This window comes from Mycobacterium sp. E2699 (assembly GCF_001666745.1).
In the GTDB taxonomy this organism is placed as follows: domain Bacteria; phylum Actinomycetota; class Actinomycetes; order Mycobacteriales; family Mycobacteriaceae; genus Mycobacterium.
On record NZ_LZJH01000058.1, the window covers coordinates 1 to 54963 of the forward strand.

Consider the following 54963-nt stretch of genomic DNA (forward strand, 5'->3'; position numbering starts at 1 on the left):
TCCAGCCAGTCCTTGTCGCCGTAACCGCCGCCGATCAGGCCGAGACCCCGGCCGATGCACCGCCGCCGCCAACACCGCCGGAGCCGATCAGCAGGGCGTTGCCGCCGGCTCCGCCGGCACCGCCGCCGGTCCCGCCGGCCCCGCCGGACCCGCCACTGCCCCACAACCAGCCACCGGTGCCGCCGTGGCCTCCCGCTGCGCCGGCGCCCCCGGTCCCACCGACGCCGCCGACGCCGATGAGGCCGGCCGCCCCGCCGGCGCCGCCGGCCTGGCCGGCCGCACCCGAGCCGCCGTTGCCGCCGCGGCCCCACAAGATTCCGCCCGGACCGCCGTTCTGCCCGGTCCCCGCAGCGCCGTCGCTGCCGGGGCCGATCAGCGGGCGTCCCAACAGGGTGTTGGTCGGCGCATTGACGATCCCCAGCACGTCTTGCTCCAGGGTCTGCAACGGCGACGCGTTCGCGGCCTCCGCGGTCGCGTAGCTGCCGGCCGCGTTGCTCAATGCCTGCACGAACTGCGCGTGGAACGCCGCCGCCTGAGCACTGAGCGCCTGGTATTGCGCGCCGTGGCGGGCGAACAGAGAAGCGATCGCCGTCGACACCTCGTCATCGGCCGCAGCCAGCAGACCGGTGGTCGGGATGGCCGCTGCCGAGTTGGCGGAGCTCAACGATGAAGCGATGCCCGCCACGTTCTCCGCGGCGGTGGCCACTGCGTCCGGCACTGCAACCAAAAACGACATCCGACAACCTCCAGGTAGCCCGCCCCGAGAGGATGGTAGTTATCCTCGCCGGCTAAATTCGACACGTTTCTAATAATTCAAAGCTGTTTCCCAGCAGCGGCTAAACGGGGAAACATATTGTCGACCCGTTGGTGGCGCCCAGGCGAACCGGAGGTAACGAGCGTCGTGGCCCCGTTGCTCACGGCATGCAGCGGCTTCCTGCTCGCCGTCTTGTGGATGGATCTGATCTTCGACGTCCAGGTCGTCAAATACCGAAGCGCGCGTGAGGAATTGCCCGAGCCGGTGCTCGCCTCCATCGCGGCTTACTACCATCGCGCGACGACCGCGTCGCGACCGATGAGCCACCTCATCGCCCTCGTCATGCTGATCTTGTTGGCGGCGTTGGGGTTTCAGGCCGCTCGGGGTCACGACCCGGCATGGGTGCCGGCGATATCGGCGGCGCTCGCCGGGGTGCCGATGGTCCTTGCCCTGACGCACACGGTCCCGAGCGCCGTTCGGCTCGGGCATCGCGCGGACGAACGGGCCGAACAAAGCCGTCTGGCGCGAGCCATCTGCCGCGATCATCTGGTCTGCTTCGCGGGAATGCTGGCGTTCCTCTTCGTATGGATAGCGCGCGCGTCGAGCTGACACCCTGTAGTGCCGACGCGCTGGTGCGGGGCGGCTTTCCACGTCAACGAGTGCCGTACTAAACTAGAACACGTTTCAGTTCGGCGAGCGCCCCAGGAGTAGGCATGCACACCGCGATTTGCGACGAGCTTGGCATCGAGTTCCCGATCTTCGCCTTCACCCACTGCCGCGATGTCGTGGTCGCTGTCAGCAAGGCCGGTGGTTTCGGCGTGCTCGGCGCCGTGGGCTTCACGCCCGAGCAGCTGGAGATCGAGCTCAACTGGATCGACGAGAACATCGGCGACCACCCCTACGGCGTCGACATCGTGATCCCCAACAAGTACGAGGGCATGGACTCCCACCTGTCCGCGGAGGAGTTGGCCGACACGCTGCGCAAGATGGTCCCGCAGGAGCACTTGGACTTCGCCAAGAAAATCCTGGCGGACCACGGTGTACCCGTGGAGAACGCGGACGAGGACACCCTGCAGTTGCTGGGCTGGACGGAGGCGACCGCCACCCCGCAGGTCGAGATGGCGCTGAAGCACCCGAAGGTGCGGATGATCGCCAACGCGCTCGGCACTCCCCCGGCCGACATGATCAAGCACATCCACGAAACCGGTCGCAAGGTGGCCGCGCTGTGCGGTTCGCCCTCGCAGGCCCGCAAGCACGCCGACGCCGGGGTTGACATCATCATCGCGCAGGGCGGCGAGGCCGGCGGCCACTGCGGCGAGGTGGGCTCAATTGTCTTGTGGCCGCAGGTCGTCAAGGAGGTCGCGCCGGTGCCGGTGCTGGCGGCCGGCGGCATCGGCAGCGGTCAGCAGATCGCGGCGGCGCTGGCGCTGGGCGCCCAGGGAGCGTGGACCGGCTCCCAATGGCTGATGGTCGAGGAAGCCTCGAACACCCCGGTTCAGCAACAGGCGTACGCCAAGGCGAGCAGCCGTGACACCGTCCGGAGTCGGTCGTTCACCGGCAAGCCGGCCCGGATGCTGCGCAACGACTGGACCGAGGCGTGGGAGCAGCCGGACAACCCCAAGCCGCTCGGTATGCCGTTGCAGTACATGGTTTCCGGCATGGCGGTGCGCGCCACCAACCGTTACCCGAACGAAACCGTCGACGTCGCGTTCAACCCGGTCGGTCAGGTGGTCGGGCAATTCACCAAGGTGGAGAAGACGGCGACCGTCATCGAGCGGTGGGTGCAGGAGTACCTCGAAGCGACCAACCGGCTGGACGAACTGAACGAGGCCGCCACGGTCTGACGACTACTCGTCGACTTCGTCCACGTCCTCGCGCCCGGTGAAGATTTCCTTGGTGCGGTCCACCGCATAGGTGCCGATGTCGATCGAGTTCTGGACGATGCCGCTGGCACCGCCGGCGACGTCACCCCGGATGATGTCGCCGGCGTGTTCGACGATGTCCGAAGCCTTGTCCACGGCATTCGTCGCGATGTCCTTGACCGCGTCGACCGCATCCCTGGGATTGAAGCCCATCGGAGTCCCCTTTCGTTGCAACGCCTTTGACCCGACTCTAGACGTGGGGTCTGGATGTCAGTAGTTGACCAGGGTGCGCCAGTAGTCCTCGGGAATCTCGGCACCGGAGCGCAATACCCGCGCCAGTCCGATGGCCATCGCGATGCCGAGCAGGCCCAGCCACAGCCCGGCCAGCCCGATGACACCCCACAGCGCGGCGGTGACGGCCGGCCACGGCGACAGCACCGCAAGCACCGGCGCGAAGAAGAAGCCGGCCCCGATGTACCACGCCGAGCCGGCCCGATCGGACGCCAGGACGAAGCGCAGCCAGCGTGGGATCGGGGCGGCGGGCCGGGTGGCGCTCATCGACCGTCCCCTCACGAAGAGGGAGGGAAGAACCCCGCCCCGGTGAACCAGCCCTCTTGCCAGCCCTGGTCGCCCAGGCACAGCATGGGCAGCCCGCGATCCGACTGCGCGGCCGCCTGCGGGCCCGGGCACTTCGCGCCGGCCTGCTGTACGCCGTAGAGCGGATAGGAGATGACCCAGTAGCCGGTGGTGGCCGCGGGGAACTGGTTGGGCGGCGGGAAGTGGCAGGCCTCGGCCTGGCCGCTGGGCCCGCGCCCGAAGATGAAGCGCTCGTAGTTGTCGCACGGCGCGCCCAGGGAGGCCTGGTAATTCATGTTGGGCACGTCGCCGTTGTACTGCGGATCGGCTGCCGCACACGGCGCCACGCCGATCGTGATGCCCGCTACGGAAGCGGCGCTGAGCAGTTGCCGAATCATGTTCCACCCCGCTTGTCGCCTGTGACCTGCATCAAAGCATATCGATTGCGCCGCTGGCCACAAGGTGGTTTGCCGGGACGGTCAACGGCGCCGGTACGTACAGATCAGCACGCCGGTGCCCGTCGTCGTCGCCGACACCAGCTCCAGCGCGCGGGCCCGGCCGTCCCGGGCGCGCAGCTCGCGTATCGCGCCGATCGCGTCGTCGGGCGGCAGCAGCATCGAGCCGGGCCAGCTCAAGTCGTCCCGGCCGAGCGTGCGCGAAGCGACGTACTCGGGGATCTCGTTCATCCGGTCGGCGAACGGATCGCCTGCGAGCGTTGGCCAGACCGCGGCCATGCCGGCCCAGGTGCGGCGGCCGAACAGCAACGCCTCGGTGTCGGCCATCGTTTCAGCGACGGCCGGTCCCATGGTTTCCGGTTCGAAGTACGGTATGGACCAGCCCCCGTGGGCAATCCTGCGTCGGTGTCCTCACCCTGGCCGCCCGGGGCCTGGACGACGCCATCCAGGCTCATGAAGTCGCTCAGAACAATGCGCATGCCCATACGGACCGGATGGCTGCCCTGAAACTCATCGGCACTGAACACGTTGCAATTCGGGCCGTCTATCTTGCCGCGAACCTTCCCAACCGTGGTGCAGCAATGGTTTCCTTAGCACAAGGACGCCTAGACGAATTCGTATCGAGGAGTGCGCCATGTCAACCGCAGAGCCGACGGCCAAGCCCAATCTGCCGCCCGGATTCGATTTCACCGACCCGGACGTCCACGCCGAGCGGTTGCCGGTGGAAGAGCTGGCCGAGCTGCGTCGCACCGCGCCGATCTGGTGGAACGAGCAGCCGCTGGGGGCGGGCGGATTCGACGACGGCGGCTTCTGGGTGGTCACCAAGCACAAGGACGTCAAAGAAATTTCGCTGCGCAGCGACGTCTTCTCCAGCCTGCAGAAGACCGCGCTGCCGCGCTACAAGGACGGCACGGTCGGCGAGCAAGTCGAACGCGGCAAGTTCGTCCTGCTCAACATGGATGCCCCCCAGCACACCCGGTTGCGCAAGATCATCTCGCGCGCCTTCACTCCCCGCGCCATCGAGCGCCTCCGTGGTGACCTCGCCGAGCGCGCCCGGCGCATCGTCGAGGAAGCGGCCGCCCAGGGTCGCGGCGACTTCGTGGAGCAGGTCTCCTGCGAGCTGCCGCTGCAGGCGATCGCCGGCCTGATGGGTGTGCCACAGGAGGAGCGCAAGAAGCTCTTCCACTGGTCCAACGAGATGGTCGGCGACCAGGACCCCGAATTCGCCAACAACGACGCCATCACCGCCTCCGTCGAACTGATCATGTACGGCATGCAGATGGCCGCCGACCGGGCGAAGAACCCGGGGGAAGACCTCGTCACCAAGCTGGTCCAGGCCGACATCGACGGCCACAAGCTGTCCGATGACGAGTTCGGCTTCTTCGTCATCCTGCTGGCGGTGGCCGGCAACGAGACCACCCGTAACTCCATCACCCAGGGCATGATGGCCTTCACCGACTTTCCCGATCAGTGGGAGCTGTTCAAGAAGGAGCGTCCCGCCACCGCGGCCGACGAGATCGTCCGGTGGGCCACCCCGGTCACCTCGTTCCAGCGCACCGCGCTGGAGGACTACGAACTTTCCGGCGTGCAGATCAAGAAGGGGCAGCGGGTGGTGATGGTCTACCGCTCCGCCAATTTCGACGAGGAAGTGTTCGACGACCCGTTCACCTTCAACATCCTGCGGGACCCCAACCCGCACGTGGGATTCGGCGGCACGGGTGCGCATTACTGCATCGGGGCAAACCTGGCGCGGATGACGATCGACCTGATGTTCAACGCGATCGCCGACGGCATCCCCAACCTGGAGTCGATCGGAAAGCCCGAACGGCTGCGGTCGGGCTGGCTCAACGGGATCAAGCACTGGCAGGTCGACTACCACACCGCCGACGCGACGAAATGACCTGTCGCGCACTAGGCTAAGCGGATGCCGACACATCGAGCCGTCCAAATTCAGTCCGTGGGCGGGCCGCTGGAGCTTGCCGAAGCAGACACTCGGGCGCCGGGGCGCGACGAAGTGCGGATAGCCGTCACCGCCTGCGGCGTGTGCGGAACCGACCGCGCCTTCGTGCACGGCGGCTTCCCGAACATGTCGTGGCCGCTGACCCCGGGACACGAAATCGCCGGAACCGTCGCCGAACTCGGCGAGGGGGTCGACGATTTCGCGGTGGGCGATCGCGTCGCGGTCGGCTGGTTCGGCGGCTGCTGCTACCACTGCGACCCGTGCCGCAAGGGCATTTTCATCCACTGCGTCAACGGCAAGGTGCCGAGCTGGCACTACCCCGGCGGCTACGCGGAATCGGTGACCGTGCCGGCCAACGCGCTGGCCCGGATCCCGTCGGAGCTCACCGACGCGGAAGCCGCCCCCATGGGTTGCGCCGGCGTCACGACCTACAACGCGCTACGCCACACCAAGGCGTTGCCCGGTGACCGGGTGGCGATCCTCGGCGTCGGCGGGCTCGGCCACCTCGGCGTGCAGTTCGCCCGCGCGATGGGGTTCGAAACCATCGCGATCGCGCGCGGCACCGGTAAGGCCGAGGACGCAAAGAAATTGGGCGCCCATCACTACATCGACTCCACCGGCCGTGACGTCGCCGAGGCGCTGCAGGCACTGGGCGGGGCGACGGTCGTCCTGGGCACCGCCGGCAACTCCCAGGCCATGGCCGACACGGTCGGCGGGCTGGCGCCGCAAGGCGAGCTGGTGACCATCGGGGTGACCCCGGACCCGCTGCCCATCAGTCCCGTTCAGCTGATCACGCCGGGGCTCAGCATCGTGGGCCACCCCTCCGGCACGGCCAAGGACGTCGAGGACACCATGCATTTCGCGGTCCTGTCCGGTGTCCGGGCGTGGGTCGAGGAGTTGCCGCTGTCGCGGGCCGCCGAGGGCTACGCGGCGCTGGAGCAGGGCAGAGCGCACTACCGCACCGTTTTGACGATGTGACTACAGTCGGTCTGTGACCGACCTCTGGACCCTCACCCCGGCTGACGGTGAATTGTTGATCCGCACCGGCGTCACCGGCCGGGCGGCGCGGATGGGCCATCGGCTCACCGTCGCGATGACGCGCTGGGAGGCCACCGTGGCGTGGGCCGGCGCGGAGCCGGTTACCGCGGAACTGACGGTCGAGGTCGATTCGTTCGAGGTGCTGCGCGGCGAGGGTGGGGTCAAAGGCCTGTCCGGGCCGGAGAAGATGTTGGTGAAGTCGAACGCGCTGAAGTCGTTGGACGCCAACCGCTATCCCGAGATCCGCTTCGCGGCGGACGCCATCGACAGGACTGACGACGGCTATCGCCTGACCGGAAAGCTGCACGTCCACGGCACATCGCGAAAGCACGTCATCGAGATGCGCACAGAGGATCTCGGCGACGCGTGGCGAATGTCGGTCGAATCCACCGTTCGGCAAACTGATTACGGCGTCAAGCCCTACTCGCTGCTGATGGGTTCGGTGAAGGTGGCCGACGAGGTGTCGGTGTCCTTCACCGCGGTGCACCCCAAGGCCTGAGCGCTGCGCCGAGACATGAGCCGTTGCGATTCGCGCGCGGCGTTTCTTCTCGACTGGTTATGTGTCGCGGAGTGAAATGCCTTAAGGCTGGGGCGGCGCCGGATCACCGGCGTCGCCGGGGATGTGATCGAGCACCCGGGTCAAGTAGGGCTGGCGGGCGCTCGCGTCCGGCTGCGGATCGGCCGGCGCGTTCTCCTGCCGCCCCTGGCCGACCGACTCGGGGACGGGCTCGCCCGCGGGCGCCTTGGGCTGCGGCGCGAGCGGATTCGCCTCCGGGGGTGGCGCGACGGACGGCGCGACGGCCTCGGCGATCTGCGGGGGCGGCGCGTGTACGACGCGTTTCGCCGGCGCCGACTCGCTGGTCGGGGCGAGCTGAATGCCCAACGCCAGCGACAGCGAGGACACGAAAGTGATTGCGCCGGCGGCCAAGGCCGTCGCGGCGCCGGTGTAGGACAACCGCCGGGGCCGGGCCGCGGGGGCGGCGGAGGGCTCGCCGACGTGTGCCACGACCAGCTGTTCGTCGGTGAACTCGGTGCTGTCGGCCGCGGCCAGCGCCGCGCCCCGCGCGATGGTCACCTGGGCCATCGTCTGAGCGAAAACCGGTACGGGCAAAGCCTTTTCGAGCTGCCAGGAGAACCCGTTGATGTCGGCGTCCGCGCCGACGATCACCACTCCGCCGGGGCGCCAGCCACTCGGTCGGTCGAACATGCCGCCCAGCCACGACGTCAGCCCGTCGAAGCCGCCGCGCACGTGCTTGACGGCGGTTTGCGTCTCGCCGTCGTGGGTGTCGACCATGACGACCGTCGCGGACTCGTGCTCGACGATGCAGACGGCCGTCTGCTCGTAACCGATGACCGGCGCGATCGCGCGCGCGAGGGTCTCGACAGCCTCGAGCAACCGGACCGGCACGACGTTGTCCAGGCCGGCGTCGGTCAGCGCCTCGAGCACCAGTGCCGCCTGAGCGGACGCATCGTCGCTCCAGGTCAGCCCGATGACACGGACCCGACGCTCGCTCGCGGCTGCCGACTCGTCGACCCGCAGTACCTCGTCTGCCACCAGTTCGGCGGTGCCCAGGGCGCGCACCCCACGACCGGCCCGCAGAACCAATTCCCGGTGGTCGAGGATCGTGCCGTCTGCCCGGTGTCCCTCGGCGAGAACCCAACCGAGGGTCGTCGGCGTCAGCGATAGCCCCAGTACCGTGTCCAAACTTGCACCTCTCGGCCCGGACCTCCGTCGCCCTCACCCGCGTTTGCGCACCAAAAGCTCGCTGGCACGGCAGTTCGTGAGGGCCGGAACGGACCGGAATGTGTGGTCTCCATCGGCTTGCTTCGTCAGAGCCTACGCGTTCCGCGCAAGTTCGGCTGCCCCGGTATTGAATCCACGTTGAACGCGCAGGCCACGCGCCCGGAAGCGGCCCGGTGTGGCACCACGAGGGGCCGGCGCGAGGCCGTGCCCGCTCCCGCGCTTGCGTCGTCCACCCCGTTGGCCACAATGCGAAATTCGGTCGGAAACCGATATGAAAGCGAGACACCACCGCGTCCCAATCGACATTTCGCCGAATTACCCGGTAAATTCCAGCTGAGACCGCCATCACATAAGGACAAGGGGCTGGTATGACAGACGTGAGCGAGAAGATCCGGGCCTGGGGGCGCCGGCTTTTGGTCGGAGCAGCTGCGGCTGTCACCCTGCCGGGCCTGATCGGTCTTGCCGGCGGCGCGCCGACCGCGGGGGCGTTCTCGCGCCCGGGTTTGCCGGTCGAGTACCTACAGGTGCCGTCCGGGGCGATGGGCCGCAACATCAAGGTCCAGTTCCAAAGCGGCGGCAACGGCTCCCCGGCGGTGTACCTGCTGGACGGGCTGCGTGCGCAGGACGACTACAACGGCTGGGACATCAACACCCCGGCGTTCGAGTGGTACTACAAGTCGGGCCTCTCCATCATCATGCCGGTCGGCGGGCAGTCCAGCTTCTACGCCGACTGGTACGGTCCGGCGTGCGGTAAGGCCGGGTGCTCGACCTACAAGTGGGAGACCTTCCTCACCAGCGAGCTGCCGCAATGGCTGAACGCCAACCGCAGCGTCAAGCCCAACGGCAGTGCCGCGGTCGGCATCTCCATGTCCGGCTCGTCGGCGCTGATCCTGGCCGCCTACCACCCCGGACAGTTCGTCTACGCGGGCTCGCTGTCGGCCCTGATGGACCCGTCCTCGGGGATGGGGCCCAGCCTGATCGGTCTCGCCATGGGTGACGCCGGCGGCTACAAGCCGGACGCAATGTGGGGTCCGTCGAGCGACCCCGCCTGGCAGCGCAACGACCCGACGATTCAGATCCCCAAGCTGGTCGGCAACAACACCCGCCTGTGGATCTACTGCGGCAACGGCACGCCGTCGGAGCTGGGCGGGGCCAACATGCCCGCCGAGTTCCTGGAGAACTTCGTGCGCAGCAGCAACCTGAAGTTCCGCGACGCGTACAACGCGGCCGGCGGCCACAACGCCGTGTTCAACTTCGACGCCAACGGAACCCACAGCTGGGAGTACTGGGGAGCGCAGCTCAACGCCATGAAGCCCGACCTGCAGGGCAGCCTGGGCGCCACTCCCGGCGGCGGCGGATAACCACCCGCCCCAACCTGAGGTCGCTGCTGCGCCCGACGACCACGTCGGGCGCAGCAGCGCGTCAAGGGGCCCTGAGCCGGTCGGTGACGTCGGCCCACGCCGTGGAGTCGCTGCGGTGGTCGTTCATGTTCCGGCACTGGCCGTAGACGCGCAGGACGCCGAGGCTCGGCTCTTCGCTCTGCAGATAGACGATCATCGTGACCTCGTCCTTGGTGAGGGACTCGGCGAACGGATGATCGTTCGGCGGCAGGCCGTGGGCCCAACCGTGGTCGGCCAGTGTGGCCGCGATCTTCGGGAAGTAGGCGTCGGGCCGGGCGGCGGCGGGCAGCGCGAAGGTCAGATAGATCGCGCCCTGATACGGCGGGTCGTCCCGGTCTTTGCACGACATCAGCGTGTAGCCCGCCGACGCCGTCTGCAGTCCGGTCAGCGCCACGATCTGTTGGGCCGACTCGACCACCTGAGCCCGGGACTGGTCGTCGCTGACCGGCTGGGCGGGATGGTCCAGGACGTCGGAGGGGGTCGTGTGCAGCCGGTCCACCGCCAGGAAAGCTCCCCCGAGCAGTAGCGAGGCCGTCAGCGCGGCGCCGATCAGCGCGCGAACCTGCGCCGAACGCAACCATTCGACGCGTTTGTCCCCATCCTCACGGGGGCGGCGGTTCTCGGCGGCCGAGGACATCAGTGGCATCAGCGGCCAGGCTAACCCCGCACAACGGGGGCGTCGGGTCAGAATCATGGTCATGCGTTGCGCTGTCGGCCTGGTCGGCTGTGTGGTGGCGGCGATCCTGCTCGCGACGCCTGCGCGGGCCGATCCCACCGGCGCGCTGACCGAGCTGGTCGACACGGCCGCACAACGGCTACAGATCGCCGAGCCGGTGGCGGCGTTCAAGTGGAATACGCACGGCGCCATCGAGGACCCGGACCGCGTCCGGGAGGAGCGCGCGCAGGAGCGCGCCGAGGCCGAAGCCGCCCGCGTCGACCCCGAGTACGTCGCCCGGGTGTTCGGCGATCAGATCAACGCCACGGAGGCAATCGAATACAGCCGGTTCGCGGGATGAAAGCTGCATCCGGCCGGCGCGCCGACCGCCGCGCCGGACCTGTCGGCGTCGCGGTCGGCCATCGACGGCTTCAACCGGACGATGCTGGCCCAGATCGTGGCGCACCGGGACCTGTTGCGCTCGCCGGACTGCGGCCCGGAAATCGACGCCGCCAGGGGCCACGTGATACGCGCCCGAGGCCTGGATGACCTTTATCAACAAGCGCTTTCGCTGGCGACTCAGTCGTATTGCCAGGGCTGACTTATTTAATTCTCACCGTTTTCTAAAGCTGCAAATCCGCTGCTCACGGAGCCGATTTCGCTGCTAGAGGGCCTATCTCGCGACATTTTCGAATCGGTAACGCTTTGGACACGCCCCGCGAAATGCCTGGCATGAGAAAACTCTGCAAGCCTCTCGTCAAGTCCGCGATGGTCGGTGGGTTGGTTGCAGCGTCGCTGACTTCCTCCACCGGTGTGGCCAACGCCGTCCCCAACGCCGTCCCCACGACCCCCAACTGGGACGCGATCGCGCAATGCGAGTCCGGTGGCAACTGGCAGGCCAACACCGGCAACGGCGAATACGGTGGGCTGCAATTCAAGCCGGGTACCTGGACCCAGTACGGCGGTGTCGGTAACCCGGCGGCCGCGTCCAGGGAGCAACAGATCGCCGTGGCCAACCGGGTCTTCTCCCAGGACGGGCTGGAGCCGTGGCCGAAATGCGGCAGCGCCTCGGGCCTTCCCATCGCGTGGTATTCGCACCCCGCACAGGGCATCAAGCAGATCATCAACGGCCTGATTCAGGCGGCGGTGCCGCACTGATCGGTTCGGGCCGCGCTCTTTTGACCCGGCGCCAAGCTGTGTTTGGATCAGGCCATGGAAGGTTCGGCGACTGTTCACATGGCCGCGCCGGCGGACAAAATCTGGGATCTCATCGCGGACGTTCGCAACACCGGACGGTTCTCCCCCGAAGTCTTCGAGGCCGAGTGGGTGGGCGGCGCGACCGGCCCCGCGCTCGGCGCGAAATTTCGCGGGCACGTCCGGCGAAACGAGTTGGGACCGGTGTACTGGACGACGTGCGAGGTGACCGCGTGCGAGCCCGGCCGCGAATTCGGGTTCGCGGTGATGCTGGGCGACAGGCCGGTCAACAACTGGCACTACCGGTTGGCGCCCAGCGGCGGCGGCACCGACGTGACGGAGTCCTTCCGGCTCACCCGCGCCCTGGCTCGGCCTCTACTGGTTGTTGGGCGGATTCCTGCGCAGGCGACGCAACGTCCGTGACATGACCAAAACCCTGAACCGCATCAAAGACGTGGTCGAGGCGGGCTGACGCGTCGTGCAATCGGTCTTCATCACGGGCGCGGGCAGCGGCATGGGCCGCGAGGGTGCGAAGCTCTTCCACGCCAAGGGCTGGCGGGTCGGCGCGGTGGACCGCAACGAAGACGGCCTGGCGACGCTGGGCGCGGAGTTGGGTGAAGATCGGCTGTGGACGCGCGCGGTCGACGTGACGGACAAGGCCGCCCTGGACGGCGCCCTGGCCGACTTCTGCGCGGGCAACGCCGGTGGCGGGCTCGACATGATGTGGAACAACGCCGGCATCGGCGAATCGGGCTGGTTCGAGGACGTGCCCTACGACGCCGCGATGCGCGTGGTCGAGGTCAACTTCAAGGCGGTGCTCACGGGCGCCTACGCCTCGCTGCCCTACCTGAAGAAGAGGCCGGGCAGCCTGATGTTCTCGACGTCTTCGTCCTCGGGCACCTACGGCATGCCGCGCATCGCGGTCTACTCGTCGACCAAGCACGCGGTCAAGGGGCTGACCGAGGCGCTGAGCGTGGAGTGGCAGCGACACGGCGTGCGGGTCGCCGACGTGCTGCCGGGTCTGATCGACACGGCGATCCTCACCACCACCACGAACCACTCCGACGACGGCGGTGGGGCGGTGTCCGGCGAGGAACTTCGCGCGCGGGCACCCAAGAAGGGCATGATGCGCCTGATGCCGGCGAGCAGCGTTGCGGAGGCGGCGTGGCAGGCCTACCACGACCCGAAGCGATTGCACTGGTACGTGCCCAAAAGCATTCGGCTCATCGACCTGCTGAAGGGGCTGAGCCCGGAGTTCGTGCGGGGCCGCATCGCCAAGTCCCTGCCGGCGCTGATGCCCAAGCGGCAGTGAAGGAGATCGCCTGATGCAAAACCGTTGGCTCGCAGCTGTTTTCATCCTGATCGCCGCCGCCGGCGTCGCGGGATGCGGGCAGGCGCAGACGATGCCCCGCAAGGCGGCCCGTGTCACCATCGACGGCACCACCCGCACGGCGCGGCCGGCGGCGTGCAGCCAGATCCAGTCGTATCGCACCATCGACATCGGCGACGAGAACGGCCACGTCGAAGCGGTCGTCGTGCTCAGCGGCTACCGCGTCATCCCGCAGTGGGTCAAGATCCGCAACGTCGACGGGTTCACCGGCAGCTACTGGCTGGGCGGGGTGGGAGATGCGCACGCCGACGTCACCAACAGGGCCTACACCATCACCGGCAGCGCCTACGGAATCAGCAGCAGCAATCCCGACAAAACGGTGACCACGGACTTCAAGATCACGGCCGAGTGCTGAGCCCTCCGAGGGTTGCGGCCTAGGCTGGTCGAAGACCACGGTGAGGGAGGACCGGTGAAGGACAGATTGCACTGGTTTGCGATGCATGGCTTCGTGCGGGGTGTCGCCGCGATCGGTGTGCGGCGGGGCGACCCGCAGGCGCGGTTGATCGCCGACCCGACGGTGGCCAGGAATCCGGCGCCGTTCTACGAGCAGATGCGCGCCCTGGGCCCGCTGGTGAAGGGCCGCGTCAACTACCTCACGACCGACCACGCCCTGGCGCACGAGTTGCTGCGATGCGACGACTTCCGCGTGGTGAACATGGGCTCGAACCTGCCGGCGCCCCTGCGCTGGCTGGAACGCCGCACCAGCGACCGCCTGTTGCACCCGTTGCGGGCGCCGTCGCTGCTGGCGGTCGAACCGCCGGACCACACCCGATATCGCAAGACGGTGTCGGCCGTGTTCACGCCCAGGGCGGTCGCGGCGCTGCGTGACGGCGTCGAGCAGACCGCGACGAAACTCCTGGACCAGCTGGAGGGCGGATCCGGCGTCGTCGACGTCGTCGGACGGTACTGCTCGCAGCTTCCGGTGGCGATCATCAGCGACATCCTGGGCGTGCCCGAACGGGACCGCTCGCGCGTGCTGGAGTTCGGCGAGCTCGCCGCGCCGAGTTTGGACATCGGATTGCCGTGGTGGCAGTACCAAACGGTGCAGAAGGGCATCGCCGGGTTCAACGCCTGGCTCGCCAACCACCTCGATGCGTTGCGGCGTGCGCCGGGCGACGACCTGATGAGCCAGTTGATCCGGACGGCCGAAAGGGGTTCTCCCGAAACGCGTCTCGACCGGGCCGAACTGCAGGGGATCGCCGGCCTGGTGTTGGCCGCCGGGTTCGAGACCACGGTGAACCTGCTGGGCAACGGGATCCGGATGCTGCTGGACGCGCCCGAGCATCTCGACACCCTGCGCCGACGTCCCGAACTGTGGCCCAACGCCGTTGAGGAGATCCTGCGGCTCGAGTCGCCGGTGCAGCTCACCGCTCGCGTCGCGCTCCGGGATGTCGAGGTGGCGGGCATGCGGGTCGCGGGCGGCGATCTGGTGGTGATCTACCTGGCCGCGGCCAACCGGGATCCGTCGGTCTTTCCCGACCCGCACCGCTTCGACATCGAAAGGTCAAACGCGGGAAGGCATCTCGCGTTCTCCGGCGGCCGTCACTTCTGCCTCGGGGCCGCGCTGGCGCGCGCGGAGGGAGAAGTCGGGCTGCGAACGTTCTTCGACCGTTTTCCGCAGGCGCGGGTGGCCGGCAGCGGAAGCAGGCGCGAGACCCGGGTGCTGCGGGGTTGGTCGACGCTGCCGGTGACCCTGGGGCCGGCGCGGTCGATGGCTCGGGTCGAGGCTTAGCGGCGACCGCAAGCGCGGCGCAGCCGGGCGCGGCGGGTTGCCACCGTTGACGCTCAGCGGCGGCGGCGCCGTCGCCTGGTGGGCCAGGTTCGGTTGCCGGAACAGGCCGCAATCAGCGCGGCGGGGCTCGCGGTCACCCCGACGAGGGCCAGCCTTCGGATGGCCTCGCGCCGGGTCAGCAGGCGGTCGACCTGATGGTCCCCGGCCTCCTCGGGGGTATCGCGCTGCACGGTCACGTCGCCAAGTATGCGGCAAAGTCGTGGTCAGCACCGTGATTTCCGACCGCATGGTCGACGCCTAGGGATCCTCGCGAAAGGAACTGCGTCGCCACCGCAGCGTGCCCGACGCGACGATGATCACGGCGGGCAACGTACCGGCCCCGAAAATCGCGAATTGCCAGGCCCACCCGATCGCTTTGCTGCGAAACTCTTCGTCGTGGTAAACCTCCTCGCGCGCGGGCGTTAGGGCGACGCAGCCGCGGGTCTTGGCCCACCACTCGTCGCGCACCAACTGGTACCCGTGGGCGTCGACCCAGCCGCTGCAGTCCCGGCTGGTCTCCCAGTAGCCGAAGGCGAGCGCTCCGCAACCGCCGGCCACGACGCCGAGGAGTGCAACGGCGATCAGAACCCGGACGCGCGGGCTCACCATTGCCCGGCCAGGTAGCGGCCGAGCCAATCCAGCAACCGCCGCCACGCGTCGGCCGACGCGGTGGCGTTGTAGCGCGGGCCGGTGTCGTTGAAGAACGCGTGGTCGGCGCCCGGCTCGACCACGATCTCGTTGACCAGCCCGGCGCGGTCGAGGGCCGCCTTGGCGGCAGGTTGCGAACTTGTGACCCGGGAGTCCTGCGCGGCATAGATCGCCAGCACCGCGGCCTTGGATCCGGTGAAGTCCGGGTTGGCCGGCAACGGACCGTAGAACGGCACCGCGGCCGAGACGCCCGGCGCGCCGGAGGCCAGCAGTTGCCACACCAGTCCCCCGCCGAAGCAAAAGCCGACCACCGCGACCTTCTGCCCCGGCGCGCGCAGCTTCAGTTGCGCGACGCCGGAATTCAGGTCATGGGTGAACCGTTCCGGCGGGATCTTGCCCAATGCGGCGGTCGCCTGCGCCGGGTCGGCGAAGGTGGCCGTCCCGCCTTCCTCGGACAACAGGTCGATCGCCAGCGCGGAGTGGCCCGCCCCGGCCAGCCGGCCCGCCACCGACAGCACCCAATCGGTCAATCCCCTGTTCTCGTGAACGACGAGCACGCATCCCTTCGAATCGGGCGCCTGGGCCCAGGCGCCCTGCAGCGGGCCCTGTGGCCCGGCCCAGGTAATCGGCGCGGTCGGCAGCGCATTGGCCGCGCCGGGCGGTTGCGTTGCGCCAGTTGGACTTTCGACGACGGTCGGTTTGGCGTGCTCGGCCGCCCCGTCCGGCTTGGAGCAGGCCACGATGAGCTCGCCGGCGGCCGCGGCGCCGACCCCGAGCAGGGCGAGCCGTCGCACCGCTTCGCGCCGGGTGAGCAGTCCGTCGACGTGGTCGGTCGCGATTTCTTCGGCGAGGTAGCGGTTCAGCGCGGTCACCCTCAGCAGTATCCGCCGCCGAGCTGTGGTTGACACGCGTTGAGCAACCGGGTTTATTTGCCGCTATGACTGAAGTCTCTGCGGTTTCCCCGGTCGCTGTCGAGGACGTCGTCGTCGGGATGTGGCAAGCGCTTTCGCGGCGGGACTGGGATGCGGTCAAGACGTTCTTGGCCGACGACTGCCTCTACGTCGACATGCCGGTCCCCGCATTGTCGGCGCGCGGTCCCGAAGACATCGTGAAGCGGCTCAAGATGGGCCTCGAGCCGCTGGCGGCCTACGAGAACCACGACGGCGTGCTGGTGTCCAACGGCTCGGACGTCATCTACGAGCACTCGGAGACTTGGACTTTCGCGTCTGGTGAGCAGGGCGTGCTGAGATTCGTCACGGTGCACAAGGTCGTCGAACGAGACGGGGAGCCGAAAATCGCCGTCTGGAAAGACTATTGGGACATGCAAAGCCTCGTCAGCTTCGCGCCGCCGAACCACTTCGAGGCTCTTGCGACGGCCGACACCAGCTGGGTGTTTGACGCGTCCGAGTTGGTCTGACGGATCCCTGCGGCGCCGCCGAGCCGATCAGAGGCGCTCCATCAGGCGGGACATCAGCTCCGCCTCCAGATAGCCGGCCTCGTGGAGCGGGTACAGCCGCGGCGGCTCGGACGGCCCGAAGTGGATATGCGCGATCGCCGTCATGAACGATCCGCCCGGCCACGGGTGATGCGCAGCCGCGGACTGGGCCGGCTCAGCACGGGGCGTTGCTTGATCGCGCAGTGAGTGAAATTTGGGCAGCAGGTGCAACATGGCGGATGCCTTCAGATCTGTGGTGGCTCCTACCGGAAGTCACGGCTATTAGACACATGTTAGACAAGCCTCGGTGGGTCGGCAACGCCGGTCAAAAGCCCTGGCCGTCGTCGGCCAGGTAGGTGACTTCGTACCACCGCCTGGGTGATCGGGCGCCCGCGTCGTACCCGTCGGTCGCGGTTGCCCGCTCCAGGCGAACATCCGTCAGGTTCGGGTTCTCCAGGCGGATGTAGTCCTCGAGTTCGGCGAGCAGTGCGTCGCCGGTGAGGGCTACCTCCGCGAGCGCTTTTCCCCGGTGCCTCGTCCAACTCACGCCATACATCTTGCTCCGGCCCGTGGGGTCAACCGATACAGTGTTGCCGTTGCCGTGCAGGACGGTCGATGGCCACCGGGCCGGCGGGAAGTTGCGGCGCTTCGTGCCGCTTTGACGCCGCGGACGGCTGCTACTCGGCGAGCCAGTCCCTGGGCGCCTGCGGCTGCTCGGCGGCCTGCTCCCTGGCGCAGCAGAGCATCCGTTCGCTCAGGTGGATGAGCGGGTCCTCATGCCCCCCCGGCATGGTGTAGGCCAACCGGCGCAGCTCGACGGCGAACTCGTACAAATTCCGGCTCAGTGACGCAACGGTCATGAGGCGACTACTACAAATAACGTTCCACGGGACAAAATGTCCAAAATCTCCCCGGTTCGTGACGGTCGTGCTTCATGACGTGGCCCGATTCGTCCGATACGAGCGTAAATGCTGGTACTGCGTACTCACAATAGGAATTGTGAAAACACTCGTTGCAAGTTTCGGCCCGCGGTGTCGCCGTCCGGCCGGCTAAGACTCGGCCAGCCTCTTGAGGCACTTCAGGGTTTCCGACAGGTTCCGGCCCACCTGGCGCACCGCGATGCGGTCGGCGATGTAGCCGATCAGCCCGCCGGGCGCCTGATAGGACAGCCGGAACGTCACTTTCGTCTTGCCTTCCGTGGCATCGCGCAACCGGATCCGCCCACGCAGGGTCACGCCGGTGATGCCCACCCACGCCAGGTCGCGGCGGTCATCGAATTCGACCACCTCGATCAGGCCGCCGACCGGCACCGAGCCGATCTTCCAGTGCACGGTGTAGCGCGCGCCCACGCCGGGCGGTTTGTCGTTCGACGGCTCCCATCGCTCGAGGCTCGTCATGAACGACGGGTAGCAGTCGGGGTCGCTGACGATCTTCCAGACGGCGTCGCGGTCGGCGTCGATCACGCAGCGGCGTTCGACGCGCATCAGCCGATCACCGGGAATCTTCTTTCGGCGGCCAGCGCATCGACGCCGCCCTGCAGGCTGGCCATCACCTTGTCGTGCACGGCCTGGTCGTCCCCGTCGACCTCGATCGGCTCCTGCACCTCGATGACGATCTTCGTCGGCAGCGGGATGTGCCCCGCCAGGTCGCTGATGTTGAGGCCCCACGGCAGCGCCAGCGAGATCGGAATGCTTTTGAGCCGCAGCAACTTGTCCGCCATCAACAGCTTGGCCAGCCACTGACCGCGGTTGAGGAACAGCGCGCTTTCCTGGCCGCCGACACTGGCGACGGGCACGATGGGCACACCGGCCTCCCGGGCCAACCGCACGTAACCCATCCGCCCGCCGAAGTCGACCTTGTGGCGTTCCCATGACGGGCGGAAGACCTCGTAGTCGCCGCCCGGATAGACCAGCAGCGCCGCCCCGGAATCCAATGCGAGCCGGGCGTTTTCGGGGTTGGCGGCGACGGTGCCGAACTTGCGCAACCAGCCCAGCGGGGGCGCGGAGACGACGAGGTTGTGAGCCAGCTGGTAGAAGGGCCGCTCGACGCCGAAGTAGGAGCAGAACGCGAGCGTGAAGACGAACGTGTCCGGCGGCACGTTGCCGCCGCTGTGGTTGCCGACCAGCAGCACCGGGCCCTCCGCCGGAATGCGGTCGAGGCCGCGGACGTCGGCCCGGAAGTACAGAGACGCCAACAGCCACGTTCCCGGGAGCTGGTCGCGGATGTAGTCGGGATCGCGCTGATCGAGGTCGGCCTTGGGAACCCGCGACACCACCTGGTTGCGGGCCCACGCCAAGACGTCCCCCATGGTCGCCATAACCGCGGGTATACCCCGGTGTCGCCCGTCGTCAAACGCCGTAGATGCGGGCGGCATTCCGGTGGGCGATCAGGTCGACCACCCGGATGGCGTCGTTCTCGCTCCACTCCCCGTCGGCGACGAAGCCGCGCAGCACGCGGCGAATACCGTTGCGCCACAGGGCCGCTCCAAGATAGTGCAACTCCGGCGGGCCGTACCCGTCCGACGAATACAGGATCTTGGGGAAGGGCGCCATCTCGAGGAGTCGGGCGATGAACGCCGGGGCGCGCGCGCCCAGATGGTTCACGCTCAGCCCGCCGTCGAGGTAGACGTTGTTGAAGGCCTGCGCCAGGTATCCGGCCTCGCGCTCGTAGGGATAGCAGTGCAGCAGCACGACGGGCGTGGCGCCGGACCGCCGCAGGAAGTCGAGCAGCAACAGCGGGTTGGCCTTGTGCAGGTCGCAGTCGCGGTCGCCGAAGCCGACGTGGAATTGCAGTGGCTTGCCGAGCCGCAGCGCCTGATGCAGCCCGAAGCGCAGTAGGACCCGGTCCTGCAGCCGGGTGCCACCGCGGTCGCGCCACCGCGCCGCGGCCTCGGCGACCTGCGGCGCCGACGGCTCGCTCAGGTCTCCGTCGAACCCGCCGCGGTAGGCCAGGATGGACTTGGTGCCGACCGCGGTGGCCGCGCGCCGGTGCAGGATCTCCTCGAATGCCGAGGCGTAATCGCCCGGCGCCTGCGCGGCCTGCTCGGCCACCTGTTCGAGCCGGACGATCTCGCGGGCGCGGTTGCCGGACAGCTCGGCCATCTCGTCGGTGCCCGCAATCTGTTCGCCGATTCCGGTGTCGACCAGCCAGTCGCTCACCTTGGCGGCCGGCAGGAACAGCCGCGCCAGCTCGGTCTCGTCGAGTTGCCGACGCCGTTCCCAGTATGCTTGCGGTTCAACGTGTTCGGGGAGTCCCAGTATGGGTGCGCAGTGGGCGCGCACGGCGAAACCGAGCTGGGAGTCGAAACCCGAGTGCAGCAGCGGTTCGGTGTCGGCCTCGTTGAGGGCGTTCTCGAACCGCTGCCGGTCCCCCGACGCCAACCAGCAGCCGTGCGCGTGCTGATCGATCAGCCGCACCTGATCGATGTGCTCCTCCAGAGTCGGGAAGCTCACAGGCTCCACGCCATGCGGAATTTGTCCGCCAGTTGCTCCGGATCGAGGTCGCCGTAGCGCTCCTGCTCGAGGCGGCGGACCGCGACCACCATGTCGACCGCCGAGTCGCCCAGGATACCGCGCAGTAGGGACGAACCATCAAGGGCGGCAATGGCTTCCGATTGCGACTCGGGCAGGCACACGATGCCCGCGTCGCCGCGCTCCGAATCGGAGAGCTTCGCCGGGTCCATCGTGATCTCGGGCGGCAGCGTCGCCTGGCGCTTGATCCCGTCCAGCGCGAGGCCGAGGATCGCCGCCGTCGCCAGGTAGGGGTTGGCCGACGGGTCGACGATCTTGACTTCGACATTGGCGCCGCGTGGATTCGCGGGCCCGCCCTTGACGAAACGCACCGCCGCCTCCCGGTTCTCGGTGCCCCAGCACGCGTAGGCGCCGGCCCAGTTGCCGGGCCGCATCCGCAGACCGGACACGATCGATCCGCACAGGACGCCCTGGGCTTCGGGCAGCCCGCCGATCACTCCCGCGACGGCGCTCTCCCCCGCCGCCGTCATGCCCGCCGGGCCGGGTCCGTCGGAGAACAGCGGACCGTCGGCACCCGTCAGCGAAAAATGCTGGTGCGCACCGGATCCGACGCTGCCGGCGAACGGCGCCGGCGACAGGCTGACGCGCAACCCCTGCCGGCGGGCGGCCCGGCCGATGATGAGCCGGGTCACGGCCAGCTGATCGGCGGCGGCGACCGGCGGCAACGGCGACAACGAGATCTCGAACTGGTTGGCCCCGTACTCGGGATGGAACTGCTCGACAGCCACACCCGCCGTCGTGGCCGCGGCGTTGACGTCGCGAATGAACGCCTCGTGTTCGAGCACGCCGGCGAGGCCGTATTGCGCCCACAGCGCGGCGGGCAGCCGGCCGCCGTCGGCTTCGACCAGGAGGAACTCGATCTCGTGGCCGATCGCCGCCTCGAGGCCGGCTTCTGCGAGCGCGGCCTCGACGCGGCCCAGTGTTCCCCGGGCGCACGCCGGGACGGGTGTGCCGTCCTGCTCGAAGAACGAGGCCGGCGCCCAGGCCAGTCCGTCGCCGACGATTCGCATGGCCGACAGGTCGATGCGCAGGCGCTGGTCGCCGACCACGCCGACGTCGTCGGTGAAGGCGATGCCGCTCTGGTCGATGGCGAAGGCATGCCATGACGGGCTGGCGCCGAGGCCGGGGTCGGCGAAGGTGTTGGTGCGCCGGATGGGGACCGTCTTGGCGTGCGTAAGACCGGCGGGGTTCACGACGGTGCCGATGACCGTGTCGACGCCTTCCCCCTCCAGCTGGGCGATCGCGGCGGCGGCGAGGGGCGTGGCTGTCATGGCTGCCATTGTGGCAACTCGATCAGTTCTGGCGCGCCGTCAGCTCGGTGACGAACCGGTCGATGAAGTCGTCCAGCGGCGCTTTGCCCGCCGGGCGGATGACGAACTTCGTCAGTCCCGCGGCGAGGTAGGCGTCGAGCTGCCGGTGCAGCCGATCCCAGCCGGCGGCGATGAGCTCACCGGGATCGACTTCGGGACGGCGGCGCCGGGCCGCCGCGACGAGTTCGGGGGACAACTCGCCGTCCCCGACCGCGAGCGAGATGCCGAAGTGATCCGGCTCGATCCGGCGGCCGGCCTGCTCGGCGGCCCGCTCGATCGCCTCGCGCCCGGCCTTCGCCTCGGGCGGCGTGAGGAAGCTGCCCAGCCAGCCGTCGGCCAGCGCGCCGATGCGCCGAAACGCCGCGGGCGCCGAGCCGCCCAGCCAGATGTCCAGCGGGGGCACCGGCCGCGGCGCGACCGCCGCCCCGTTGACGGTGAAATACCGCCCGCGGTAGGTGGCCGCGTCGTCGACCAACGCCGTGCGCAGCACCCGCAGCGACTCGTCGAACACCGCGGCCCGCTCCCCCTCGGGGACCACGAACACCTCGCGCTCGGCCGGGATCGCCGAGCGCAAACCGAACACGGGAAGCACCCGCTTCGGTGCGACGGCGGCCAGCGACGCCAGTTGTTTGGCCACCAGCACCGGATGCCGGCCCGGCAGCACGGCCACCGACGTGCCCGCCTTCAGCCGGGTCGTCCGCGCCAGCGCGTAGGCCATGCCGACGACCGGGTCGACCGCCGGGGAGTAGACCAGCTCGGAGAACCACAGCGAGTCGACCCCGCTGCTCTCCAGGTGATCGACGATGCCGGCCAGTTGATCCGGGGCCGTGTCGGCGCCCAGCCCGATGCCGAAGCGAATCTTCACAATGTCCTCCGTGCCCGCGAAATATAAAGGGCTGCGACATCTTTCGGCGTGTCGTCGCAGACGTTTATGTGTCGCGGCGCAGTGGCGATGTGGTCTGGCGTGCCGGCCGATCAGGCGCGGCTGGGCAGCGTCAGCTTGCAGGCCTGGCCGATGTCGAGGGTCCGGAGCATGCGGCCCATCCCGACCCACAGGGCGCAGGACATGGCGAGGTCGGCGAGCAGCTCTTCGGAGAAGTGCTCGTTGCACCGGCTCCAGAAGTCTTCGTCGTCGCGCAGCTTGGTGTGCTCGGTGCCGAAGCGGTGCGCGAATTCGGCGGCCAGGCGCTCTTGTTCGCTGTACCCGGGCCAGGTGCGCCACTCCAGCGCGTGTTGGTAGAGCTCTTCGTCGACGCCGGCGGCGGGTCCGTCGGCGTCGCGGGTGTTCATGCACACGGTGCATTCGTTGTCATGGGCGATGACCGTCCGGGCCAGCTCGCGGGTGCGCATCGGCAGCCGGTTCTTGGTGTAGACGGCCTGGCTGAAGTTGGCGATCGCGCCGCCGAGGTCGGGCGACTTCGCGGCCCAGCTGTAGATGTCGTCGTCAGCGAATGTTCCGATTCGGCTCATGGCGAGATGGTACGCCCCGCCGTCGGGACCGCCGTCTTGATGGCCACGGTCGGATGTTCGTCGTGCCAATCGCGTTGGGCCAGCACCCGATGCGCGACGCGTTCCAGGGCGCCCTGCACCTGGCGCAGGTCGGGCCGGCCCTCGAAGGAGGGCGACCGGGCCAGCTTGTCGGCGAGCCAGGCCAGCAGCAGCGAATGCACGTAGTCGACCTGCTGCATTCCGGCGGGGGTCAGCCACAATTCGTCACCGTCGCGCTGGGCGTACCCGGCGGCGACCAGCCGGGAGAAGGTGGGCTCCAGCACCTCGAAGGGGATGCGCAAGTACTCGCCCATGTCGGTGAGCCGGGCAGCCCCGCACATCTGGCGGTAGCGGTTGATGCGCAACACCCCCCACAACCCGGCGACGTCGAGGCGGCAGTCGGGTCGCATGGCGATGCTGCGCAGGCGCATGCCGGGCTCGCTGCGCAGCATGCGGGCGATGGCCGCCTCCAGCATCTGGTCGGGTGTCTCGCTGTTCGGCATCCCGAACGCGTCGCCGAGATCGACCGTGCTGTCGTGAATGTCGCGCAGCGGCACCTCGCGCAGAAAGAGCGACACGAGAAATCCGACCAGCGCGACCGGGACGGCCCAGAGGAAGACCTGAGTCAGCGAGTCGGCGTAGGCCGCCACGATCGGGGCGGCCATCGGATGCGGCAGCCGGTGCAGGGCCTCCGGGGATGCGGCGGCCGCCGCCGGAGCGCGGCCGGCGACCATCGCCGGACCGATCCGGCTGTGCAGGAAGTTGGTGAACAGCGAGCCGAATATCGCCGCGCCGAACGAGCTGCCGATCGTGCGGAAGAAGGTGACCCCCGAGGTGGCGACGCCGAGGTCGTCGAAGCTCGAGGTGTTCTGGACGATGAGGACCAACGTCTGCATGCACATCCCGATCCCCGCGCCGAGGATGACCAGGAACAGCGACTGCAGCAGCGCCGACGTCGACGGGTCCATTCGCGACATCAGGAAAAACGCCACCGCCATCACCGCGGTGCCGGCGACGGGAAAGGCCTTGTATCTGCCCGTGCGGCCGACCAGGACGCCGCTGCCCATCGACGTCGTCAGCATCCCCAGCACCATCGGCAGGGTGCGCAGGCCCGACGTCGTCGCCGAGACGCCGTCGACGAACTGCATGTAGGTGGGCAGGAACGTCAGCGCGCCCAGCATTGCGAATCCCACGACGAAGGACAGCACGCAGCACACGGTGAAGACCGGGCTGGCGAACAGCCGGGTCGGCAGGATCGGCGCCGCGGCGCGGCTTTCCACCCAGGCGAAGAGGGCCAGCGCGACCACGGAGGCGACGAAGAGCCCGATGATCGTCGGCGAACCCCAGGGATACGTCGTCCCGCCCCAGCTGGTGGCCAGCGTCAGGCCGGCGGCACCCAGGCCGACGAACAGGATCCCGGTGTAGTCGATGACCGGTTTACTGCGCTCGCTGAGCGCCGGTATGGCCGCGGCCGCCACGAAGAAGACCACGACCGAAATCGGGACGTTGATCCAGAACGCCCAGCGCCAGGTGAAGTGATCGGTGAAATAGCCGCCCAGCAACGGGCCGATCACCGTGGTCACGCCGAACACCGCGCCCATCGCCCCCTGGTAGCGTCCGCGGTCGCGCAGCGGGATCACCTCACCGATCAACGCCATGGCGGTCACCATGAGCCCGCCGCCACCGATGCCCTGCAGCGCGCGCGACGCCACCAACATGCCCATCGAGGTCGACAGCCCGCAGAGGACGGAGCCGGCCACGAAGAACAACACGGCCGCCTGGAACACCCTTTTGCGGCCGAACAGGTCGCCGAACTTGCCGACCAGGGCGGTGATGACCGTCGACGCCAGGAGGTAGCTGGTGACCACCCACGATTGATGGCCCGCGCCACCGAGATTGGCGACGATGGTCGGCAGCGCGGTCGCCACGATCGTCTGGTCCAGAGCGGCCATGAGCATGCCGAGCAACACGGCCACGAAAATGAAATTGCGCCGCTGCGGGTTGACCGCGACGCCGCCGGGCGCGGACTCGGCAGCCTGGCGCGTCGGAACCGCCGCTGGTGTCGTGCTGGTCATGCCTGCCTTCCCTGGGCAATCGATGCCTATGGATGCCCAGGGTTAACCGATGGCAACCAAGCGTTACCCCGGTGGGGTCAGCTCGGTGGCCGCGACACGCATTGCGCCGAGTACAGCTCCTCGCCCAGTTTTTCCATCAGCTCCAGCTGGGTCTCCAGGTAGTCGACGTGCTTTTCCTCGTCGGCGACGATCTTCTCCAGGATGATCGCGCTGGTGCTGTCCTGCTTCTCCCGGCACATGATGATGCCCGGCTTGAGCCGGTCCAGCACCTCGTATTCGATCGCCAGGTCGGCCTCGAACTGCTCGCGCAGGGTCTGGCCGATGCGCAACGAGAACAGGCGCTGATAGTTGGGCAACCCGTCGAGCAGCAAGATGCGGTCGGTGATCTCCTCGGCGTGCCGCATCTCGTCGAAGGACTCTTCGCGGGTCTTCTGGGCCAGCTCGGTGAAGCCCCAGTTCTCCTGCATCTTGGAATGCAGGAAGTACTGGTTGATCGCGGTGAGCTCGCTGGTCAGCTGCTCGTTGAGCAGGCGCAGAACGTCCGGGTCACCTTGCATGCTCGCTCCCTACGATGTGAAGGCTGCTGGGCTCCCTGGCACTTTGCCACGCCGATTTCGAATCTGCCAGCAAGGTATGGCTGTGCTCAGCGTGTCGCGCGAGTCACGCATCTGGTGTTAGGCGTCGCTAACCTACTTAGGCTAGACTTCACTAACATGCGACTGGTTCGCTCGGCTTACGTCCGCCCCCGGGAGGTGCGCTGATGTACGTCTGCCTCTGCGTCGGGGCGACGAATCAAACCGTGTGCGATGCCGTCGCGCGGGGCGCGTCGACGTCCAAAGAGGTGGCCGAGGCGTGCGGCGCCGGCGGGGACTGCGGGCGGTGCAGGCGCACGCTGCGCGCGATCATTGCGGCCTCGCGCCAATTCGAACCCGCCCAGTAGCCGGTTAGCGCCGGTTGAAGTCCGCCAGGGCCGCGGCGTTGGCCTGGGCGCCCATCAGTTCGGCGAAATGGGCGTTCTCCCGCGCGCTCGCCGCGGCGATCTCGGGGCGGATCGGCTCCATCATGGTGTGTTTGACCGCCATCAGACTCGAAATCGGCCGGGCGGCAAGGAGTTCCGCGTGCCGACGGGCCTCGGGAAGCAGATCGTCCGGGTCGCAGACCCGCCACACCAGACCCATCCGCAACGCCTCGCCGGCGTCGACCCATTCCGAGGACATCAACAGCCACGCGGCGTTCTGCCGGCCCACCAGCTGCGGCAGCAGGTAGGACGAGGCCGCCTCGGGCGCCACCCCGAGGCTGGTGAAGGGGCATTTCAGCCGGGCCGTCGACGACATGAACGCCAGATCCGCGTAACCGAGGATGGTGGCGCCGATCCCCACGCCGACGCCGTTGACGGCGCAGATCAGCGGCTTGGGAAAGGCGCCGAGCGCGTGGATCAGGCCGGTGAAGCCGTGTTTTCCCGGCGTGAAGTTCGGGTCGCTGATGCGGGCCTGCATCTCGGCGAGATCGGTGCCGGCGCTGAAGCCGCGGCCGGCGCCGGTCAGCAGGACGACGGCGACGTCCGGGTCGTCGGCCGCCGCCAGCAGCGCGTCGGCCGTCGCGTCGTAGAGGGCTTCGTTGAACGCGTTGAGCGCCTCCGGCCGGTTCAGCGTCAGGGTGCGCACCCGGTTGTGGTCGTCGATCTGCAGAGTCACGGCTGCCAACCTACCGGCGAGCAGACGCAAAAGCCCCCCAGAATGGGTGAATTCGGGGGCTTTTGCGGCTGCTCGCGGATGGGTGGGGTGTCCAGGTCAGCCGTTGCTGTAGACGCGGGTCGGGGCGATCAGCACCACCGCGCGCCGCTCCTTGGCCATGACGCGGTCGTATTCGTCCCAGTCGTCGTGGCTGCCGCCCGCGGCGGTGAACACCTCGCGGAGCAGGAGCCGCAACTGGTCGGCATCCTTCAGCCAGGGCTGCGCGTCGTCCGGTCCGGCCAGCTCGGCACGGCCCTCGACGGTCGCCCATTGCCATCCGTTGCGGAAGGTGACGGCCAGCTGCGGCCTCGCCCGCAGGTTGGCCAGCTTGACCTTGCCGTAGGTGGTGAACCCCAGGGCCGGCTCGCCGGTCGACGGGTGCGGCAGCAGGCCGACGTTGACCAGTGAGGCCTGCACGGTCGCGTCGGCGCGGACGGTGGACACCACGGCCAGGCCGTGGTCCGCGGCGGCCAGCGCCACGGCGTCGCGCAGTGTGGTCATGGCTGTCCCTCAATCCTTGAACGGCGTCCTGAAGACGTAGCGGCTGGTCGGCACCGTGTCGATGTTTTCGTTGGCACCGAATGCGGTTGTGCTGGCGACCATCCGGCCGAGCCGGTGCTGCAGGTCGTCGTCGTCGGCGGCACCGAAGAATGCCTTCAGGTCGGTGATCGCCTCCCGGGGGAACAACTCCTCGACGATGCCCGCGATTCCCTGCGCGTCCGGGGTGAGGGTGCGCACCACCCAGTTCTGGGTGTAGCCGAACGTCGACTGCGTCTCGATGGCCACCGACGTGTGGTCACCCTGCCATCGGGCCAGCCAGGTCGCCTGGTCCAGATGAGCGGGACGGCGCAGCAATGCGATGTTGGCCAGACCCGTTGTCCGACAACCGGGTTCGGTCGGCGGGGCGGCGAGGGGAACCGACTCCGTCACCAGGTAGGCGGCGAGCCGCTCGCATTCCTGGGCGAGGAACTTGAGCGCCGCCGTCATCTGGTCGCCATAGCATTGCTGGGTCCACATGCTCACCACCGCGGCCGCCGGCGGGTCCAGCGTCGTCAGCGTCATCAGCGAGTGCCGCACCGCGGAGTCACGAACGTTCACCTGAAGCCCGAACAGGCCCAGTTCCAACAGCGCGTCGGCGACGTGACCCCGTTGCCGGGCACACCAGTCGTCGTCGGGCTCCGAGCGCCTCAGCACCGCGATCACCTTTTCCATGCGCCGAACTTACCGCCGGAGCGCGGCTATTTGACGGGCCGCACCCGGTGTTCCTGGCCGATCAAGGTGCCGATCGTCGCGGCCAGTTGGCGGTAGGACTCGTCGCGACCGCTCGAGCTGCGAAACACCAGGCCGATCCGCCGCCCGGGGCGCGGGGAGGCGAACTGCGCGAGTCCGAGCCGGCTGCGGGCCGCCTCGACCGGCACCGCGCTCTGCGGGATCAACGTCACCCCCAATCCACCGGTCACGCACTGCACCGCGGTGGCCAGCGACGCCGCGCGGGTGTTGGCGAGTTCGGCGCGCACGCCCGCCTTGTGGCAGACGTCGAGCGCCTGGTCGCGCAGGCAGTGGCCCTCGTCCAGCAACAGCAGCGGCAGCTCGGCCAACGCCGTCGCCGGCACGCGGCGTTTGCCCGACAGCGGGTGACCGGGTGGCAGCGCGAGCACGAAATCCTCGTCGTAGATCGGAATCGCCGTCATTCCGGCGGCCGGCGCCTCGGCGGCGGGCAGCGCGATCAGTGCGGCATCCAGCGCGCCCTCGCGCAGCAGCCGCAGCAGTCGTTCGGTTTGGTCCTCGATCACCCGCAACGTCAGCGAGGGCAGTCGCTCGGCCAGCCCCGCCAGCAGCGTGGGCAGCACGTAGGGCGCAACCGTGGGGATCAGCCCCAGCCGCACGCCGGCCCGCAGCGGGTCGGATGCGCCCGCGGCGGCCGCGGTGAACGCGTCGACGGCCTCGACGACGGCCTGCGCCCGCGGCAGCAGTTGCGTGCCCTCCGCCGTCAAGAAGACACGCCGTGTCGACCTCTCGATCAGCTGGGTGCCAAGGCCCGCCTCCAGCGCCGCCAGTGCCTGCGACAGCGTGGACTGGCTGACGCCGAGAGTTGTTGCGGCGGTGCTGAAATGCTGCTTCTCTGCCACCGCCACGAACGCGCGAAGACCGGCGACGGTCGGCTGATAGCTCTTATCGGTCATGGCTATAAGTATAGTGTGATATATCACCTTTACTACAAATCGCCTGGACGGCATCATGGTTGGCAGACGGCTAATTTTGAGTGATTCCAATTAAGGAGCGATATGTCCCTGCTGACCATCGGCGACCAATTCCCCGCCTACCAGCTCACCGCGCTCATCGGCGGCGACCTGTCGAAGGTTGACGCCAAGCAGCCCGGCGACTACTTCACCACGATCACCAACGAGGACCACCCCGGCAAGTGGCGCGTGGTTTTCTTCTGGCCCAAGGACTTCACCTTCGTGTGCCCGACGGAGATCGCGGCGTTCGGCAAGCTCAACGACGAGTTCTCCGACCGCGACGCGCAGATCCTCGGGGTCTCGATCGACAGCGAGTTCGTGCACTTCCAGTGGCGCGCGCAGCACGAGGACCTGAAGAAGCTGCCGTTCCCGATGCTGTCGGACATCAAGCGTGAGCTCGCGCTGGCCACCGGCGTGCTCAACGACGAGGGCGTTGCGGACCGGGTGACCTTCATCGTCGATCCGAATAACGAAATCCAATTCGTCTCGGCGACGGCCGGATCCGTGGGGCGTAATGTCGACGAAGTGCTGCGCGTCCTCGACGCGCTGCAATCCGACGAGCTGTGCGCCTGCAACTGGCGCAAGGGCGACCCGACGATCGACGCCGGCGAGTTGCTCAAGGCTTCCGCGTAGGAGGGGACATGAGCGTAGAAAACCTCAAGGCCGCGCTGCCCGAGTACGCCAAGGACCTCAAGCTCAACCTGGGTTCGATCACCCGCACCACCGAGCTCGACGAGGAGCAGCTGTGGGGCACCTTGCTGGCCAGCGCCGCGGCCACGCGAAACACCCAGGTGCTGGCCGAGATCGGGGCCGAGGCGGGTGACTACCTGTCCGCCGAGGCGTACCAGGCGGCGCTCGGGGCCGCGTCCGTCATGGCCATGAACAACGTGTTCTACCGTGGCCGTGGCTTCCTCAACGGCGCGTACGACGACCTGCGGGCCGGGCTGCGGATGAACATCATCGCCAATCCGGGCGTGGCGAAGGAGAACTTCGAGCTGTGGTGCTTCGCGGTGTCATCGATCAACGGATGCCCGGATTGCGTCGCCGCTCACGAGCACACGCTGCGCGAGGCGGGCGTGAGCCGGGAAGCCATCCACGAGGCGCTGAAGGCCGCCGCGATCATTTCCGGTGTGGCGCAAGCGATGATCACCACTCAGACGCCGGCCGGCGTCGGCTGATCGCGGCGACGTGACCGCACCAGCATGGATCGAACACGCCATTTGGTGGCAGGTCTATCCCCTCGGATTCGTGGGCGCGTATCCGTCGGAGCCGCCGCGGCCGGATGAACACCGGCTGCGGCGGCTCGTCGACTGGTTCGACCACGCCATCGCGCTGGGGGCCTCGGGGATCGCGCTCGGTCCGATCTTCGCGTCGCGCACCCACGGCTACGACACCACCGACCACTACCGCATCGATCCCCGGCTCGGCGACGACGCCGACTTCGATTACCTGGTGTCCGAGGCGCGCCGCCGCGGCCTGCGTGTCCTGCTCGACGGCGTCTTCAACCACGTCGGGGTGGACTTCGCCCGCTATCGCGAGGCGGCGCCCGGCTGGTTCAGCGGAGGCACGTTCGAGGGCCACTCCGAGCTCATCACGCTGAATCACGACAACCCCGAGGTCGTCGACTACACCGTCGACGTGATGGCGCACTGGTTGGGGCGGGGTGCGGACGGCTGGCGACTGGACGCGGCCTACATTGTGCCGCAACAATTCTGGGCGTCGACGTTACCGCGGGTGCGGGACCGGTTCCCCGATGCCTGGTTCGTCGGCGAACTCATCCACGGCGACTATGCCGCGGTGGTGGAGGCGGCGACGTTCGACTCGGCCACCCAATACGAGCTGTGGAAGGCGATCTGGAGCGGCCTCAACGACGGCAACTTCTTCGAACTGGACTGGGCGCTACAGCGGCACAACGCGTTTCTGGCCCGCTTCGCCCCCATGACGTTCATCGGCAATCACGACGTCACCCGAATCGCCAGCCGGCTGGAGCGGCCGGAGCACGTGGCCCACGCGCTGGTGATCCTGTTGACGGTCGGGGGGGTGCCCAGCGTGTATGCCGGCGACGAGCTCGGCTTCCGCGGCGTCAAGGAGGAGCGGTACGGCGGCGACGACGCGGTGCGCCCCGAGTTCGGCTCTCCCCCTGTCGAACTGGATGCGTTCGGCAACGAGATGTGGGCGCTGCACCAGTTCCTCATCGGGCTGCGCCGCCGCAATCCGTGGCTGCACGGAGCGACGAGCACCGCATTGCTGCTGCAGAATCGCCACTACCTCTACGAGACCCGCAGCGGCGACAACGCGCTGCTGGTCGCACTCAACATCGACGACCAGCCGCTGCGGCTGGCGCTGACGGAGTGCGGCGCGGCGCGCGGCCGGGTTCTCGGCGGTTCGGCGGCCCCGCCGCCGGAGGTCGTGGAAACACTCGTTGTCGAACCGCACGGCTGGCGGATCCTAAGCCCGGTCTAGGCGCTCCACCGTCAGCTTGTCCTGGCGGCCGTCGTAGTACTTGTCGAGCAGCGCCAGGAAGTCCCCGTTGTCCTCGGTGGCGCGCGAGAACAGCGTCATCGACGAACGCAGCTTGAGGTCGTCGGGCGAACCGAAGATCTCCGCGGCCGAACGGCCCCGCACCTCGTTGACCAGCCGAACGCACTCGCGCAGCCGCGGCCCGAGCAAGTCGTGCCGCAGGTAGGCGCGAGCCTCCTCGAGCGAGGAGATGCCGTAGTGGACCGCGGTCGGGCTGCTGCCCAGTCCGCGAAGTTGCGGGAAGACGAACCACATCCAGTGGCTGCGCTTTCGGCCGCCGCGCAGCTCCTCGAGAACGTTGTCGTAAACGGCGGCCTGCGCCTCGACGAAGCGGTTCAGGTCGAACGGGTCGTGCGCCATGCGACTACGGTGGCACACCATGGAATCCAAAAGACGGGAGGCCGTCAAACGGCGGGTGCCCAAGGCGCGCGACCTCGCACCGCTGATCCAGTTCAAGCGACCGCAGTGGAACGCTACCCAGCGCCGCCTCGACGCCGCGTTCACCATCGAAGACCTGCGCCGCATCGCCAAACGTCGCACGCCGAGGGCGGCGTTCGACTACACCGACGGGGCGGCCGAGGACGAGCTGTCGATCGCGCGGGCCCGACAAGCGTTCCGCGACATCGAGTTTCACCCGACCATCCTGCGTGACGTCAGCAATGTCACCGCCGGCTGGAATGTCTTGGGCCAGCCAGTCGTCCTGCCGTTCGCCATCGCGCCGACGGGATTCACCCGGCTGATGCACACCGAGGGCGAGATCGCCGGCGCGGCGGCGGCGGCCAGGGCCGGCATCCCGTTCTCGCTCTCCACGCTGGGCACCACCGCGATCGAGGACCTGGTCACCGCCGTCCCCCAGGGCCGCAAGTGGTTTCAGCTGTACATGTGGCGCGACCGCGAGCGGTCGATGGCGCTGGTGCAGCGCGCGGCCGCCGCCGGCTTCGACACGCTGCTGGCCACCGTCGACGTCCCGGTCGCCGGCGCGCGGCTGCGGGACAACCGCAACGGGATGACGATCCCGCCGACGCTGACGCTGCGCACCGTCCTGGACGCGGTGCCCCATCCGAAGTGGTGGTTCGACCTGCTGACCACCGAGCCGCTGGCGTTCGCGTCGCTGGATCGCTGGCCGGGAACCGTGGGCGAGTACCTCAGCACGATGTTCGACCCGAGCCTCACCTTCGACGACCTGGAGTGGATCAAGGCCCGGTGGCCCGGCAAGCTGGTCGTCAAGGGCATCCAGACGCTCGAGGACGCCCGCGCCGTCGTCGACCGCGGCGTCGACGGCATCGTGTTGTCCAATCACGGTGGGCGCCAACTGGATCGGGCGCCGGTCCCCTTTCACCTGCTGCCCACGGTCGCGCGTGAGCTGGGTAAGGACACCGAGATCCTGGTGGACACCGGGATCATGTCGGGCGCCGACATCGTGGCGGCGATCGCGCTGGGCGCCCGGTGCACGCTGATCGGCCGGGCCTACCTCTACGGCCTGATGGCCGGCGGTCGGGCGGGCGTGACGCGCGCGATCGAAATCCTGCAGGGCGGGGTGATCCGGACGATGGGACTGCTGGGTGTCACCTGCCTCGAGGAACTCTCGCCGAAGCATGTCACCCAGCTGAGGCGACTCGGCCCGGTTTCCGGTTAGCCGCATCCTTTTCGCGATGTTCGCCACCGGCTGAAGCCCTGGCGGATTGTGTGGGAATCGGTCCGATTCCGGGCTAGTTGCATCAGCGGAGCAGGCACATCATTGGCTGCATCCGGGCACAAGGAGTGGCGATGAGTACATCCGTTCGTCCCCAATTCACCACGATCGACGGACTCTCGGTCCGCTACGCCGAGGGTGGCCAGGGCGACCACGACGCGATTCTGCTGAGCCCATGGCCGGAGAGCGTCTACGCCTTCGAGCCCGCCTGGGAGCAGTTGGCGGCGCACACGCACCTGGTGGCCGTCGACCCTCCCGGTTTCGGCAAGTCGGACTACCGCGAATCACTGATGAATCCGAAGGCTATGGGCGACTTCATTATTCGCATTGCCGACGCCTTCGGATTGGACAATCCCCATCTCGTCGGGCCGGACATCGGCACCTCGTCGTCGCTGTTTGCCGCGGCCGCGCAACCCGGCCGGTTCCGCACCGTTGTCGTCGGCAGTGGTGGCGCGGCGGTGCCGATCCAAGTCACCGGCGTCTTGAAAGACTGGGTCGAGGCCACGGATCTGGAGCCCTACCGACAGTTCGGCGGGCGCAACATCGTCGAGATCGCGCTGGGCACCATTGCGGGATACCAGCCCTCTGCCGAAATCCGCGAAGACTACATGTCCGGCTACGAGGGCGACCGCTTCGCCAGGACAATCCCGTACGCCCAGAGCTACCGCGAATATCTGCCTCAGCTGGCCGACCTGCTCCCCCAGATCCAGACCCCGGTCCGCATCGTCGCCGGAGCCGAAGACCAGGTGGTGCCGCCGGTCAACGCGGAATTCCTGGACGAGCGTCTCCCGCACAGCCGCGTGGACTTGATTCCGGGCGCCGGCCACTTCTGCTGGGAGGAGAAACCCAGCGAATACGCCGTGCTCGTCACCGAGTGGTGGGCGCAAGCCGGCTAGGGCCGGGAACAAACCGGCACTTAGCTGGGTTAAGCGCATCAGACTCAACTTTTGGAGGATTGATGGCTGAAGCCAAGTCAGTGCCTGTGTTGTTCACCGGCACGATCGTGTTGCCCGGAATGGTGGTGCCGATCGAGCTGGACGACGCCGCACGGGCGGCGATCGACGCCGCGCAGGCCAGCGAATCCGGGGAGCTGCTGATCGCGCCCCGGCTGGACGATCGGTACGCGACGCACGGGGTGATCGCCAAGATTCTGCAGGTCGGGAGGATCGCCGGCGGTGGCACTGCCGCCGTCGTGCGCGGTGAGCGCAGGGCCCACATCGGCGCGGGGGCTTCCGGGCCGGGCGCCGCGTTGTGGGTCGAGGTCACCGAGGTGCCCGCGACCGCGCCGACCGACGAGGTCAAGGCCCTGGCCGCCGAGTACAAGAAGCTGCTGCTGGCCATGCTGCAGCGGCGCGAGGCCTGGCAGATCGTCGACTACGTCAACAGCCTGACCGACCCGTCGGCGCTGGCCGACACGTCCGGGTACGCGTCGTACCTGACCGATGTGCAGAAGCGGCAGTTGCTCGAGACGGTTGACGTCGCCGAGCGGCTGCGCGTGCTGATCGACTGGACCAGCTCGCATTTGGCCGAGGTCGAGGTCAACGACAAGATCGCCGAAGACGTGCGCGAGGGCATGGAGAAGACGCAGAAGGAGTTCCTGCTGCGCCAGCAACTGGCCGCCATCCGCAAGGAGCTGGGCGAGGGCGAACCCGACGGATCCGATGATTACCGGGCCCGCGTCGAAGAGGCCGACCTGCCCGAGAAGGTGCGCGAGGCCGCGCTGCGCGAGGTCGGCAAGCTGGAACGCGCCAGCGACCAGAGCCCGGAGAGCGGCTGGATTCGCACCTGGCTGGACACCGTGCTGGACCTGCCCTGGAACGTACGGACCGAGGATTCCGCGGACCTGAAGGCCGCGCGGGAGATCCTGGACGCCGACCATCACGGGTTGGACGACGTCAAGGACCGCATCGTCGAATACCTGGCCGTGCGAAGCCGCCGGGCCCAACGCGGGCTGCAGGTCGTCGGCGGCCGCGGCTCCGGCGCCGTGATGGTGCTGGCCGGTCCCCCGGGCGTCGGCAAGACGTCGCTGGGCGAGAGCGTCGCCCGGGCGCTGGGCCGCAAGTTCGTGCGCGTCGCCCTGGGCGGTGTGCGCGACGAGGCCGAGATCCGCGGGCACCGGCGCACCTACGTGGGCGCGCTGCCGGGCCGGATCGTGCGCGCGATCGGCGAGGCGGGATCGATGAATCCCGTTGTGCTGCTGGACGAAATCGACAAGGTCGGTTCCGATTACCGCGGCGACCCGAGCGCGGCGCTGCTCGAGGTGCTCGACCCGGCGCAGAACCACACGTTCCGCGACCACTACCTGGATCTGGACCTGGACCTGTCCGACGTGGTGTTCCTGGCCACCGCCAACGTGATCGAGAACATCCCGTCGGCGCTGCTGGACCGCATGGAGCTGGTGCAGATCGACGGCTATACCGAAGACGACAAGGTGGCCATCGCCCGTGACTACCTGCTGCCACGGCAGCGCGAGCGGGCGGCGCTGAACGACGACGAAGTGGCCGTCACCGACGCCGCGCTGCGCAAGATCGCCGCCGATTACACCCGCGAGCCGGGCGTGCGGCAGTTCGAGCGGCTGCTGGCCAAGGCGCTGCGCAAGGTGACCACCAAGCTGGCGGAGAACCCGGAGCCGGTCACGGTCGACGAGCCGGATCTCGTTGAGTACCTTGGCCGTCCACGGTTCACTCCGGAATCGGCGGAACGTACGGCGGTGCCCGGCGTGGCCACCGGCCTGGCCGTGACCGGCCTGGGCGGCGACGTGCTCTACATCGAGGCCGGCGCCACCGACGGCGAGCCTGGTTTGCAGCTGACGGGTCAGCTGGGCGACGTGATGAAGGAGTCGGCGCAGATCGCGCTGTCCTACGTGCGCTCGCACGCCTCTGAGCTGGGCATTGATTTGGTGAAAGACCCCAAGGCGCTGGACCGGCGCATTCACGTGCACGTGCCCGCCGGTGCGGTGCCCAAGGACGGCCCGTCGGCCGGTGTGACCATGGTCACCGCGCTGGTGTCGATGGCCACCGGGCGTCAGGTGCGCTCCGACGTCGGCATGACCGGCGAGGTCACGCTGAACGGCCGGGTGTTGCCGATCGGCGGCGTCAAGCAGAAGCTGCTGGCGGCCCAACGTGCCGGGCTCACCACGGTTTTCATCCCGTCCCGCAACGAACCCGACCTCGACGACGTCCCCGCCGAGGTGCTCGAGGTGCTGGATGTGAAACCGATGACCGACGTCGCCGAGATCGTGGCGCAGGCGCTGGCGCCCGCGGAGGCTGCAGCTCACACGGATGAGGCGGCTGCCTGAAGCCTGCAAATCGCGTGCAGTCTGCCTGAAAGTTTGCTGCCAATTAGTCCGGGCGAAGGCGTTTTCGGTTCCTGCGACCCGGGTAGCCGAAGGAACCAGGGGGTAGCTCCCCTGACCCTCGGCCCGAACCAGGAGCCTGGGGCGACAACTGAACAACACCGTCAATGCTGTTGCGCTGCGTGCGTCGCAGCCAAGCTCGACAAGGAGTTCACATGAACCTCAGCAAGATCGCAGCAACTGCCGCGATGGCCGGTGGCCTGGGGGCCGCGGCCTTCGGGATGGGTGCCGGTTTGGCCCAGGCCGATCCTGGTCCGAACATGCCGGGTCCCGGCCCCAACGTCCCCGGGCCGAACGTGCCGGGCGGCGACCGGGACCAGCCGGGCCCGGGCCCGTACGTTCCGGGGCAGCCTATTTGTAACGGCGGCCCGGGCGTCAACTGCAACGGGCCGGGCAGCCCGCTTCCCCCGGGCCAGGATCGGAACGGGATCCCCGCCCCGCCGCCGGGGCACTACAACGACCCGGGCCGCTACGGGCTCCCGGCCACCTGGATACCGCCCGTTGGTGACCCCGACGGGACTCAACTTCCGGTCGTGTACGACCCGGACCTGGGCCAATGGGGCGTCAACACGTCTGCTGGTTTCCAGGCGTACACGCCCGCGGGCGGGGCCGGAGGCCAGGTCAATGGCGGCGGCAACGTCGGAGCGACCGGCGCCCCCCGTTAAAACCGGTACCTGAAAGCGGGAATGCGGCAGCCGCCCCCAGCATTGGGGGCGGCTGTTGCCGTTGCGCGTGACATCCGTCGCAGGTTCGGCGTTGAATAGAGCCGTGAGCGTGAAACGGCAAGTGGTTCATCGTGTTCAACGGCTGCTCGTCAACCCGGTTGGCCGGAAGATGCCCGGCGTCATCCTGGAAACCACCGGCCGCAAGAGCGGCCAGGCGCGGCGCACCGCCGTCGGCGGGCGCGTGGTCGGCAACCAATTCTGGATGGTCTCCGAGCACGGCGAGCATTCGGACTATGTCCGCAACATCAAGGCTGATCCCGCGGTTCGGCTGCGCATCGGCGGCCGGTGGCGCAGCGGAACGGCCCACTTGCTGCCCGACGACGACCCGCTGCGGCGGCTCGGCGACCTGCCGCGGCTCAACAGCGCGGTGGTGCGTCTGATGGGCAGCGATCTGCTGACCATCCGGGTCGACCTCGACTGACGTGGCCTACGACGAGGACTTGGTCAACCGCATCCGCGAACTGCTCGGCTCCGAGCGCGGCGTCGAGGAGAAGCGCATGTTCGGCGGCCTGGCATTTTTGATCAACGGCAACATGTCCGTGGCCGCCAGCGGCCAGGGCGGCCTGCTGGTGCGCGTGCCACCGGGCGACACCGACAAGCTGCTGGCGCGGGATCACGTCAGCCCGATGGTGATGGCCGGCCGGGAGACCCGCGGCTGGTTACGTGTCCACGCCGACGGCCTGCGAACCAAACGCCTGCTGCAGGGCTGGGTCACCCGCGGGATCGGGTACGCCCGCAGCCTGCCGCCAAAGTGACGCCGCGGTTGACCCCAGCGTGGTCCGGGTAAGCGGTGCGGTATGGACCAGCGCCAACTGGTGCGACGGCTGCTCGAGGTCGCCGGGACGACCTATGCGGCCGAGGCCGGCATCAAGATCGACGACAAGCCGATGCCACTGTTCCAGTTGCTTGCGCTGTGCATGCTGGCCAGCAAGCCCATTGATGCGGCCATCGCGACGCGCGCCGCGCACGAACTCTTCAAGGCCGGCCTGCGGACACCGAAGTCCGTGCTGACGGCCGACAGGCAGACGATGATCGACGCGTTCGGCCGCGCCCACTACGTGCGCTACGACGAAAGCTCTGCCACCCGGCTGACCGATATGGCCCGGCGCGTCCGCGACGACTACGCCGGCGATCTGCGCGGCATCGCCGGGCGCAGCGGGCACGACGTGGCCGCGGCGAAACGTATGCTGAAGGAATTCAAAGGAATTGGTGACACCGGCGCGGACATCTTCCTGCGCGAGGTGCAGGACGTCTGGCCCTGGGTGCGTCCCCACTTCGACGACCGCGCCACGGCGGTCGCGAAGCAGCTGGGCCTGCCCACCCAACCTACGAAGCTGGGAGAGCTTGCACCACAAGACAACTCGCGTCTCTCGGCCGCGCTCGTGCGGGCCGCACTCGACGAGGATGTGCGCCGGCGGGTGGCCGGTTGACCGTCCGGATCGGCACCTCCGGATGGTCCTACAACCATTGGGCCGACGTGTTGTACCCGCCCGGACTCCCCTCGGCACGCCGGTTGGCGCGCTACGTCGAGGTCTTCGACACCGTCGAGTTGAACGCGAGTTTCTATCGCTGGCCGAAGGATTCGACGTTCGCCGGCTGGCGCGACCGGCTGCCCGACGGGTTCAGGATGTCGGTGAAGGCCCATCGGGGGCTGACCCACTATCGTCGGCTGTCCTCCCCCGAGCCATGGATCGAGCGGTTCGAGCGCTGCTGGAAGCTGCTGGGGGACCGTCATGGGGTGCTGCTGGTTCAGCTGCACCCCGAGCAACAGCGCGACGACGCACGGCTGGACGCCTTCCTCGCCCTCGTGCCCGACTCGATCCGGGTGGCCGTCGAGCTGCGGCATCCATCGTGGAACGACCCCGCGGTGTATGAGCTGCTCGAGCGGTGGCGCGCCGCCTACGTGGTGATGAGCGGCGCCGGACTCGCGTGCGTTCCGCGGGCCACCGCCGACCTGGTGTACGTCCGGATGCACGGTCCGGAGCAGGACGCCATCTACGCCGGCTGCTACTCGCACGACGAGCTGCGGCGCTGGGCCGACCGGATCACCGAGTGGGACGGCGACGGCAAGGACGTGTGGATGTACTTCAACAACGACCTCGGCGGGCACGCGGTGCGCAACGCGCTGTATCTGCGGGGGCTTTTGGGCTGATCCGGGTCAGGCGTCGCCGATCGGCCCGACGGGCGTCCAGGCCCCGTCGATGACGTCGGGTGGGCGCTGCGCGGCCAAGCGGTCCCGTTCGGCGCGTCGGCGCTTGATCCGCAACCGCGCGTCGGCGGGCATGACGACGAGTTCGTCGCAGGTCAGGTAGTAGACGTCGTCGACGGCGTCGAACAGATCGGCCGCGACCCGTCGACTCCCCAACTCCCGCAGCGTCATCCGGAGCTCGTGGGTGAACCGGATGGTGGTGTCGTGGGCCAGCTCGCGCGACTCGCGGGCGTTGGCCGCCATCCGCCGCGCCAGTGTCCTCGGCGCGGCGGGCGCGGCCGCGGCCACCGTGGATTCCCCGGCTTCGGCGACCTGGGCGGCCGCCGCGAGCAACGCGGCCGGATTGTCGCCGAACACCTGGCTCGCCAACTCGGCCTCGCCGGGGCCACGGTGACCGATCCGGGCCACGGCGGCGTCGAGCGCGCCGGCGGTGTCGGGAGACAACGCACGGATGCTGCCGACGTTGCCCTCGGCGGCCAGCGCGCGCAGCGGCGGGTCGGCGCGCAACGCCGCCGCCAATTCGGCGGTTTCGGCCGCGACCCTGGAGCTCTCCACGATCATGTCGAGCCCCGACACCCTCGACGCCGTCCGAGCGTGCTCCAGCGCCGCCGCGGTGACGCCGGAGTCGATCAACCACAGCGCCGTGAGGATCCAGCCCTGGTTGATCCGATCGCGCAACAGCCGGACCCGCACCTCGAGCGCCGCGTCCGGCAGCGCGGCCAGCTGGGCGGCGTCCAGGCGTTCGGCCTCGGCGGCCGCGCTGTAGGCCCGCGTGTCGGGCTTGAGACGGCGCATCAGCGCCAGCGAACGCGCCGCGACGACCGCCTTGGCCATCGACCCGAGCGCCCCCTCGGCCAGCCTGGGCTCACCGAACGGCAGGACGTCTCCGATCTGCGGCTGGTCGACGAGGGCGTGGCGGGTGACGGCGTCCTCGTCCCAGCCGGGCAGCTGGGCGGCGGCCACGACGTTGGCCGACACCCCGACGTAGGCGCGGTGCCCGAAGACCGCGATGGCCCTGCTGCCCCACTCGTCGTCCACCACGCCACCGAGCGCGAGCACGTGACCCAGCACCCGGCCGGCCGTGCGCAGGCCACCGAGCTGGACGTCGAGCGTCATCGGGGTCAGCGGGCCCGGCAGCGCCTCGGCGAGCCTGGCCGCGCTGAAGACCGGGAACCGGGGATCGATCCGGTCGTCGAACTCCCCCTCCATGCCGTCGGGGGCCGCGCTGTGCGCCTCGCCGGACGGTCCGGGACGCGGGGGAATCTCCACCGGGAGGGCCAGCTGGCGGTCGTGGCTGACGGCGCCCGCGGCGTGCAGCCGGCGGCCGACGAGCCCGCGGGCGGTGTCGGCAACGGCATCGACCGCCTGCCAGCCGAATTCGAAGCCCCAATCCTCTTGCGCGGCAGCGATATCCATCCCCGGGGTCAGCCGCGACCAGCTGCGGACACCGTGCAGCCGGGCGCGGGGATCAACGGATCGCAGCAGCCGCCACGCGGTGACCACGTTGGTGGTGTCCGGGGTGGCCAGATCCACCGTGCCGGTGCGGTCGGTGTTCACCGACGACACCAGGAAGCGCACCAGGTCGTCGAGGTGCAGGACGCGCACCGGTCGCGTGGAAACCTTGGTTCGCAGCAGCGTGGCCACCGTGCGACACACCATCCAGTCGAGCTGGCGGCCGACCGGCGGCGCGATCCGGATGACCAGGCTGGGCGCCCAGCCGGTGGACACCAGCTCCTCGGCCGGTCGATACAGCTCGGGCCGCCCCGCCGCCTGGGACACGAACAGCATCCGCGCCCCCGCGCGGGCGGCGGCGTGGGTGACTCGGGCGACCCCGTCGACGTCCGCGCTGCCGGGTGCGCTGGTGTCGACCGGGGCCAGGTGGATCACCGCGCCGGCTTCGTCGGCCAACTCCTGCAGGACTGGGTGGCGCAGGGGGGCGCAAACAAACTCGACGCCGGGGTCGAGGTAGGGATGGGGACGCTCAGCGATCCCGGTGACCGTGTGCCCAGCAGCCAGCAGCTGGCGTGCGACCTGCCTCCCGACCGCGCCGGTAGCGTCGGTAACCAGGATGTGCATCCGGGTCCACCTCTCCCAACGTCCAGTCTCGACAATAGGCAAGTCGCTAGCACTTAGGCGACCGTTACCCACGCAACAGGCCTCTGTCCAGGGCCTAATGGCCCTGGCCGGCTACCGCAGCGTCGCGGCGCCGTCCGCGGTGACGGCAACCTTGGCGCCACCGATATCTTCGCGCACGGTCGCCGCGGCCGCGGCGGGGTCGGCGACGACGGCCAGGGTGCGCGCCCCGTCGGGCGTGCGCACCGAGACGAAGGCCTTCTCGGGTTTGCCGTCGCGGTCGAACGGGGTGGTCCAGGCTTCGACGGTCCCGACGCCCTCCCAGGAGACCAGGCCCTCGCGGGTGGGTTCGCGGTCGACCGCCGGTTGGGCGTTCTGCCAACGGAATTCGGCCGGTGGCTCGGTGCCGTAGACGCCGAAGCTGTGCTTGGTCAGGTATCCGCCGTTGGCCGTGATGAGGGCGCGGCGCCCGGGGTTGGCCGCCAGTAGCTCGGCCATCGTGGCGATGGAATGCATCACGTAGTTGCTCCACGGGCCGCCGGCGAAGGTCAGCCCGCCGGTGACGGTGAGCGGGCGGGCGGGGTCGTCGACGGCCAGCCCGAGTTCGGCCGCAGCTACCTGAACGGCGGAGGGAAAGCAGGAGTACAGGTCGACGTAGTCGACGTCGTCGATGCCCAGCCCCGCCAGCTCCAGCGCCCGGGCGCCGCCGATGCGGATGGCCGCCGAGCGGTGCAGCTCGTCGCGCTCGGCGATGGCCGGGGTGTCGTGGGCGTCGGTGCCCGCGTGCGGGTAAACCCACCGCTCGGTGGGCACGCCCAGGCGTTCGGCCTGCTGGACGGAGGTCAGGACCAGCGCTGCGCCCTGGTCGACCATGTTGTTGGAGTTCATCAACTTGGTGTACGGCCAGCTGATCATCCGGTTCTGTGGGGCGGGTCGCCGGATTTCCTCGGCGGTCACCGGTTTGCGGATCCAGGCGTGCGGGTTGTCGACCGCGACGGCGTTGAACCGCGCCCACAGGTCGGCGACGCGCTCGATGTGGTGCTCGATCGACTCGCCGTCGGCGATGCGAAGCGCCTGCTCGAACAGCGGGTACACGTAGGCCGGCCGGTCCAGCCCGATCCGGATCTCGGCCTCGCCGGCCATCGGGACGTCGTCGCCGGCGACCGGCGCCATCGGCACGGAACCGTCCTGCACGGTCCACTCGAGTCTGCCGCCCCTGGCCTTGAGCCCCCTGCGGGTGCGCCAGGTCTCGGCGCCGGCCAGCAGCACGACGCCGGCCCGCCCCCGCTGGATGTCCAGGCAGGCCTGGTTGACCAGCGACTGCGGCACGTTGCCGCCGACGGGGCTGTACAGGGTGTTGAAGTCGCGGGCGCCGATCCGCCCGCCCAACAGCAGCCCGGGATCGCGGTACTGCGCCGACAGGATGTTCACCACGCGGATGGAATCGACGGCCTCGAGCACCCGGGAATCGGCCGCCCGGCGGGCCGCGGCGGCCATCAGGTCGACCGGCTCGATCGACCGCGTCGCCGGGTCGATGTCGTCGCGGCAATTGACCTGGCCGTAGCCGATCAACACCGGTGTCCTGGGATCGACGGTCATACGACGAATTTAGCGGGGCTATGAATCGGGCCGGGGCCGGGGACTAGCCGTTCGCGAACAGCACGCCCTCGTCGATCAGCCGCTCGGTCTCGTCGGCGCTCATGCCGAGCAGACGGCGGCAGATCTCCCGCGTGTCCTGGCCGGGCAGTGGGGCCGGGCGGTGCGGGGCGGGCGGAATGTGCCGAAACGGCGCCGGGCCGGTCTCGGCCGGCAGCGGTCGCTCGATCAGCGGGTGAACCATGTCGCTGAACAGCTTTCGCTCGATCAGCTGCGGGTCCTCCAGGATGTCGGGCGGGCGGTTCATCGGTCCGGCGGGAACGCCCGCCGACTGCAGCAGTTCAGCGACGCGCACCGGGGTGCGGGTGCGGGTCAGGGTGGACACCAGCTCCACCAGCTCGCGCCGGTTGGCCAGGCGCGCCTCGCCGGTAGCAAAGCGCGGGTCATCGGCCCATTGCGGATGATCGAAAAGCCTTGCCATACGGCGCCATTCGTCGTCCGAACCGATCGAGATGACGCACCATTCGTCGTCGCCGGCGCACGGATACACCGCGTGCAGGCTGGTGTCGTCGCGGATCGGGCCGAGGCCGGCGGCCCGCGCGGCCTCCAGGACGTACAGCGTGTCGAGCTGATTGACCACGACCTCGGCCTGCGAAATGTGCACGTGGGCGCCGTGGCCGGTCCGGTTGCGGCGGATCAGCGCGGCCAGCGCCGCGATCGCGGTGACCCGCCCGACCACGTGGTCGGGAAATATCGTCGTCGCGTCGTAGAAGGAATGCCGCGCGCCGTCGGCGGCGCCGTCCGGATCGTCGGACGTCCAGAGCCGGGTGACGCCGGTGGCGGCGCGCACCAGCGGGCCGTAGCCCATCCGGGTGCTCCACGGCCCGGTGTCGCCGAACGCGCTGCTGCCGGCGAGCACGATCCGCGGGTTGAGCCGGCGCAGGTTGTCATAGGAAAACCCAAGGGCGGCAAGGGTTCCCGGTTTGAAGTTGGCGAACACCGCATCGGCCTCCGCGACCAGTCGCCCGAAGAGGTCCTTGCCCCGCGGGCTGCGCAGGTCCAGACCGAGCCCGAGCTGGTTGCGGTGGGTCCACGCGAACGACTCGCTCATGGCGGCGCCGGCGCGGGCCTGCCGCAGCCCGTCCGGGTAGTCGGCGCTTTCGACCTTGATGATCTCGGCGCCCAGGTCGCCGAACAACCGGCTCAGCTCTCCGCCGGCGACGATGATGCCCAGGTCGAGAATCCGCAGCCCCGCCAACGGCTGTTCGCCGACCCTGCCCGAGGGGGCCGATACCACCGCGGGATTGGCGCGCCAGTACGGTTCGTCCGCCCCCGCGGTGGGCGCCGGGGAGCGAAAACCCGACCGCTGCCCGTCGACGACGAAATAACCGGTGGGCACGGCGGTGCGCACGCCCGGGACGAGCTCGGCCTGCGTGATCGCGCCCACCGCCTGGAAGTGTTCGGAGCCCAGGACCCAGGACGGCGGCAGCACCGCCGCGATCGGCACGCCGTGCGCCTGCCCGGCGGCCACCAGATCCTTCATCGTCTGCTCGGCGAACAGCGCCCGCACCAGCACGCTGATCTCCGGCCAGGCCGCAAAGCGGGCACCGATGGCGTCGTATGCGGGGTCTTGGAAGGCCTCCGGCTCCCCCAGCCAGCGCCGCAGGCCGCGCCACTGCCGCGGTGCCATCACGCACAACCGGACGTAGCCGTCGCTGCACGGCAGGATCGGGTACGCGTCCTGGTTTTTCGGCCGTCCGCGCCACCCTCCGCTGCGACGCGCGCCGGCGGCGGCCTGGCCGTGGGCGCCGAACGCCGGGTCGAGCGCCATCACGACGGCGTCGAACCGGGCGAAGTCAATGTAATCGCCCGTGCCGCAACGTAGTCGGTTGTAGTAGGCGACAAGCGCGGCCCAGGCCGCCTGCACGGCTGCGGTGGACGACGCGATGCCGTCCGGCGGCAACACCGGGGTGCCGGTGGTGGGCCCGGATCGCGACAACGAGCCGGACATCGCGTACAACACCGGGTCGGTGGCGCGCCACGACGACCGCGGGCCCGTCGCGCCGAAGTCGGTGATCGAGAGCACCACCAGGTGCGGGTATCGGGCGGCCAAATCGGGGCCCGGCGCGCCGAATGCGGCGGCCAGCCCGTCCAGGCCGCTGTCCACCACGATGTCGGCCTCGGCGGCGAGATCGAGCAACCGGTAGCAGGCGTCCTCGTCGAGCGGGTCCAGCACGGCACTGCGCTTGTTGGCGTTGTGCACAGCGAACGGGATGCTCGTGCCGGCCAGCGTCGGCAATTGCTCGCGCTCCAGGTCGCCCCCGGGCGGCTCGACCTTGAGCACGTCGGCGCCCAGATCGGCGAACAGCCGGGTCACCGCGTCGGCATCGCCGTTCGACAGGTCGAGGACGCGAACGCCATCCAGCAACCCGTCGCCCATCCGCCCACCGTACCCGAGCCTCCGCAGCTAACCCCGGGCGTTGGCGCGGCGCCCAAATGCCCGGCCGCCCAAGCCGGTTCGAACGGAAATCCGGACCCGCTACGCTCGGTAGTTCTGTCGACGATCCCCCGGATGGAGGCCCACCGCGCATGACCGCCCACCTGAGCTACGTCGAGGCCGTGATCGTCGGCGCGTTCCAGGGCGTCACCGAGCTGTTCCCGGTCTCCAGCCTGGGGCACTCGGTCGTGGTGCCGGCACTGGTCGGTGGGCAATGGGCCCGGGACCTCAGCGTCTCGGCCCCCGAGTCGCCCTACCTGGCGTTCATCGTCGGCCTGCACGTCGCCACCGCCGCCGCGCTGCTGGTGTTCTTCTGGCGGGACTGGCTGCGCATCGTGGCCGGCTTCGTGTCGTCGGTGCGGCATCGCCGCATCGAGACGCCCGACGAGCGGCTCGCCTGGCTGATCGTCGTCGGCACCATACCGGTGGGGCTGGCCGGGGTGGCCCTCGAGCACCTGTTCCGGACCACACTGGGCAAGCCGATCCCGGCGGCGGCGTTCCTGGTGCTCAACGGCATCGTCCTGTATGCGGGTGAGGTGTTGCGCCGCCGCGTGTCGCCGGCGGGTGCCGTGGACGAGCGCAACGAGCCGCACAGCGGTGAGGCCATTGACAACCGGCTGGCCCAGCTGTCGATGCGCCGCGGGTTGGTGATCGGCGCCTCCCAGATCCTGGCGTTGCTCCCCGGCATCAGCCGCTCCGGCATCGCCATGGTGGCCGGCCTGTGGCGCGGCCTGTCGCACGAAGACGCCGCCCGCTTCTCCTTCCTGCTGGCCACGCCGATCATCCTGGCCGCCGGGGTCTACAAGATCCCCGATCTTTTCGGGCCGGTCGGGGCGGGCATCCACGGCCAGGTGCTGGCCGGCAGCGTCGCCTCCTTCGTCGCCGCCTACCTGGCCGTCCGCTACCTCACCCGGTACTTCCAGACCCGCACCCTGACGCCGTTCGCCGTCTACTGCGCGCTGGCGGGCGGGATCAGCCTGGTGGTGCTCAGCCTGCGCTGAAGCGCGCACCGGCTTCGCCTAACCTGGGATCACCTTCCGTCGCATCGTCGACCGAAGGTCGATCGACGAGTTCGGAGACTGCGCATGAGCCATGCCGAAGCGCGAGGGGCCGCGCCGGAACGGGAATCGGTGTGGGATTATCCACGACCGCCCCGCCTGGAGCCCTTCACCGGGCGGATCACCGTGGAGCTGGGCGGCGAAGTGATCGCGTCGACCGAGCAGGCCTGGAGGGTGCTCGAGACCAGTCATCCGCCGACCTATTACCTCCCGCGGGAAGCCTTTGCCGGCGCAACATTGCGTCAGGCGTCCGGAAGCTCGTGGTGTGAGTGGAAAGGGCAGGCCACCTACTACGACCTGGTGAGCGCCACCGCGGTCGCCCCCAAGGCCGCGTGGAGCTACCTGCACCCGTCGCCCGGGTTTGCGTCGCTACGCGGCGCGGTCGCGGTGCTGGCGGCGAAGGTCGACCGCTGCACCGTCAACGGCGAGGTCGTGGTCCCACAACCGGGCGGCTTCTACGGGGGTTGGATCACGAGCTGGATCACCGGACCGTTCAAAGGCGTCCCCGGCTCCGCGGGTTGGTGACCACTCACGAGGCCGTTGCCGGTGCGGTCCGCATCCGGCCGATCACGCTCCCGAGGATCGCGCTGCGAAGGCGCCGGGGCAGCGCCATGAGCGAAGCGGTCAGGAACTTCGCCTGCAGACCGGGCACGACGGTGGTCCGGCGTCCCAGCGCCGAAAGGGTGGCTTCGGCGACCACCTCCGGCGTGGTCGCTGAACTCATGGTCATCCCGGCCCGCGCGCCGAAGCCGGTACGGACGGGACCCGGTGCCACCGACAAGACGTCGACGCCCCGCGGCTTCAGCTCGCCGTGCAGCGCCTCGGCGAAGCCCTGGACGTAGGCCTTGGTCGCCGAGTAGGTCGCCTGCCCCGGAACGCCCTGCCACCCGACGATCGACCCGAACAACACGATGCCGCCGCTTCCGCGGCGGACCAATCGGGGTGTGAACGCGTGCGCGAGCGCGGTCACCGCGGTGACGTTGACCGCGATCATCTCCAGCTCCGGCCCGAGCGCCAAGTCGGGGAACTGACCCACGGTGCCGAAGCCCGCGGCCAGCACCACGAGGCCGACGTCGAGGTGGCTCGTCGCTTCGGCGACCGTCGCCGGGCCGTTCGCGTCGGCGAGATCCGCTGCGACGACCAGGGTTTCGACGCCCGTGGCGGCGTTCACCTCCCGGGCGATCGCGTCCAGCCGCGCCCTGCCTCGGGCCACCAGCACCAGGTTGAGACCGCGGCGTGCCAGCTCGTGGGCGATCGCCCGGCCGATGCCGTCGCTGGCCCCGGTGACCAAGGCCCACGGTCCGTAACGGCTGCGAAACCGATTGGCGCTCATGGCGCAAGCATAGCGATGGATGTTATCGGCGTCAACATAAGACGGTCGCTAGCCGATGCCGCGCTCGAACGCGTCGAGCAGGCGGCCGGTGATCCGCCGCTTGTCGGCCTCCGGCAGGCCGCTCAACGCCCCGTCCAAATACAGCGTGGCCAACCCGTGGACGGCGGCCCACGCCGCTTCGTCGAGTCCGGCCCGACGGCGGGGCGCGACCACTCCGGTCTTTACCAGGTCGTCGACGCAGCGCCGCAGGAGCTGGAACGGATGTTGTTCCCCCGCAACCGTTTCTGCGGCCTCGACGGTCTCGCGGCTGGCCGGGTGAGACGCGAAAGCGGTGCGGAACAGTCCGGGTTCGGTGAGCGCGAAGTCGACGTACGCGTGACCGGTGGCGCGGAATCGTGCCAGCGCCCGGCGCTTTCGATCGCCGCGTGCCGGCACCGCGTTCAGGGCCTCCTGCATCGTGGTGGCCAGCTGTTCCAGGGCGTAGGCGATGACACCCGCGAGCAATTCATCACGGTCCGCATAGTGGCGGTAGGCGGCCGCGTTGCTCACGCCCGCCCGGCGCTGTACGTCACGCATGACCACCGCGTCGGGTCCGCCGGCGCGGGCCAGTTCCACCGCGTGGTCCAGCAGGGCCCTGCGCAGGTCCCCGTGGTGGTACGTGTCAGTGGATGACCGGGTTTGATGCGCTCCTGGCGGTCGTGGCATAGCGCTATGGTGACATCGCCGCTCGGCGGTTTCCGGCGGGACTCACCGCGGCACGCGGAAAGGTTTGCCACTTCAATTGGGGTGCGTCGCCCGCTCTTCGGTGAAGCACGATGGCGGCACTTCCCCCCAGGTGGTCGGCAATGCCGTCACGGCGAGCGTGCCGTAGTTGACGGAGACCTCGCCGAGCCGGCCGCGCAGGCGCCGGTAGATGACCCCGTGTGCGCCGTCGGTGATGTAGTCGCGCAGCGAGGTTTCGCTGTCGAACGCGCCGAAGGTCCGGAATCTGCCCCGCTCCCAGTCGATGTCGAATCCGAAGCGGATCATGCCGGGAAAGGCTTTGGCGTGCGCTATCACCGACGGTATCGCCGCGGCGAAGGCGGGCAGGTGTTGCAGCCGTCGCACCTGGAGTTGCAACCACACGGAGGGGTAGCCGTCCGCGCACCCTTGCGCGGTCGGCAGCCGCTTCTCGCCGTCGAACATCACCTTCACAACCGCGCGCCTTCCTTTACCATGTTATCGCCGTAAACATACCAGGTTGTTGCGGCGCGGGCAACGGGCGATGCCCATCGGCGTGGATGCTTCCTAGACCGGCTGGCACCGGTAGCGCAGCTGACGCGCCGGCGTGTCGCCGAAAGGCGTTGTGCGGCAACCGCCGTCGAAGTTCCAGCCGTCGCGTTCGTAGAACCTCCGGGCCGAGGCGTTGCCCTCGAGCACCCACAACACGGCGCCCGCCACGCCCACGAGGCGGAGCCGCTCCCGGGCGGCGGCCATCAGCAACCGACCCACCCCGCGGCGCACATGCGCGGGATCGACGTAAATCGCCATCAGCTCACCGAAATTCGGCAGGTCGCCGTCACGGCACAGGCCGGTGGTGACCAGGCCGCGGATCGCCGAACCGTCGACCGCGACCAACGTGGACGGCATCCGCAGCCCCACCCGGCCGAAGGTGTACCGGTCGGCGAAGAAGGCAGGCTCGAGCTCGTCGAGAAAGTCCCGCGCGATCAGGCCCTGGTAGGCCGACCGCCACGACCGCAGCTGCACCCGGGCCACATCGTCGGCGTCCGCCAGGACGGCCGCCCGCACCTCGGTCACCGTTGCAGTATCGGCCGCGACGGCGCTATTTGCGCGTCGCGGCGCCGAGTGCTGTGCTTAGCCCATCGTCAAACCTGACACCCGTCAACTTCGCTGGAGGACCGCCATGGCAGACACGGCATCGATCGGCCTGAAGGTCCGCGGCAAGGTCATCGTGATCACCGGCGGGGCGCGCGGCATCGGGCTGGCCACCGCGACCGCGCTGCACAACCTCGGCGCCAAGGTCGCCATCGGCGACGTCGACGAGGTACGGGTGAAGGAGTCGGGCGCCGCGCTCGGCCTGGACGTCTACGGCAAGCTCGACGTCACCGACACGCATTCGTTCGCCGACTTCCTGGACGAGGTCGAGCGCCAACTGGGCCCGATCGACGTGCTGATCAACAACGCCGGCATCATGCCGGTCGGCCGCATCGTCGACGAGCCGGACGCGGTCACCCGCCGCATCCTGGACATCAACGTCTACGGCGTGATCCTGGGCAGCAAGCTGGCCGCACAGCGCATGGTCCCGCGCGGCTCCGGCCACGTCATCAACGTCGCCTCGCTGGCCGGTGAGCTCAACGTCGTCGGCCTGGCCACCTACTGCGCCAGCAAGCACGCGGTCGTCGGGTTCACCGATTCGGCCCGGCTGGAGTATCACTCGACCGGCGTGAAGTTCTCCATGGTGTTGCCGACGTTCGTCAACACCGAGCTCGTCGCCGGGACCCCCGGGATGAAGGGGTTCCGTAACGCCGAACCGGCCGAGATCGCCGACGCGATCGTCGGGCTGATCGCCCGCCCGAAGCCTCGGGTGCGGATCACCAAGGCCGCCGGGGCCATGGTGGTGTCCCAGAAATTCTGGCCACGCCGCCTCGCCGAGGGGCTCAACCGGATGCTCGGCGGCGACCACGTCTTCACCGACGACGTCGACGTGGAAAAGCGCCGGGCCTACGAGGCGCGCGCCCGCGGCGAGGAGTCGTCGGCGATCGCGAGCGCGGCGGAGCCGGGCGATGCGGGTCGCCGCCATCAGGAGTAGCGAGCGCGACGAGCGGTGTTCAACTGGGGCGCGGACAATCGGGCGGGTGACCGCAGAAACCGCAGCATCCGCGACGACCGTTTCCCTCGCCGACGACGAAGTCAACCTGATCAATGCGTATTGGCGCGCCGCCAATTACCTGTCGGTCGGGCAGATTTATCTGCTCGACAACCCGCTGCTGACCGAGCCGCTGGCGCCCGAACACGTCAAGCCCCGGCTGCTGGGGCACTGGGGCACCACGCCCGGGCTCAACCTCGTCTACGCCCACCTGAACCGCGTCATCCGCAACCGCGACGCCAACGTCATCTACGTCACGGGGCCCGGGCACGGCGGCCCCGGGCTGGTAGCGAACGCCTACCTCGAGGGCACCTACAGCGAGGTCTACACCGGCATCGAGGAGGACGCCGAAGGGCTGCGAAAGCTGTTCCGGCAGTTCTCTTTTCCCGGCGGCATCCCCAGTCACGTGGCGGCCCAGACCCCGGGGTCGATCCACGAGGGCGGCGAACTGGGCTACGCGCTGGTGCACGCCTACGGCGCGGCTTTCGACAACCCGGACCTGGTGGTGGCCTGCGTGGTCGGCGACGGCGAGGCGGAGACCGGCCCGCTGGCCGCCAGCTGGCATTCCAACAAGTTCCTCAACCCGGTCACCGACGGCGCGGTGCTGCCCATCCTGGCGCTCAACGGCTACAAGATCGCCAACCCGACCGTGCTGGCGCGCATCCCCCACCCCGAGCTGGAAGCGCTGCTGCGCGGTTACGGCTACCGGCCGATCACGGTCGCCGGTGACGACCCCACCGACGTGCACCGGCAATTGGCCGCCGCGCTGGACGACGCCTTCGACGACATCGCGGCCATCCAGAGCGCGGCGCGCGGCGGCAACAGCGTCGCGCGGCCCGTCTGGCCGATGATCGTGCTGCGCACGCCCAAGGGCTGGACCGGGCCGAAAATGGTGGATGGCAAGAAGGTCGAGGGCACCTGGAGGGCGCACCAGGTGCCGCTGGCCGAGACGCACGACAACCCGACGCACCGCGCGCAGCTGGAGGAATGGCTGCGCAGCTACCGGCCCGAGGAATTGTTCGACGCCGGCGGCGCGCTGCGCCCCGAGCTGCGGGCGCTGGCGCCGCGCGGCGACCGCCGGATGAGCGCCAACCCGCACGCCAACGGCGGCCTGCTGCTGCACGACCTCGACCTGCCCGACTTCCGCGACTACGCCGTGCCGGTGTCGCGTCCGGCCACCCAGACGCACGAGGCCACCCGGGTCCTGGGCACCTTCCTGCGCGACGTGATCGCCCGCAACTCCGACCGGTTCCGCCTGATGGGTCCCGATGAGACCGCCTCGAATCGGCTCGACGCCGTGTACGGGTCGACGGCCAAGGTGTGGATGTCGGAGATATCACCCGACGACGAGCACCTCGCGCCGGACGGCCGGGTGATGGAGGTGCTCTCCGAGCACCTGTGCCAGGGCTGGCTGGAGGGCTACCTGCTGACCGGCCGGCACGGCCTGTTCAACTGCTACGAGGCGTTCGTGCACATCGTCGACTCGATGCTCAACCAGCACGCGAAATGGCTTGCCACCAGCCGTGAACTGCCTTGGCGGCGGCCGATCGCGTCGCTGAACTACCTGCTGACCTCGCACGTGTGGCGCCAGGACCACAACGGTGCGTCGCACCAGGATCCCGGGTTCATCGACCTGGTCGCCAACAAGCGGGCCGAGCTGACGCGGGTGTATCTGCCGCCGGACGGCAACACGCTGTTGTCGGTGGCCGACCACTGCCTGCGCAGCCGCAACTACGTCAATGTCATCGTCGCCGGCAAGCAGCCCGCGCTGGCCTACCTGGACATGGACGAGGCGATCGCCCACTGCGCGCGCGGCCTGGGCATCTGGCCGTGGGCGAGCACCGCCAGCGCCGAACCCGACGTGGTGCTGGCCTGCGCCGGGGACATCCCGACGCTCGAGACCCTGGCAGCGGCCGACATCCTGCGCCGCGAACTGCCCGGGCTGGCGGTCCGGGTGGTCAACGTCGTCGACCTGATGCGCCTACAGCCGGAATCCGAGCACCCACATGGCTTGCCGGACAGGGAATTTGACGCGCTGTTCACCCGCGACAAGCCGGTCATCTTCGCCTACCACGGCTACCCGTGGCTGATCCATCGGCTGACCTATCGGCGCACCAACCATCCGCACATCCATGTGCGCGGGTTCAAGGAGCGTGGCACCACCACGACGCCGTTCGACATGGTGATGCTCAACGACCTCGACCGGTTCCACCTCGTCATGGACGTCATCGACCGGGTCGACGGGCTGGCCAGCCAGGCCGCGGTGCTGCGTCAGCGTATGGTCGACGCCCGGCTGGCGGCCCGCGGCTACACCCGGGAGCACGGCGAGGACGACCCGGCGATCTCGGCCTGGACCTGGGAGGAACGTCGCGAGTGACGGGCGGGTGATCTTGCGCGCCGGGCTCTCCCGAGCTCAGCGATAGTCCCTCGGCTTCTCGGCGTCGATGTGCCAGATCCAATTACCGTTGAGGGGCCTGTCGAAGACAAGAGCACCCGTGGGAGCGATGACAAATATCGAGAGCAACGTCCAAATCGTTGTCGCCATCGGTTGCTCCTCTCGTGCGAGCTGATCCTTCACGTTGTAACCATCTTGGATAGTTACATCTTGCGCCCGACGGTGAAACCTGTCAAGGTGGTTACGTGAAGTTCCAGTACGTGGGCGGTCGGCGATGCCTCGACTTCGTGGGCACGCTGAGGTATCGAACGTCGGCCCGCGAGGAACTGCTGACTGACCCGCAACGGCTGTCGGACTGGGCGGTCGGGGCCGGGCTGCTGGATGCGGGGATCGAGATCACCGACGACGAGCTGGCCACGGCGATCGCGCTGCGCGAAGCCATCTATCGCGTCGTCTCGGCAAGGCTCAGCGGCGACGCGCCCGAGGTCGCCGACGTCGACCTGCTCAATGAGCAGGCCGCCCAGCGCCAGCTCACCCCCGTGTTGCACCCGGACGGATCCGTGCGCCGCGACGGCACCGCGCCGCAGCTCCTCGCGGTGCTGGCCGCCGATCTGCTCGACCTCTACGGCGGGCCCGACATCGAGCGCGTCAAGGAATGCGCCGCTCCTCGCTGCACCCGCCTCTACATCGACGCGTCGCGGGCCCGCAACCGGCATTGGTGTGGGATGGGCACGTGCGGCAACCGGGCCAAGGTCCAGGCGTTCCGCGCCCGTCAGCATGCCGCCGCCGGGGCGCCCTCCTCCGACTGAGCCGGGTAAACGGGGCTCACAGGTAAACTTGGCGGATGCCCGACGCCATCGCTGCCGCACAGCCCTCGGCGCTGCACCGGTTCCACGTCCACCTCGACATCGCCGTGGTCGTCGCGGTGCTGGTGCTGACCAACCTGATCGCGCACTTCACGACGCCGTGGGCCAGCATCGCCACCGTCCCGGCCGCCGCCGTCGGCCTGGCGATCCTGATGCGCGCCCGGGGTCTGGACTGGGCCGACCTCGGCCTGGGCCGGCAGCACTGGCGGTCCGGGTTGGGGTATGCGCTGGCCGCCGTCGGCGTCGTCGCGGCGGTTATCACGCTGGGGATCCTGTTGCCCATGACCCGGCCGATGTTCCTGAACAACCACTACGCCACGATCTCCGGCGCGCTGGTCGCCTCCATGGTGATCATCCCGCTGCAGACCGTGATCCCCGAGGAGCTGGCCTTCCGGGGTGTGCTGCACGGCGCGCTGAACCGGGCCTGGGGTTTCCGGGGGGTGGCGCTGGGCGGGTCGCTGCTGTTCGGCCTGTGGCACGTCGCCACCTCGCTGGGGCTCACCAGCAACAACGTCGGCT

At 69.0% G+C, this 54963-nt stretch carries 61 protein-coding genes and 3 pseudogenes (1 of these 64 only partly in view); 31 read left to right on the plus strand and 33 right to left on the minus strand.

The genetic code is table 11. The features are described from left to right. Positions 1-43: 43 nt before the first annotated feature. Positions 44-736 (minus strand): annotated as a pseudogene (locus A5696_RS09030) (PE family protein); the annotation flags it as partial. A gap of 165 nt (positions 737-901) precedes the next feature. Between A5696_RS09030 and A5696_RS09035 the strand changes: the two are divergent. Continuing rightward, the gene (locus tag A5696_RS09035; RefSeq protein WP_067876674.1) at positions 902-1363 is read left to right on the plus strand and encodes a hypothetical protein; all 462 of its coding nucleotides are present in this window, start codon (positions 902-904) and stop codon (positions 1361-1363) included. Between the two features lie 104 nt (positions 1364-1467). Further along, complete coding sequence (locus A5696_RS09040) at positions 1468-2598, plus strand: nitronate monooxygenase (protein WP_067876677.1); 1131 nt, start codon at positions 1468-1470, stop codon at positions 2596-2598. 3 nt (positions 2599-2601) lie between these two features. Here the strand turns inward: A5696_RS09040 and A5696_RS09045 are convergent, their stop codons facing one another. The 4 genes from A5696_RS09045 to A5696_RS09060 all read right to left on the minus strand — a co-directional run bounded on the left by A5696_RS09045 (position 2602) and on the right by A5696_RS09060 (position 3974). Beyond that, positions 2602-2829, minus strand: coding sequence for a hypothetical protein (locus tag A5696_RS09045; protein ID WP_067876680.1), 228 nt, complete (start codon positions 2827-2829; stop codon positions 2602-2604). Between the two features lie 57 nt (positions 2830-2886). Continuing rightward, positions 2887-3174: a hypothetical protein gene (locus A5696_RS09050; RefSeq protein WP_067876683.1), complete on the minus strand. Its 288-nt coding sequence runs from the start codon at positions 3172-3174 to the stop codon at positions 2887-2889. A gap of 11 nt (positions 3175-3185) precedes the next feature. Then, entirely contained in the window at positions 3186-3590 is a 405-nt protein-coding gene (locus tag A5696_RS09055) for a hypothetical protein (RefSeq protein WP_067876688.1), read from the minus strand. An 81-nt stretch (positions 3591-3671) separates the two neighbouring features. Further along, a complete protein-coding gene (locus A5696_RS09060) occupies positions 3672-3974 on the minus strand; it encodes a hypothetical protein (RefSeq protein ID WP_197516927.1) in 303 nt (100 codons plus the stop codon). A gap of 307 nt (positions 3975-4281) precedes the next feature. Between A5696_RS09060 and A5696_RS09065 the strand changes: the two genes are divergently transcribed. The 3 genes from A5696_RS09065 to A5696_RS09075 are packed head-to-tail and all read left to right on the plus strand — an operon-like array spanning position 4282 to position 7144. Next, entirely contained in the window at positions 4282-5547 is a 1266-nt protein-coding gene (locus A5696_RS09065; RefSeq protein WP_067876691.1) for a cytochrome P450, read from the plus strand. Positions 5548-5571: 24 nt separating this feature from the next. Beyond that, positions 5572-6585, plus strand: a complete 1014-nt coding sequence (locus A5696_RS09070; RefSeq protein ID WP_067876694.1) for an alcohol dehydrogenase — start codon at positions 5572-5574, stop codon at positions 6583-6585. A 13-nt stretch (positions 6586-6598) separates the two neighbouring features. Then, positions 6599-7144, plus strand: coding sequence for a YceI family protein (locus A5696_RS09075; RefSeq protein WP_067876697.1), 546 nt, complete (start codon positions 6599-6601; stop codon positions 7142-7144). A gap of 81 nt (positions 7145-7225) precedes the next feature. Here the strand turns inward: A5696_RS09075 and A5696_RS09080 are convergent, their stop codons facing one another. Beyond that, positions 7226-8350: a hypothetical protein gene (locus A5696_RS09080; protein WP_067876701.1), complete on the minus strand. Its 1125-nt coding sequence runs from the start codon at positions 8348-8350 to the stop codon at positions 7226-7228. Between the two features lie 407 nt (positions 8351-8757). Between A5696_RS09080 and ag85B the strand changes: the two genes are divergently transcribed. After that, complete coding sequence (gene ag85B / locus A5696_RS09085) at positions 8758-9750, plus strand: diacylglycerol acyltransferase/mycolyltransferase Ag85B (RefSeq protein ID WP_067876703.1); 993 nt, start codon at positions 8758-8760, stop codon at positions 9748-9750. Between the two features lie 61 nt (positions 9751-9811). On the opposite strand, the gene A5696_RS09090 is transcribed toward ag85B, so the two are convergent. Next, the gene (locus tag A5696_RS09090; RefSeq protein WP_231964270.1) at positions 9812-10435 is read right to left on the minus strand and encodes a hypothetical protein; all 624 of its coding nucleotides are present in this window, start codon (positions 10433-10435) and stop codon (positions 9812-9814) included. A 46-nt stretch (positions 10436-10481) separates the two neighbouring features. On the opposite strand from A5696_RS09090, the pseudogene A5696_RS09095 reads away from it, so the two are divergent. The 6 genes and pseudogenes from A5696_RS09095 (at position 10482) to A5696_RS09120 (ending at position 14760) form a co-directional block, all read left to right on the plus strand. After that, positions 10482-11045, plus strand: a pseudogene (locus A5696_RS09095) (chorismate mutase). Positions 11046-11176: 131 nt separating this feature from the next. Then, a complete protein-coding gene (gene rpfC, locus A5696_RS09100) occupies positions 11177-11602 on the plus strand; it encodes a resuscitation-promoting factor RpfC (RefSeq protein WP_067876705.1) in 426 nt (141 codons plus the stop codon). Positions 11603-11638: 36 nt separating this feature from the next. Beyond that, a pseudogene (locus A5696_RS09105) lies at positions 11639-12110 on the plus strand (SRPBCC family protein). A 6-nt stretch (positions 12111-12116) separates the two neighbouring features. Continuing rightward, the gene (locus A5696_RS09110) at positions 12117-12950 is read left to right on the plus strand and encodes an SDR family oxidoreductase (RefSeq protein WP_067876708.1); all 834 of its coding nucleotides are present in this window, start codon (positions 12117-12119) and stop codon (positions 12948-12950) included. Positions 12951-12963: 13 nt separating this feature from the next. Beyond that, on the plus strand, positions 12964-13383 hold the full coding sequence (locus A5696_RS09115) for a lipoprotein LpqH (protein WP_067876711.1): 420 nt from the start codon (positions 12964-12966) through the stop codon (positions 13381-13383). A gap of 54 nt (positions 13384-13437) precedes the next feature. Beyond that, positions 13438-14760 carry a cytochrome P450 gene (locus tag A5696_RS09120; protein ID WP_067876714.1) on the plus strand — a complete coding sequence of 441 codons (1323 nt, stop codon included), beginning with the start codon at positions 13438-13440 and terminating at the stop codon, positions 14758-14760. Positions 14761-14813: 53 nt separating this feature from the next. Here A5696_RS09120 and A5696_RS09125 read toward each other — a convergent pair whose 3' ends face one another. From A5696_RS09125 to A5696_RS09135, 3 genes are all read right to left on the minus strand, one after another. Next, positions 14814-14996, minus strand: coding sequence for a hypothetical protein (locus A5696_RS09125; protein WP_067876717.1), 183 nt, complete (start codon positions 14994-14996; stop codon positions 14814-14816). A 61-nt stretch (positions 14997-15057) separates the two neighbouring features. Then, positions 15058-15405, minus strand: a complete 348-nt coding sequence (locus A5696_RS09130) for a hypothetical protein (protein ID WP_197516928.1) — start codon at positions 15403-15405, stop codon at positions 15058-15060. After that, on the minus strand, positions 15402-16319 hold the full coding sequence (locus A5696_RS09135; RefSeq protein WP_067876721.1) for a dienelactone hydrolase family protein: 918 nt from the start codon (positions 16317-16319) through the stop codon (positions 15402-15404). Before A5696_RS09135 ends, A5696_RS09130 begins: the two co-directional genes overlap by 4 nt. Before the next feature lie 65 nt (positions 16320-16384). On the opposite strand from A5696_RS09135, the gene A5696_RS09140 reads away from it, so the two are divergent. Beyond that, on the plus strand, positions 16385-16864 hold the full coding sequence (locus tag A5696_RS09140) for a nuclear transport factor 2 family protein (protein ID WP_067876724.1): 480 nt from the start codon (positions 16385-16387) through the stop codon (positions 16862-16864). A gap of 27 nt (positions 16865-16891) precedes the next feature. Here the strand turns inward: A5696_RS09140 and A5696_RS27620 are convergent, their stop codons facing one another. The 11 genes from A5696_RS27620 to bfr form a co-directional block, all read right to left on the minus strand. Continuing rightward, positions 16892-17116, minus strand: coding sequence for a hypothetical protein (locus A5696_RS27620; RefSeq protein ID WP_156738309.1), 225 nt, complete (start codon positions 17114-17116; stop codon positions 16892-16894). Positions 17117-17207: 91 nt separating this feature from the next. After that, positions 17208-17429 carry a hypothetical protein gene (locus A5696_RS09145; protein WP_067876851.1) on the minus strand — a complete coding sequence of 74 codons (222 nt, stop codon included), beginning with the start codon at positions 17427-17429 and terminating at the stop codon, positions 17208-17210. Positions 17430-17559: 130 nt separating this feature from the next. Continuing rightward, positions 17560-17742 carry a hypothetical protein gene (locus tag A5696_RS09150; RefSeq protein WP_067876725.1) on the minus strand — a complete coding sequence of 61 codons (183 nt, stop codon included), beginning with the start codon at positions 17740-17742 and terminating at the stop codon, positions 17560-17562. Positions 17743-17931: 189 nt separating this feature from the next. Next, positions 17932-18366 (minus strand): SRPBCC family protein, encoded by a 435-nt coding sequence (locus tag A5696_RS09155; protein ID WP_067876727.1) that lies wholly within the window; start codon positions 18364-18366, stop codon positions 17932-17934. Then, on the minus strand, positions 18366-19199 hold the full coding sequence (locus tag A5696_RS09160; RefSeq protein WP_067876729.1) for a lysophospholipid acyltransferase family protein: 834 nt from the start codon (positions 19197-19199) through the stop codon (positions 18366-18368). Before A5696_RS09160 ends, A5696_RS09155 begins: the two co-directional genes overlap by 1 nt. A gap of 31 nt (positions 19200-19230) precedes the next feature. Then, a complete protein-coding gene (locus tag A5696_RS09165) occupies positions 19231-20343 on the minus strand; it encodes an amidohydrolase family protein (protein WP_156738310.1) in 1113 nt (370 codons plus the stop codon). Next, positions 20331-21683, minus strand: coding sequence for a glutamine synthetase family protein (locus tag A5696_RS09170; RefSeq protein WP_067876733.1), 1353 nt, complete (start codon positions 21681-21683; stop codon positions 20331-20333). Before A5696_RS09170 ends, A5696_RS09165 begins: the two co-directional genes overlap by 13 nt. A 22-nt stretch (positions 21684-21705) precedes the next feature. Continuing rightward, positions 21706-22587 carry a TIGR03854 family LLM class F420-dependent oxidoreductase gene (locus A5696_RS09175; RefSeq protein WP_067876736.1) on the minus strand — a complete coding sequence of 294 codons (882 nt, stop codon included), beginning with the start codon at positions 22585-22587 and terminating at the stop codon, positions 21706-21708. Between the two features lie 110 nt (positions 22588-22697). Then, positions 22698-23192 (minus strand): carboxymuconolactone decarboxylase family protein, encoded by a 495-nt coding sequence (locus A5696_RS09180; protein WP_067876739.1) that lies wholly within the window; start codon positions 23190-23192, stop codon positions 22698-22700. Beyond that, a complete protein-coding gene (locus A5696_RS09185; RefSeq protein WP_231964271.1) occupies positions 23189-25168 on the minus strand; it encodes an MDR family MFS transporter in 1980 nt (659 codons plus the stop codon). The genes A5696_RS09180 and A5696_RS09185 overlap by 4 nt, the downstream gene beginning before the upstream one ends. Before the next feature lie 194 nt (positions 25169-25362). Further along, positions 25363-25842, minus strand: a complete 480-nt coding sequence (gene bfr, locus A5696_RS09190; protein ID WP_067876745.1) for a bacterioferritin — start codon at positions 25840-25842, stop codon at positions 25363-25365. Positions 25843-26045: 203 nt separating this feature from the next. Here bfr and A5696_RS09195 point away from each other — a divergent pair, with 203 nt between their 5' ends. Next, on the plus strand, positions 26046-26225 hold the full coding sequence (locus A5696_RS09195) for a bacterioferritin-associated ferredoxin (RefSeq protein WP_066912704.1): 180 nt from the start codon (positions 26046-26048) through the stop codon (positions 26223-26225). Between the two features lie 4 nt (positions 26226-26229). Here the strand turns inward: A5696_RS09195 and A5696_RS09200 are convergent, their stop codons facing one another. From A5696_RS09200 to A5696_RS09215, 4 genes are all read right to left on the minus strand, one after another. Then, positions 26230-26979, minus strand: coding sequence for an enoyl-CoA hydratase/isomerase family protein (locus A5696_RS09200; RefSeq protein WP_067876748.1), 750 nt, complete (start codon positions 26977-26979; stop codon positions 26230-26232). Positions 26980-27075: 96 nt separating this feature from the next. Next, positions 27076-27519: a TIGR03618 family F420-dependent PPOX class oxidoreductase gene (locus tag A5696_RS09205; RefSeq protein WP_067876750.1), complete on the minus strand. Its 444-nt coding sequence runs from the start codon at positions 27517-27519 to the stop codon at positions 27076-27078. A gap of 9 nt (positions 27520-27528) precedes the next feature. Beyond that, the gene (locus tag A5696_RS09210; RefSeq protein ID WP_067876752.1) at positions 27529-28230 is read right to left on the minus strand and encodes a hypothetical protein; all 702 of its coding nucleotides are present in this window, start codon (positions 28228-28230) and stop codon (positions 27529-27531) included. 26 nt (positions 28231-28256) lie between these two features. Further along, positions 28257-29201, minus strand: coding sequence for a hydrogen peroxide-inducible genes activator (locus A5696_RS09215; protein WP_067876754.1), 945 nt, complete (start codon positions 29199-29201; stop codon positions 28257-28259). Between the two features lie 102 nt (positions 29202-29303). Here A5696_RS09215 and A5696_RS09220 point away from each other — a divergent pair, with 102 nt between their 5' ends. Genes A5696_RS09220 through A5696_RS09230 form a run of 3 tightly spaced genes read left to right on the plus strand, consistent with a single transcriptional unit; the run spans position 29304 to position 31721 of the window. Then, positions 29304-29891: a peroxiredoxin gene (locus A5696_RS09220; protein WP_067876757.1), complete on the plus strand. Its 588-nt coding sequence runs from the start codon at positions 29304-29306 to the stop codon at positions 29889-29891. An 8-nt stretch (positions 29892-29899) separates the two neighbouring features. Next, entirely contained in the window at positions 29900-30436 is a 537-nt protein-coding gene (locus A5696_RS09225; RefSeq protein WP_067876760.1) for an alkyl hydroperoxide reductase, read from the plus strand. Between the two features lie 10 nt (positions 30437-30446). Next, a complete protein-coding gene (locus tag A5696_RS09230) occupies positions 30447-31721 on the plus strand; it encodes an alpha-amylase family glycosyl hydrolase (protein ID WP_067876763.1) in 1275 nt (424 codons plus the stop codon). Here the strand turns inward: A5696_RS09230 and A5696_RS09235 are convergent. Further along, positions 31707-32138 (minus strand): DUF1810 domain-containing protein, encoded by a 432-nt coding sequence (locus A5696_RS09235; RefSeq protein WP_067876766.1) that lies wholly within the window; start codon positions 32136-32138, stop codon positions 31707-31709. The genes A5696_RS09230 and A5696_RS09235 overlap by 15 nt on opposite strands. Positions 32139-32157: 19 nt before the next feature. Here A5696_RS09235 and A5696_RS09240 point away from each other — a divergent pair, with 19 nt between their 5' ends. From A5696_RS09240 to A5696_RS09275, 8 genes are all read left to right on the plus strand, one after another. Further along, a complete protein-coding gene (locus tag A5696_RS09240; protein ID WP_067876768.1) occupies positions 32158-33414 on the plus strand; it encodes an alpha-hydroxy acid oxidase in 1257 nt (418 codons plus the stop codon). Positions 33415-33545: 131 nt separating this feature from the next. Beyond that, positions 33546-34367 (plus strand): alpha/beta fold hydrolase, encoded by an 822-nt coding sequence (locus A5696_RS09245; RefSeq protein WP_067876771.1) that lies wholly within the window; start codon positions 33546-33548, stop codon positions 34365-34367. Between the two features lie 62 nt (positions 34368-34429). Continuing rightward, positions 34430-36769 carry an endopeptidase La gene (gene lon / locus A5696_RS09250; protein ID WP_067876773.1) on the plus strand — a complete coding sequence of 780 codons (2340 nt, stop codon included), beginning with the start codon at positions 34430-34432 and terminating at the stop codon, positions 36767-36769. Positions 36770-36981: 212 nt separating this feature from the next. Beyond that, on the plus strand, positions 36982-37491 hold the full coding sequence (locus tag A5696_RS27955) for a hypothetical protein (protein WP_067876775.1): 510 nt from the start codon (positions 36982-36984) through the stop codon (positions 37489-37491). Positions 37492-37594: 103 nt separating this feature from the next. Next, positions 37595-37972 carry a nitroreductase family deazaflavin-dependent oxidoreductase gene (locus tag A5696_RS09260; RefSeq protein WP_067876779.1) on the plus strand — a complete coding sequence of 126 codons (378 nt, stop codon included), beginning with the start codon at positions 37595-37597 and terminating at the stop codon, positions 37970-37972. Between the two features lies 1 nt (position 37973). Continuing rightward, positions 37974-38306 (plus strand): TfoX/Sxy family protein, encoded by a 333-nt coding sequence (locus tag A5696_RS09265; RefSeq protein ID WP_067876782.1) that lies wholly within the window; start codon positions 37974-37976, stop codon positions 38304-38306. 42 nt (positions 38307-38348) lie between these two features. Then, a complete protein-coding gene (locus tag A5696_RS09270; protein ID WP_067876785.1) occupies positions 38349-38981 on the plus strand; it encodes an endonuclease in 633 nt (210 codons plus the stop codon). Further along, positions 38978-39703: a DUF72 domain-containing protein gene (locus A5696_RS09275; RefSeq protein WP_067876788.1), complete on the plus strand. Its 726-nt coding sequence runs from the start codon at positions 38978-38980 to the stop codon at positions 39701-39703. The genes A5696_RS09270 and A5696_RS09275 overlap by 4 nt, the downstream gene beginning before the upstream one ends. A 6-nt stretch (positions 39704-39709) precedes the next feature. Here A5696_RS09275 and A5696_RS09280 read toward each other — a convergent pair whose 3' ends face one another. The 3 genes from A5696_RS09280 to A5696_RS09290 form a co-directional block, all read right to left on the minus strand. After that, positions 39710-41836, minus strand: a complete 2127-nt coding sequence (locus A5696_RS09280; protein ID WP_067876791.1) for an NAD-dependent epimerase/dehydratase family protein — start codon at positions 41834-41836, stop codon at positions 39710-39712. A gap of 111 nt (positions 41837-41947) precedes the next feature. Next, positions 41948-43432 (minus strand): acetyl-CoA acetyltransferase, encoded by a 1485-nt coding sequence (locus A5696_RS09285; RefSeq protein ID WP_067876795.1) that lies wholly within the window; start codon positions 43430-43432, stop codon positions 41948-41950. Between the two features lie 43 nt (positions 43433-43475). Further along, positions 43476-45869, minus strand: a complete 2394-nt coding sequence (locus tag A5696_RS09290; RefSeq protein WP_067876797.1) for a CoA transferase — start codon at positions 45867-45869, stop codon at positions 43476-43478. Positions 45870-46018: 149 nt separating this feature from the next. Between A5696_RS09290 and A5696_RS09295 the strand changes: the two genes are divergently transcribed. Continuing rightward, positions 46019-46927 (plus strand): undecaprenyl-diphosphate phosphatase, encoded by a 909-nt coding sequence (locus A5696_RS09295; RefSeq protein WP_067876801.1) that lies wholly within the window; start codon positions 46019-46021, stop codon positions 46925-46927. A gap of 84 nt (positions 46928-47011) precedes the next feature. Beyond that, the gene (locus tag A5696_RS09300; RefSeq protein WP_067876804.1) at positions 47012-47509 is read left to right on the plus strand and encodes a DUF427 domain-containing protein; all 498 of its coding nucleotides are present in this window, start codon (positions 47012-47014) and stop codon (positions 47507-47509) included. Between the two features lie 4 nt (positions 47510-47513). Here A5696_RS09300 and A5696_RS09305 read toward each other — a convergent pair whose 3' ends face one another. The 4 genes from A5696_RS09305 to A5696_RS09320 all read right to left on the minus strand — a co-directional run bounded on the left by A5696_RS09305 (position 47514) and on the right by A5696_RS09320 (position 50114). Beyond that, a complete protein-coding gene (locus A5696_RS09305) occupies positions 47514-48317 on the minus strand; it encodes an SDR family oxidoreductase (RefSeq protein WP_067876807.1) in 804 nt (267 codons plus the stop codon). Positions 48318-48365: 48 nt separating this feature from the next. After that, positions 48366-49022 carry a TetR/AcrR family transcriptional regulator gene (locus tag A5696_RS09310; RefSeq protein ID WP_067876810.1) on the minus strand — a complete coding sequence of 219 codons (657 nt, stop codon included), beginning with the start codon at positions 49020-49022 and terminating at the stop codon, positions 48366-48368. Positions 49023-49094: 72 nt separating this feature from the next. Beyond that, positions 49095-49511 (minus strand): hypothetical protein, encoded by a 417-nt coding sequence (locus A5696_RS09315; RefSeq protein WP_067876814.1) that lies wholly within the window; start codon positions 49509-49511, stop codon positions 49095-49097. Between the two features lie 93 nt (positions 49512-49604). Further along, on the minus strand, positions 49605-50114 hold the full coding sequence (locus tag A5696_RS09320) for a GNAT family N-acetyltransferase (protein ID WP_067876818.1): 510 nt from the start codon (positions 50112-50114) through the stop codon (positions 49605-49607). Positions 50115-50220: 106 nt separating this feature from the next. Here A5696_RS09320 and A5696_RS09325 point away from each other — a divergent pair, with 106 nt between their 5' ends. The 4 genes from A5696_RS09325 to A5696_RS09340 all read left to right on the plus strand — a co-directional run. After that, the gene (locus A5696_RS09325) at positions 50221-51126 is read left to right on the plus strand and encodes an SDR family oxidoreductase (protein ID WP_067876822.1); all 906 of its coding nucleotides are present in this window, start codon (positions 50221-50223) and stop codon (positions 51124-51126) included. After that, the gene (locus A5696_RS09330; protein WP_369803315.1) at positions 51101-53560 is read left to right on the plus strand and encodes a phosphoketolase; all 2460 of its coding nucleotides are present in this window, start codon (positions 51101-51103) and stop codon (positions 53558-53560) included. The genes A5696_RS09325 and A5696_RS09330 overlap by 26 nt, the downstream gene beginning before the upstream one ends. Positions 53561-53823: 263 nt before the next feature. Continuing rightward, entirely contained in the window at positions 53824-54387 is a 564-nt protein-coding gene (locus A5696_RS09335; protein WP_067876828.1) for an ABATE domain-containing protein, read from the plus strand. 35 nt (positions 54388-54422) lie between these two features. Then, positions 54423-54963, plus strand: the 5' portion of a protein-coding gene (locus A5696_RS09340; RefSeq protein ID WP_067876831.1) for a CPBP family intramembrane glutamic endopeptidase. It continues 200 nt past the right edge of the window; 541 of the gene's 741 nt are visible here — the first part of the coding sequence; the start codon lies at positions 54423-54425; its stop codon lies off the right edge, out of view.

Coding starts and splice junctions, on each gene's coding strand:
- A5696_RS09040 (WP_067876677.1), top strand. CDS start 1,468: ATGCACACCGCGATTTGCGACGAGCTTGGCATCGAGTTCCCGATCTTC.
- A5696_RS09045 (WP_067876680.1), bottom strand. CDS start 2,829: ATGGGCTTCAATCCCAGGGATGCGGTCGACGCGGTCAAGGACATCGCG.
- A5696_RS09050 (WP_067876683.1), bottom strand. CDS start 3,174: ATGAGCGCCACCCGGCCCGCCGCCCCGATCCCACGCTGGCTGCGCTTC.
- A5696_RS09055 (WP_067876688.1), bottom strand. CDS start 3,590: ATGATTCGGCAACTGCTCAGCGCCGCTTCCGTAGCGGGCATCACGATC.
- A5696_RS09060 (WP_197516927.1), bottom strand. CDS start 3,974: ATGGCCGACACCGAGGCGTTGCTGTTCGGCCGCCGCACCTGGGCCGGC.
- A5696_RS09065 (WP_067876691.1), top strand. CDS start 4,282: ATGTCAACCGCAGAGCCGACGGCCAAGCCCAATCTGCCGCCCGGATTC.
- A5696_RS09070 (WP_067876694.1), top strand. CDS start 5,572: ATGCCGACACATCGAGCCGTCCAAATTCAGTCCGTGGGCGGGCCGCTG.
- ag85B (WP_067876703.1), top strand. CDS start 8,758: ATGACAGACGTGAGCGAGAAGATCCGGGCCTGGGGGCGCCGGCTTTTG.
- A5696_RS09090 (WP_231964270.1), bottom strand. CDS start 10,435: ATGCCACTGATGTCCTCGGCCGCCGAGAACCGCCGCCCCCGTGAGGAT.
- rpfC (WP_067876705.1), top strand. CDS start 11,177: ATGAGAAAACTCTGCAAGCCTCTCGTCAAGTCCGCGATGGTCGGTGGG.
- A5696_RS09115 (WP_067876711.1), top strand. CDS start 12,964: ATGCAAAACCGTTGGCTCGCAGCTGTTTTCATCCTGATCGCCGCCGCC.
- A5696_RS09140 (WP_067876724.1), top strand. CDS start 16,385: ATGACTGAAGTCTCTGCGGTTTCCCCGGTCGCTGTCGAGGACGTCGTC.
- A5696_RS27620 (WP_156738309.1), bottom strand. CDS start 17,116: ATGTTGCACCTGCTGCCCAAATTTCACTCACTGCGCGATCAAGCAACG.
- A5696_RS09150 (WP_067876725.1), bottom strand. CDS start 17,742: ATGACCGTTGCGTCACTGAGCCGGAATTTGTACGAGTTCGCCGTCGAG.
- A5696_RS09155 (WP_067876727.1), bottom strand. CDS start 18,366: ATGCGCGTCGAACGCCGCTGCGTGATCGACGCCGACCGCGACGCCGTC.
- A5696_RS09160 (WP_067876729.1), bottom strand. CDS start 19,199: ATGGCGACCATGGGGGACGTCTTGGCGTGGGCCCGCAACCAGGTGGTG.
- A5696_RS09170 (WP_067876733.1), bottom strand. CDS start 21,683: ATGACAGCCACGCCCCTCGCCGCCGCCGCGATCGCCCAGCTGGAGGGG.
- A5696_RS09180 (WP_067876739.1), bottom strand. CDS start 23,192: ATGAGCCGAATCGGAACATTCGCTGACGACGACATCTACAGCTGGGCC.
- A5696_RS09185 (WP_231964271.1), bottom strand. CDS start 25,168: ATGCTCATGGCCGCTCTGGACCAGACGATCGTGGCGACCGCGCTGCCG.
- bfr (WP_067876745.1), bottom strand. CDS start 25,842: ATGCAAGGTGACCCGGACGTTCTGCGCCTGCTCAACGAGCAGCTGACC.
- A5696_RS09195 (WP_066912704.1), top strand. CDS start 26,046: ATGTACGTCTGCCTCTGCGTCGGGGCGACGAATCAAACCGTGTGCGAT.
- A5696_RS09205 (WP_067876750.1), bottom strand. CDS start 27,519: ATGACCACACTGCGCGACGCCGTGGCGCTGGCCGCCGCGGACCACGGC.
- A5696_RS09210 (WP_067876752.1), bottom strand. CDS start 28,230: ATGGAAAAGGTGATCGCGGTGCTGAGGCGCTCGGAGCCCGACGACGAC.
- A5696_RS09215 (WP_067876754.1), bottom strand. CDS start 29,201: ATGACCGATAAGAGCTATCAGCCGACCGTCGCCGGTCTTCGCGCGTTC.
- A5696_RS09220 (WP_067876757.1), top strand. CDS start 29,304: ATGTCCCTGCTGACCATCGGCGACCAATTCCCCGCCTACCAGCTCACC.
- A5696_RS09225 (WP_067876760.1), top strand. CDS start 29,900: ATGAGCGTAGAAAACCTCAAGGCCGCGCTGCCCGAGTACGCCAAGGAC.
- A5696_RS09235 (WP_067876766.1), bottom strand. CDS start 32,138: ATGGCGCACGACCCGTTCGACCTGAACCGCTTCGTCGAGGCGCAGGCC.
- A5696_RS09240 (WP_067876768.1), top strand. CDS start 32,158: ATGGAATCCAAAAGACGGGAGGCCGTCAAACGGCGGGTGCCCAAGGCG.
- A5696_RS09245 (WP_067876771.1), top strand. CDS start 33,546: ATGAGTACATCCGTTCGTCCCCAATTCACCACGATCGACGGACTCTCG.
- lon (WP_067876773.1), top strand. CDS start 34,430: ATGGCTGAAGCCAAGTCAGTGCCTGTGTTGTTCACCGGCACGATCGTG.
- A5696_RS27955 (WP_067876775.1), top strand. CDS start 36,982: ATGAACCTCAGCAAGATCGCAGCAACTGCCGCGATGGCCGGTGGCCTG.
- A5696_RS09270 (WP_067876785.1), top strand. CDS start 38,349: ATGGACCAGCGCCAACTGGTGCGACGGCTGCTCGAGGTCGCCGGGACG.
- A5696_RS09280 (WP_067876791.1), bottom strand. CDS start 41,836: ATGCACATCCTGGTTACCGACGCTACCGGCGCGGTCGGGAGGCAGGTC.
- A5696_RS09285 (WP_067876795.1), bottom strand. CDS start 43,432: ATGACCGTCGATCCCAGGACACCGGTGTTGATCGGCTACGGCCAGGTC.
- A5696_RS09290 (WP_067876797.1), bottom strand. CDS start 45,869: ATGGGCGACGGGTTGCTGGATGGCGTTCGCGTCCTCGACCTGTCGAAC.
- A5696_RS09295 (WP_067876801.1), top strand. CDS start 46,019: ATGACCGCCCACCTGAGCTACGTCGAGGCCGTGATCGTCGGCGCGTTC.
- A5696_RS09300 (WP_067876804.1), top strand. CDS start 47,012: ATGAGCCATGCCGAAGCGCGAGGGGCCGCGCCGGAACGGGAATCGGTG.
- A5696_RS09305 (WP_067876807.1), bottom strand. CDS start 48,317: ATGAGCGCCAATCGGTTTCGCAGCCGTTACGGACCGTGGGCCTTGGTC.
- A5696_RS09310 (WP_067876810.1), bottom strand. CDS start 49,022: ATGCCACGACCGCCAGGAGCGCATCAAACCCGGTCATCCACTGACACG.
- A5696_RS09325 (WP_067876822.1), top strand. CDS start 50,221: ATGGCAGACACGGCATCGATCGGCCTGAAGGTCCGCGGCAAGGTCATC.
- A5696_RS09330 (WP_369803315.1), top strand. CDS start 51,101: ATGCGGGTCGCCGCCATCAGGAGTAGCGAGCGCGACGAGCGGTGTTCA.